Raw genomic sequence first — 50,100 nt, 5'->3', positions numbered from 1 at the left:
TTGTATGCTCCCAAGGCCTCAATTGCTTGCCGCCTACCTACAAACTGAATTATTTAGGGTATAGCGTAAATTGCCATACTTCAATTTGTAGGGGTGTTGGTTAAGTTTTTTGGTGGCATAGCTCAAAATTATTTCTATGTTGAATTATAACCTTTTTTATTGCTGCCTCAAAATGGCTTCTATGTGTATCGAAAAGCCAAAAATAATATCCCGAATCGCATAAGTGCTCATCGGGATATTTTTACGAGTGATGTACAGCTAAAATGCTAAATCGGGTTATTCATCACCATTAAGGCCTACACGGTTCAACAAGAACTGCGCTAGCATGGAAACAGGGCGGCCAGTGGCCCCTTTCGCTGCACCTGAACGCCAAGCAGTTCCTGCGATATCAAGGTGTGCCCAGTTATATTTCGTCGCAAAGCGAGACAAGAAACAACCTGCGGTGATAGCACCCGCTGGACGTCCACCGGTATTGGCTAAATCAGCAAAATTTGGTGTGATTTGGTCAAAATATTCATCTGCTAATGGTAAACGCCATGCACGGTCGCCTGCTTGCTCAGAAGCATTTAATAGCTCGTGAGCCAGTGGATTATGGTTTGACATCAACCCAGTGTAATGGCTACCTAATGCAATCACACAAGCCCCTGTTAAAGTGGCTATATCGATAACCAGCTCTGGCTCAAAACGCTCAACATAGGTGAGTGCATCACACAGAACTAAACGGCCTTCGGCATCGGTATTGAGGACTTCAACGGTTTGCCCAGACATGGTAGTAAGGATATCACCTGGGCGATAAGCACGGCCACCAGGCATGTTTTCACAGCCAGCAAGAACCCCAATCACATTAATTGGCAATTGCAATTCAGTGATAAAGCGCATGACGCCATATACACTTGCAGCACCGCACATATCGTATTTCATTTCATCCATGCCTTCGGATGGTTTAATTGAAATACCGCCGGAGTCAAAGGTTAGGCCTTTACCAAGTAAAACGATAGGTTTGCTTTCTGGGTCTGGACTGCCTTTATATTCCATGATGGACATTAGCGATTCATTTTGTGAACCTTGACCGACCGCTAGATAGGCATTCATTCCAAGTTCTTTCATTTGCTCCTCACCAATCACTCGAGTGGTGAGTTTACTGTCTGAAATATCAGCTAATTGACGAGCTTGAGATGCTAAATAACCTGCATTACAGATGTTTGGCGGCATATTGCTTAAATCTTTCGCCGCTTTAACACCTGAAGCAATCGCTAAGCCGTGGGAAATAGCACGTTCACCACTAGTTAATTCACGGCGAGTTGGCACGTTGAAAACCAGTTTGCGTAGCGGACGGCGATGCTCTGTCTTATTACTTTTCAGTTGATCAAATACATACAGCGACTCTTTGGCTGTTTCGACGGCTTGGCGCACTTTCCAGTAATTATTGCGACCTTTGACGTGTAATTCAGTTAAGAAACAGACGGCTTCCATTGAGCCAGTTTCATTCAGTGTGCTGATGGTTTTCTGAATAATTTGTTTAAATTGGCGCTCATCTAATTCGCGTTCTTTACCACAACCGATAAGCAGAATGCGTTCAGACAGAACGTTGGGTACATGATGGAGTAGCAGGGATTGCCCTACTTTACCCTCAAGTTCGCCGCGGCGCAGCAGGGCGCTGATATATCCGTCACTTATTTTGTCCAGCTGTTCAGCAATTGGGGACAGACGGCGTGGTTCAAAGACTCCGACAACAATGCATGCGCTGCGCTGTTTTTCCGGGCTACCACTTTTTACACTAAACTCCATGCGTTCTCCTGAATCTTAAAGACAAAGGCCGATGCTCCCGCTAAAATTAGCGTTTCGCATGATCTACCTCATAGAGAATGAACTCTTTATGTTAAACTAACCATCTATACGCGAAATAGCTCACATTGTATGCTGTTAATCGCGATACACCATGAAGTATGGCGGGTATATCTGGTTTCTCGAATATTAAGCATGTTCTGATATTTCAATCAGTATAGATAATGCTTTTATATCATTCTAGCCATACAATAAACTAGAGTATATGTTAGTAAATGGCAGACATCGAACGAACTTAGCCATTTTCTTCCCAAAAGACAAGTTTTCACAGGCGTAATAAGCGTGATCATTATTAGATATTTGGTACGGGAAACCCTGAAAAGTCAGTTAGCCATACTTTTTGTATTGATGCTAATCTTTTTTAGTCAGAAGTCGATAGATATTCTTGGCGCTGCGGTTCAGGGCAATATTCCTTCAAACTTAGTACTTCCTTTGCTGGGGTTAGGTGTGCCTGAAATGGCTCAGCTTATCTTACCTTTGAGCCTATTTCTTGGGCTTTTGATGACCTACAGTAAACTTTATACTGAAAGTGAAATCACGGTAATGCATGCCTGCGGTTTAGGTAAAAGTGTTTTAGTGAAAGCTGCGTTAGTCCTTGCAGTCATTACCGCTATGGTCGCGATTGCTAATATTACGTGGATGTTGCCGTGGTCATCTCAATATCAAGAGCAGGTATTGGCTGATGCGAAAGCCAATCCCGGGTTAGCTGCAATGGTCGAAGGGCAATTTAAAACCACTAAAGATGGCAACTATGTGCTGTACATTGGTGATGTAAAAGGTAACAACTTCAAGAATGTATTTCTTGCACAACTACGCGCCGCTAATGAACAACGGCCTTCTGTTGTGGTTGCTGATAGCGGCTATATGAAAGAAGATCCTGATGGTCGACAAGTCGTTGTTTTAAATGAGGGTACTCGTTATGAAGGAACCGCGTTACTGCGTGATTTTCGCATAACTGACTTTGTTAATTACCAAGCCATTGTTGATCACCAAACTGCAGAAACGCGTAGTGACCGAGTCGAGCAAAAAAATATGCTGCAACTGTGGTCTGAAAATACGCCTGAGGTGAACGCTGAGTTTCATTGGCGTTTAACCATTGTTTTCTCCGTTGTCGTCATGGCTTTGATGGTTGTGCCGTTAAGCGAGGTTAACCCACGTCAGGGGCGGGTACTCAGTATGCTTCCTGCAATGTTGCTGTACCTCATTTTCTTTTTATTACAAAGTACATTGCGTAACAGTGCTGATAAGGGCGACCTTGACCCAAGGTATACCATGTGGGCGGTGAATGTGGGGTATTTGGTATTAGCGATAGTCCTAAATGCGTGGAATACCGTCCCAATGCGCCGTATACGTCTTAAATTGAGTAAAGGGGTTGCCTGATGTTTGGTGTTTTAGATAGGTATATCGGTCGAACCATCTTAAATTCGATTTTAGTGACGTTATTTTTGCTCGTTTCCCTAGCTGGGATCATTAAATTTGTCGAGCAGCTTCGCAAAGTGGGCGATGGCGACTATACGGCATTGAGTGCAGGTGTATTCACCTTATTAACTGTTCCAAAAGATATTGATATTTTCTTTCCAATGGCGGCGTTGTTAGGTGCGCTCATGGGGTTAGGGGCACTGGCCTCACGTAGTGAGCTAGTCGTTATGCAAGCTTCTGGTTTTACTCGCTTGCAAATCGCATTATCGGTGATGAAAACGGCGGTTCCATTGGTCATTGTCGCCATGTTTATCGGTGAGTGGATCGCACCAGCGGGAGAGCAGTGGGCAAGAAATTATCGCGCAGAAAAAATCGTGGGTAATTCATTAGTTGTGACAGATGAAGGTATGTGGGCAAAAGATGCCAACGATTTTATCCATATTCAGCGGATTAATAATGCGACATCGATTCAAGATGTGTCGGTGTATCGTTTTGATGACCAACGTAAATTGAAGTCAGTGATGTTTGCTGCGAATGGCGAGTATGACTCGACAAATCAGCTTTGGGTATTATCTCAAGTGGACGAGTCAATTCTAAGTAGTGAGAAAAAAATTACAGGTTCACAGCGATTAACGGTTGATTGGAAAACCAATCTCACCCCAGAAAAACTAGGAATAGTTTCACTGAATGCTGACTCGCTTTCCATCCGTGGCCTATATCAATATGTCTCGTACTTAAAAGAAAGTGGCCAAGTTGCCGCGGTTTATGAGCTCAGTATGTGGAAAAAAATACTGGCGCCATTATCCGCAGCCGTCATGATGTTAATGGCAGTTTCATTTATTTTTGGGCCGCTGCGTACCGTTCCGATGGGTGTTCGTGTTATTTCAGGTATTGTGGGTGGGTTCTTGTTTTACGTACTCAACCAAGGGTTTGGTAACTGGAGCCTAGTTTATTCGGTACCACCCATTGTTGCGGCAATTTTGCCAAGTTTACTGTTTTTGATTGTTAGTATCGTATTATTAGTCAAACGAAAATAGTGATAGAGGAATGAGAGATAAAAAACGGTAGTATATTGAAAAAACTACCGTTTTTTATTATCCAAATAACGCATAACCTAATGCACTGATAAAGGCTACTATCCTTGTTTGCGGTTGAAATAACTTTTTTCTGGCACCTGGGATATTACTTTGGTCATCAATAGCTAAAATATTTTGGCGACTCCGGTTTGCTAATTGCTGAGCAAGTGAAAAAATTCCACCTTTCATACTATTTTGTCGTTTAAATTTAAAAGCCATCTGGCACTTTTCCCGATATATTCGTCTTTCTTCTTGTCGGCAAGCTTTGATAGCTTGTAATTCTGAGCCTTCGAAATACTTGTAGGGATATTGAATAGCAATAGACCTATTTTCTACATACTCTGGTTTTTTAGTACAATGGCCTTTAATACTATTTAAAACTTCTATCAATTCAAATTGGCTAATTTTGGGGTATTGTGTAGCCTGACAACTTGATGTTATCGCGTGGTTTTTTGTTCTCATTTTAGCTCCGCATGTGTTAATGGAAGACTAAAAGATTATCGGTAATCTGAATGAATTGATTTTAAAAATGGATAGTAAAATTATCAAAAACAGCCTGAATTTATCAGGCTGTTGTCGCAATTAATGAGATAACACGGGTAAATCCACGTTTTAGGGTCGGGGTGTAACTCGCCATTGTTTGTAACACTTCGGCGGTACTCCTTCAATGTTTCCCATACGCATGGTTAGTAGATAATGAGGCGACTAGTTCATTAACACCAATCGTTAATTTACTGAATTTACTGTTATCTTTGCGGGTCATTACCACAAATACCCCAATATTTTGCTGTGGGATCATCGCCATATAGGTGTTAAACCCGCCACCGCCACCTGTTTTTTGGTAAATACCAGGAATGCCATTTTTCGGTTTCATATACACCCACCCAAGGCCTAATCCATCAGCATGGCCTGCAACATCCATCCCTTTAATTTCTAAAAGTTTTTCACGGGGAAAATAGATGCCTTGTTCACGGGCTGCGGTGACTTTTCTTAGGTTACTGTCTGTCGATAAAAATTGCTGCATCCATTTTTGCATATCTGCAGGGGTGGAATACACACCACCACTTCCTGCTGCTGCAAGAGTGTTATGGCAAGGGCTGGGTTTCGTTCCTTCCATTAACCGCGCGCATTGTGCATTATTGGGGGTGTAAGTGGTATTCGTCATTTTGGCGGGAGAAGTAACATAGTGGTTAAATAGCTGAGGGTAAGAGACTCCTGAAGCTTTAACCATCGCATCTGCCAATAAGTCATACGCTAAGTTGGAATAAGAAGCTTCTGTTCCCGGTGTTGCATCTAACTTACCTGTTTTTAGCCAGGTCCAGCGGTTATCTTGAGTTGGCCAAATAAAAACAGGACGTCCCCATTTCCCACCGGGTTGTTCGCGAGGTAAGCCACTGGTATGGCTTGCTAAGTGATATAAGCGAATAGGTTGCCCGCTGGCATTATCAGGAACAGTAACGCCATGGTAAGCGTATTGTTGTAATGGGTCCGTAATTAGTAGTTTCTTATCTTGTTCAAGCTTAATTAATATTTCGCTTGTCATTAATTTTGTAATTGATGCAATGCGAATTAATGAGTTTGGACCAGGTTTTTTACCATTACCCGGTGCGGTTTCACCATAATAACGCGATAACGCCTGATTATTATCGATAACAATGATAGCCATGCCCCGTGCATTGCTTTCATTAAAAATGCGATTAGCGTATAAATCGACAATCTTAGCGACGCGCTCGTAAGTCCTTCTATCTCCCTCAAAAACTTGCCAGTCAGAGGATTCAATATCATTACTTTGCAAAAACTTTGGTGCTTTTTCTGTCTTACTTGAACATGCCATTAACACTAAGGATAATGCAGATACAGACAGAACTTTTAGAAATGATTTCTTCATGTTGGAAGCCAGCCGATATGATTGTTTGCAAATGGCCTTTCAGCCATATTATTTTTTCTTCGCGAAAATCTTCATTACCACACCAATTAAGATGCCAATAAAGATACCTGTTGCTATCCACCCAACAAAACCCATGATTAAACCTTAAATATTGACATTAGATTGCAGATAAACTAACAAAAATAATGACCTGCCGCCAGTCACAGAGCCTCGTGATAAGAAAAATAATTTGGGAGAAGTTAACATACTCATTAATAGATATATAAACAAAAGAAGCTTTCCTTGTGATTTTATAAGATCTAAGGAATATGCTTTTTTTTTAATCGAACAAACCGTATCTTCACGAATAAGTGTTGCCAGTAGGCACAAGGCAAGTATAATGGCAGCGTTTTCCAAGAAACACATCACTTCGTGCCGGAGTGGCGGAATTGGTAGACGCAGTTGATTCAAAATCAACCGCCTTCGGGTGTGCCGGTTCGAGTCCGGCCTTCGGCACCATAAGAACATCAAGAGACGTCAACAGACGTCTTTTTTTGTATCTAAAATCCAGTGTTTGCAAGGTTCCTCTCGCATTTTAACTCTACCAACGTATACTCAACTCAACCGATATCAAGTTAATGATGTGGGTACATTTGCGGGTATATGTCGATTCGATAAAGTTTTGTACCCGCAATTCGGCTGCGAGGATAGTTAAAATGGCACTTTCCGATACTAAGGTTCGTTCTGCAAAATCTGAAGATAAGGCGTATAAGCTGACAGATGGTAACGGACTATTTCTTCTGATTCACCCTAATGGCTCTAAATATTGGCGCTTCCGTTATCGCTTTGGCGGTAAAGAAAAGATGTTAGCATTTGGCGTGTATCCTGATGTTTCCCTAGCGAATGCCCGCGAAAAACGAGATGAAGCAAGAAAGCTTGTCGCCAGTGGGGTAGACCCTAGTGAGAAACGCAAAGAAGTTAAAGAAGAGCAACAAAAGGAATTCAATACCTTTGAGAAGGTTGCTCGTGATTGGCATGTAACCAATAAGAAGTGGTCTGAAGGTCATTGCCATCGAGTCCTCAAAAGCATTGAGGACAATATCTTTACGGCTATCGGTAAACGTAATATTGCTGAACTAAAAACTCGCGATCTACTCGAACCGATTAAAGCCGTAGAGATGTCTGGACGTCTTGAAGTGGCGGCACGTTTACAACAACGTGTAACAGCCATTATGCGTTACGCAGTACAAAGTGGTTTAATCGACTATAACCCCGCGCAAGATATGGCTGGCGCAGTTGCCACAGGTAAACGAGTTCATAGAGCCGCATTAGAGCTTAAACGCCTACCTGAGTTCTTACAACGCATCGATGATTATAAGGGAAGACCTTTAACTAAACTTGCAGTCAAACTTACCTTATTAGTCTTCATTCGTTCTAGTGAACTGCGTTTCGCCCGTTGGGATGAAATCGATTTTGAGAATGCCATGTGGACGATCCCTGCGGAACGCGAAGCGATAGAAGGGGTTAAGCACTCCCATCGCGGATCAAAAATGCGCACTACTCACTTAGTCCCTTTAAGCCGACAAGCCATTGAGATCTTAAAACAGATCTATCAATTCAGTGGTAACCACGAGCTGATCTTTATTGGTGATCATAACCCTAGAAAACCAATGAGTGAAAACACGGTAAACAATGCATTACGTGTGATGGGCTATGATACGAAGACAGAAGTGTGTGGACATGGTTTTAGAACGATGGCGTGTAGTTCGCTGATTGAGTCAGGGCTATGGTCGAAGGATGCAGTAGAAAGGCAGATGAGCCACCAAGAACGTAATTCAGTAAGAGCTGCTTATATTCATAAGGCTGAGCACATTGAGGAAAGGCGGCTGATGGTGCAGTGGTGGGCTGATTATCTGGATGCGAATAGGGAGAAAACGGTAAGTCCGTTTGATTTTGCTAAGTTGAGTTCGGGCTGATTAAAAGGGATACAGTAAGGCATGCCAGTGCATGCCTTACTTTTTGCTAATTGTGATATTTGTAGGCGCATAACTCAGCCTACAAATTTCTATAATTGCTCGAGTAATCGGTGAATGATAAGATATCTTTATCTTTGTTTTCTAACAGTTTGACTTAACTGCTTTGCTTCCTGTGATACTAAGCAGAACATGGAAGGCGCATGAATAAATCCAACTTCGATTTCCTGAAAGGCGTTAATGACTTCATTTACGCTATTGCCTGTGCAGCAGAAAATAACTACCCAGACGACCCTAACACCACACTTATAAAAATGCGCATGTTTGGCGAAGCTACAGCCAAACACCTGGGTATGTTATTGGATATACCTCCTTGCGATAACCAGCACGACCTGCTGCGCGAACTGGGTAAGATCCCCTTCGTTGATGACAGCATACTCTCGATTTTTCATAAGCTACGCCGCATCGGTAACCAAGCTGTTCATGAATATCATAATGATCTTGATGATGCGCAGATGTGCCTGCGGCTTGGTTTTCGTTTGAGTGTTTGGTACTACCGTCTGGTAACTAAAGATTATGACTTCGCGCTTCCAGTATTTGTTCTGCCTGAAAGGGGGGAGAGTCTCTATCATCAGGAAGTTTTGGTACTCAAGAAGCAACTGGAGCAACAGGCAAAAGAAAAGGTACAAAGCCAGGCCGAGATAAATGCTCAGCAGCAAAAAATGATTGCGCTGAATGGTTATATTGCCATTCTCGAAGGTAAACAGCATGAAACAGAAGAACAGTCCAAAGCGCGTATTTCTGCCCTGGAAGCACAGCTAGCGACAAAAAATGCAGAGCTGGCGAAGCAGACTGAGCAGGAACGGAAGGCTTATCATAAAGAGATAACCAACCAGGCAATAAAACGCACGCTAGATCTGAGTGAAGAGGAAAGTCGTTTCCTGATCGACGCTCAACTGCGTAAAGCTAAATGGCAAGCTGACAGTAAAACATTACGCTTTTCTAAAGGTGCTCGCCCTGAGCCTGGTGTAAATATGGCGATTGCTGAATGGCCAACCGGTAAAGATGAAAATGGTAATCCAGGCTTTGCAGATTATGTATTGTTTGTCGGACTCAAACCTGTTGCCGTCATTGAAGCCAAACGTAAAAACACCGATGTTTCTGGTAAACTTCCTGAATCATATCGCTATAGTAAATACTTTGATAATGCCTACCTGCGTGAAGTACTACTTGAGAACAATTCACTTGATGAGGTTCACGAAGCAGTTCCAGAGTATGAAGTTAGTTGGAAGGACAGCAGCGGTAGTCAGCGATTCAAAATACCCTTCTGCTATTCGACCAATGGGCGTGAATACCGAGCTGCAATGAAAACAAAAAGTGGTATTTGGTATCGTGATGTTCGTCATCAAGCCAATATGCCAAAAGCTCTACCAGAGTGGCATCAGCCGGAAGAACTTATGGCTATGTTGGGCTGCGACCCTCAGAAGCAAAATCAATGGTTTGCTGATAATCCAAGTATGAGTGAATTAGGGCTTCGCTACTATCAAGAAGATGCTGTTCGCGCGGTAGAGAACGCGATTGTTGCAGGGCAACAAGAAATTCTTCTGGCAATGGCAACTGGTACTGGGAAAACTCGTACTGCGATCGCACTAATGTTTCGCCTGATCCAGTCCCAGCGCTTTAAGCGAGTGTTGTTTCTTGTTGACCGCCGCTCACTTGGTGAACAGGCTCTGGGGGCATTTGAAGATACACGTATCAACGGAGACACTTTTAACAGTATTTTCGACATCAAAGGTCTGACGGATAAATTCCCTGAAGACAGCACTAAAATTCATGTTGCTACAGTCCAATCACTGGTTAAACGAACTCTACAGTCAGACGAACCGATGCCGGTGGGACGTTATGATTGCATCGTGGTGGACGAAGCGCATCGTGGTTACGTTCTTGATAAGGAACAAACTGAAGGTGAACTGCAGTTCCGCAGTCAGCTAGATTATGTATCGGCCTATCGTCGTATTCTCGACCATTTCGATGCAGTAAAAATTGCCCTTACCGCCACCCCAGCCATACATACAGTTGATATCTTCGGCGAACCGGTTTATCGCTATACCTACCGTACTGCTGTGATCGATGGTTATCTTATCGATCAGGACCCGCCGATTAAAATTACTACCCGTAATGCCCAAGATGGTGTGTATTTGGCGAAAGGTGAACAAGTGGAGCGCCTAGATCCGCAAGGTGAAGTGATTAACGACACACTAGCAGACGATCAGGATTTTGAAGTCGCAGATTTTAACCGGGGCCTGGTTATCCCTGCTTTTAACCGTGCGGTTTGCGGTGAGCTGACTAAATACCTGGACCCGACGGGTCAACAAAAAACATTGATCTTCTGTGTCACCAATAGCCATGCAGATATGGTAGTAGAAGAGCTACGTATAGCATTTAAAAAACAGTACCCGCAGTTGGAACATGATGCAATCATCAAGATCACCGGCGACGCCGACAAAGATGCGAAGAAAGTGCAAACGATGATCACACGCTTCAATAAAGAGCGTTTGCCAAATATTGTTGTCACGGTTGATTTGCTGAGCACTGGCGTAGATATTCCGTCGATCTGCAACATCGTGTTCCTGCGCAAGGTAAAAAGTCGCATCCTCTACGAGCAAATGAAAGGCCGTGCTACTCGTCTTTGCCCGGCGGTGGGTAAAACCAGCTTCAAAATTTTCGACTGTGTGGACATCTATAGCACGTTGGAAAGTGTAGACACGATGCGCCCGGTGGTGATACGCCCGAAGGTGGAGCTGAAAACACTGGTCAACGAAATTACCGACTCCGAAACGTACAAAATCACCGAAGCAGATGGTCGCAGCTATGCCGAGCACAGCCATGAACAGTTGATCGCCAAATTGCAGCGTATTATCAGTCTGGCAATGTATAACCGTGACCGAAGTGAGTCGGTGGATAAGCAGATTCGCCGACTGGATGAACTCTGTCAGGATGCCGCAGGAGCCGGTTTCGGTAGCCTGGCAATGCGCTTGCGTCAAAAGGGGCCGCAGTGGAGTGCAGAAGTATTTAACAAGCTACCGGGACTTATCGCCCTGTTGGAAAAATTGAAGGCAGGTATTAATGCCCTGCGGGATGCACCCATCTTCCTCGATATTGATGATGAAGTGATCAGCGTGAAATCCTTATATGGTGATTACGATACACCGAAGGACTTCCTGGAGGCGTTTGATGAACTGGTCAAACGAGCCCCGAATGCTCAGCCTGCGCTTCAGGCCGTCATCAATCACCCAAGGGATCTTACCCGCAAAGGGCTCGTTGAACTTCAGGAATGGTTTGACCGCCAGCACTTCGAAGAATCGTCACTACGTAGAGCTTGGAAAGAGACTCGTAATGAGGACATCGCCGCAAGGCTTATTGGCCACATACGTCGTGCTGCTGTCGGTGATGCGTTAAAGCCGTTTGATGAACGAGTCGATCATGCTTTGGAGCGGATTAAAAGTGAAAACGATTGGAACAGCGAGCAGAAGGCCTGGCTAGACCGTTTAGCTGCCGCATTGAAAGAGAAAATCGTGCTTGATGACGATGTGTTTAAAACCGGTAATTTCCACCGTCGTGGCGGTAAGGTGATGCTGCAACGCGCCTTTGATGATGACCTCGACAGTGTGCTGGACAAATTCAGTGATTATATTTGGGACCAGCTGGCCTGACGCGTTATCATCTACGGCAATTAAATCTTCTGCGGTCCTAAATGAGGGCCGCTGCTTTTTAGGGAATTAAATATGAATAATAACGATCTGGTCGCTAAGTTATGGAAACTTTGTGACAACTTGCGTGATGGCGGCGTTTCTTATCAAAACTATGTCAATGAGCTCGCCTCGCTGCTGTTTTTGAAAATGTGTAAAGAGACTGGTCAGGAAGACGATTATCTGCCGGAAGGCTATCGTTGGGACGACCTGAAATCCCGTATTGGTCAGGAGCAATTACAGTTCTACCGTAACCTGCTGGTCCACTTGGGTGCAGATGAACAGAAGCTCGTGCAAGCGGTATTCCAGAACGTTAATACCACGATCACCCAGCCTAAACAGTTGACCGAGCTGGTCAGCAATATGGATTCACTTGACTGGTATAACGGCAGTGATGGCAAATCTCGCGATGACTTCGGTGATATGTACGAAGGGCTGCTGCAGAAAAACGCCAACGAAACCAAGTCCGGTGCAGGTCAGTACTTTACTCCGCGTCCGTTGATTAAAACTATCATTCATCTGTTGAAGCCGCAGCCGCGTGAAATTGTCCAGGATCCGGCAGCGGGTACGGCAGGTTTTTTGATTGAAGCTGACCGCTACGTAAAATCACAAACCAACGATCTGGACAATCTTGATGGCGATACTCAGGATTTCCAAATTCATCGTGCCTTTATCGGCCTTGAACTGGTACCGGGTACTCGACGTTTGGCGCTGATGAACTGTCTGTTACACGATATTGAAGGCAATCTCGAACACGGAGGTGCTATTCGCTTGGGTAATACGCTGGGTAGTGACGGCGAAAATCTGCCAAAAGCGCACATTGTCGCCACCAACCCCCCGTTTGGTAGCGCGGCGGGCACCAATATTACCCGCACCTTTGTTCACCCAACCAGCAACAAACAGCTGTGCTTTATGCAGCACATTATTGAAACGTTGCATCCTGGCGGTCGTGCTGCAGTGGTGGTGCCGGATAACGTGTTGTTTGAAGGCGGTAAGGGTACCGATATCCGTCGTGACCTGATGGATAAATGCCATCTGCACACCATTTTGCGTCTACCGACCGGTATTTTTTATGCTCAGGGCGTGAAAACCAATGTGTTGTTCTTTACTAAAGGCGCGGTGGCAAATCCTAACCAGGATAAGAACTGTACTGACGATGTCTGGGTGTATGACCTGCGTACCAATATGCCAAGCTTTGGCAAGCGCACGCCATTTACCGAGCAGCATTTACAACCGTTTGAAACCGTCTACGGTGATGACCCGCACGGCTTAAGCCCGCGTACTGAGGGTGAATGGAGTTTTAATGCCGAAGAGAGTGATATTGCCGACAGCGAAGAGAACAAGAATACTGACCAGCGCCAAGCCACCAGCCGTTGGCGCAAGTTCAGCCGCGAATGGATCCGTAGCGCCAAGTCTGATTCGTTGGATATCTCCTGGTTGAAGGATAAGGACAGCATCGACGCTGACAACCTGCGGGAGCCGGATGTGTTAGCGGCAGAAGCGATGACCGAGCTAGTACAGGCGATGGGAGAGCTGGATGCGCTGATGCGTGAATTAGGCGCAGACGATGAAGCCGATGCTCAGCGCCAATTGCTGAAAGAAGCGTTTGGTGAGGTGAAGGTATGAAGCTTTTTTCCTCTCACTTCAGTTGGAGTAAATCTTCTCTAGAAGATATTGCGATTCATATCATCGGTGGTGACTGGGGGAAAGATCCAGAGTTCAGCGAAGAAGGATATGAATCTGTATCATGTATCCGTGGATCTGAATTTAAAAATTGGAAAAAAAATTTCGGCAATACCGCTGTAATACGAAAGGTAAAGGTTTCGAGTTTAACATCTAGGAAGTTGCTTAAAAACGATATATTAGTTGAAATCTCCGGAGGGGGACCAGACCAACCGGTAGGTAGAACTGTATTAATCGATGATAGAGTATTAAACAACCAAACATTACCTTTGGTGTGTACAAACTTTGTTCGTTTGGTTAGGTTAAGTTCAGAAGTAAGTGCATCTTTTATTAATCGCTACTTAGAGTTTTTCTACAGTTCTGGTGAGGTTACTAAATACCAAGGAGGAAGTAATAACCTAAGGAATCTTAAATTTAAGGATTACTCAAAGATCGAAATACCACTACCATCACTTGCCGAACAAAAAATCATTGCCGAAAAACTCGATACCCTGCTGGCGCAGGTAGACACCACCAAAGCACGTCTTGAGCAAATCCCACAAATCCTGAAATGTTTTCGTCAGGCGGTGCTAACTATGGCTGTGAGGGGGGATTTAACGAAAAACTGGCGGGATAAGAATAATATTCTTGTTGACTCGTGGGCAAACCAAAAAGCAAGCGATATTTGTACTAAAGTACAAAGTGGCTCAACTCCAACAGATAACCCATTTGAACAAGATGGAAAAATTCCTTTTTTGAAAGTATATAATATTGTTAATCAAAAAATAGATTTTGATTATAAACCTCAATTTATAACTGGCGAAGTCCATCGTTCAAAATCTAAGCGTTCCATTGCATTCCCCGATGATGTCCTAATGAACATTGTTGGACCTCCTCTAGGGAAAGTAGCCATACTGACAGATCAGTACCCTGAGTGGAATTTGAATCAAGCGATAACTCTATTCAGAGTTGAAAAAGAAAAGATTTTATCTAAATTTCTTTACTATGTATTATGTGAAGGCAAGTTAGTCAGAGATGTCATGCACGATACAAAAGGGATAGTTGGTCAAATAAACATCTCTTTGACTCAATGCAGAGAAGCTGTAATACCTCGCCCATCACTCTCAGAACAATACGAAATCGTCCGCCGCGTTGAGCAACTCTTTGCCTACGCTGACACCATTGAAAAGCAGGTCAATAATGCACTGGTTCGCGTCAACAACCTCACCCAGTCTATTCTAGCGAAGGCATTTCGTGGTGAACTAACCGCCCAATGGCGCGCAGAAAATCCAGACCTGATTAGCGGTGAAAATAGCGCAGCTGCTCTACTTGAGAAAATTAAGGCCGAACGAGCCGCCAGCGGTAGTAAAAAAGTCTCGCGTAAAAAGAAATAATAGACAAACGCTCCCGACAGCGCATCGGGAGCGATAATCCCTTAAGGTTCTATCACTTCAACTACCACATCCGTTGACCAGTTTTCCTCTCCGTTAACCACCTTTCCTTCCATACAAGCTTTCGCCATTTTATGGAGCTGAGAAGCAACATCATCATTGAAATCAAATCTGTGCCAGGCATATGGGAAGTCGATACGCCAGTAGCCCATTCCCTGATCAAAGCGGATTTTTAGAACCTGGCCATTGTCAAAATTCACCACCAATTTACGATGATGTGGAATATCTCGCGAGTAGTTGAACACCGTTATATCGGTCGCCTTACCCATTGATGCAGCAAACCACTGATCAGCAAAATTCTGAAAATCAGCTTCACTCATCCAGTCGTGGAACGGTCGATTTCCTGTGCGATCTTTGTTTTTGAATAAGGTATCAATCGCTACTTTTGCATCTTTGGTCATTAATGTTTTCAACGGCTTAAGTAATGAGCTCAGCAGCGCCAGCGCAACCGGGTTTTGCAGATAGCGATCGGTATAATGAATATGTGTAATTTGATTTGTCTTCATCAGGTTTTGTGCTTTTTCATGGCTGTTAGAAAGCACATCCCAGAAACGTTGGCCAAACTGTGAAAACGGGCTATTCAGCTCTTTATGAATTTGAAGGTCTTTTACTAAGTCGCTGAAGTTTGCTGTAAGTTCTGGCAGTATAAACTCACGCAGTTCGGCAGGTTTATAGTATTGGCTGCGAACCACCAGTTCACCATTTTGATGCCAGTGTGGACCTGGTACCGTTGCTTGCTGACTGCGTGATGCCAGTGTTATGACTCGATCGGTGAAAGCGATCTGCGCCACAATGGGGAATGACTCTTCCTGTTCGGCATGGCACAACCTCACCCCAATAGCTGCAAACTGCGCCAGTTCGTGCAACACTTCCGGATCATCAACGTCATCGGGAAGGACAATCTCAACCGCGACATTGTCTTTTAGCCGGTAGTTCAGAATTGCCGAGCGGAACTGGCGAGCATATAAATCCCACTCGTTGAGTGGCCCGTTCATCCACAGCGTAAGTTTATCGGCACCTTCGTTAATTGCACGGCGTACTGCATCTTCGATGGTACCAGGGCAATACTGCGCATCGGGTAGTGAGAACTTCTCCTCGTCTGGCAAACCAATATAGTGGCCGAAGTCATTTCCCAGCCAAGCCAGTGCGGCTTTGCGATCTAAAAGGTCATGATCGTGACGCGTTTGCGAATCGAGTAAACAATCGCTACAGGCGGTATCGCAGTGGGTGCACCTTAGCTGCTTTACCATTCCCTGCAGTATCGCTTCGATATGTAATGGTGCACTGGAAGCGAATCCAGCACCGCCGCTAATGACATCGTAAAGCTGAACGGCCAGTACTGATTCCTCGTTCTCTAACCTGACAGGACGCACCGCATAGCCTAACTCCGAAGCAGAAATACCCAATACACCTGCGAGTGCTCGACGTAATGCAACAGCCAGTGTCATAGCAACAATACGTCCTTCCTCTGATCCATCTGGGATATACTCACCTTCCTGTGGGCGACGTAAAATCAGTTCAAATACATCAGTACGAGCTAATGCCCCTAACGTGACTTTTGTATTTAATGCGGTAGAACCAGGGCAAATAACTCTCTGATTCTGGCTGTCGCGATCGGCTTTTCCTGGGCGCGGCGGGTAATGGGCTTCCATTGATTTTGGTATGTCTTTTTCGCTTATCATCGATTCAGCACGACCGCAGCTTAGGCACAGTGCATAACCATGTCCACCTTCGCCCATACTCTGCTGGAATACATGCCCGTTAGCGCCTGAAGCCATAAAACCCATCTCTGGGTTTGGTAGCGGCAAACGCTCTGCCTTAACAAATACCCAGGCCGGAACTACAGGGATATACTTCATCGTTTCAATGTTGTTCGTTACTGAATCATAAGCATCTGTGACAAACCCGGCGGGTTGCAGCACTTGACGTGTGTTGTCACGAGTAATTCGCTCACCACAGTCGCCATTGGTACAAAATAATTCTACAGAGCTACCAATACCTTCTTCATAGCCTAACGTACCGCATTTGTGGCACCGCCAGGCGCGGTCCAACCGTTGGGCTTCGTTAGTATCTGCATTGATATTGTGCCAGTGTAGTGATACACCAGCAGAACGGAATACTCTTCCATCTAGAATGATTTCCGCTCCTGGCGCATATTCACGAATGGCAACAGACAAGTTGCGTGAAGGTAGTCCTTTATAACGTGAAACGTTATCTTCACGGTCACTCTTGTTACGGATTTTATGCGTTTTCTCGCGGATATAGTCTTCCATAGTGAAGTTATCAAAGTTCACGACATCCGTCGGGAAACCATAGCCTGGTAGGAAGGTTCGTGCTGCCAGGTCGCGCAACAGGTATTCATCACAATGTCGTTTTTTCTCCAGCTCTAAGCGCTTACGATATGGAGTATTTGGCTGAGAGTCCTTTTTCTGTTTTTCTAGATCGTGGTAAATTTCTAGCCAACGCTTTTGTAATACTGTAATTGCATGGAAAGTTTTTTCTCGCAATAATTCAGCTCGAGCACCATGTAGCGCGGTGCCGTTTACTAGACGCTCAAGCGCATCATCAATTTTAAGGGTAGGGCGTTCAAGCCAAATCTTAAAGCTGTTACATACAGACTGCCCAAACTCTTCACCAAAGAACCACTCGCTATTTAGATTGGTTTTTTCTTTCTCAGTTTCTCCCACTACATGGCATAAATATTCTGATAGTAGTAGTGAATTAACATGGCGTTGTACCAAACGTTCTGAGTTCATTGCCACCATCGGTGCAGGGATCACTGTTTCAAACGGCCAAAGTGGATTGGCGAAAACCTGTTGGTCGTGTGGGTTCCCTTTACACAGGGTGTAGGAGATTGCACGGGATTCTTTACTACGTCCGGCTCGTCCCGCACGCTGTAAATAGTTTGCCGGATGAGGGGGGACGTTATTCATCACTACTGCGGAAATACCGCCAATATCTACACCCATTTCCATGGTAGTGGAACAGTTAAGGACGTTAAGCTGACCGTTTTTAAACATCTTTTCGTAACTTTGTAGGCGATCTGCTGATTGCTGTGCTGAATGCTCAGCAGTACGGTAGTAAAAGCCACCCTCTACCACACGGTCGTTAATATCCGTCCAGAGGTTTTGCGAACGTAAATGATCCACAAGTGGATCTTGCGCTACCCATTCCCGGACTTGTGCTAACCCTTCGGCATAATCCAACTGTGAATAGTCGTGTTTCCAGACTTCAGGCAGTGTCACTTCCTGTGCCATATAGGCACTATATTGTGTATTATTTAGGTGTTCAAATTGGATATGTCTAGGTAGGTAAGGAGTTAGTCCTTTGAAAGTAGTATCCAACAATTTATTGGTAACAGGGCAAATACTCGCCTTTTGAATCAAGGAGAATGTCAGATGTTCTTTCGGCAAGTAAAAACGGTTACCATCAGGTTTTAACACAGCCAAAGGGCCGGTTAATTGGAGCCAAGCTTCTTTCAACCATGCGTTAACTATATCGATAGTAATCGTATTTACAGTGCTGAATTTTGCTCCAAGTATTAGCAACTTAACTAAACGATGGGTGGTATTGCCGTGACGGATTTGAGGCCAACGCTTGACTTGGTTATCGTCAGGATCTTTTGATTCAGGGTTGCGTACAAATTTTGCAGAGAAACGGCTGCCAATCCAGTTCTTCAGTTCTAAATCCAGTTGGATGAAGTTGTTTTCTCTGACATAAAAATCCAGTGCGACTTTCAGAAAATCACGCCAATCATCCAGAGTTAGCCCCTGTTCATGCCAGTGAATAGGGGGGGTATGTAGCTTTTCCAACCCTTGATAACTAATCTGCACCAGCCCTTGTGTTTCAAGGCTGTTGGTTCGTTTTGGACGGCGCATAAACTCACGAAATAGAAGCATTTCTGAAAGCTTCAGCGGTCCACTGTTCTCAGTGAAAATCTCAGGTTTAAGATAGTGGTTGTATTGCAGAATCGAGCCTTTGATGTCTGCCTTATCTTTAAGCTCATTAATCATCTCCTGCCAAGTCAGTGAAGCTAAAATGGTATTAACTATTTCGCCTGTTGCTTTTTTTATAGCCTGTTCCATGCGTTCCGCTCTTTCTTCAGAACGAATTGCTTCTTCCGGCATACCCCAGTCACGAAATTCTTTTGCTGCATCTCTGGCTTGTGTCGCCATTTCTTCCAATTTTGTTACATCAACCTGATCGTTAGGAGTATTTACAGCCTGTTTTCTCTGATGCCAGGAAAGTATCTCCACTACACTACCGCGCAAACGACTACGTTCAGCTTCTTGCTGCATTCTTACTGCCATTCTTGCCGTTCCTTGGCGGCTATCGGTAAAGGTAATCAGCCGTCGCCCTCGTCCGGGTAATGATAGTGGACCAACCCCCTCTTTACCTTCATCGTTGGCAAAATCCTGGCAGTATTCCAACACGGTTGGCACAATATTCGTGACATAAAACGGCCCCCCCAGCAAAGCGCGTCTAAAGGGGGACTGACCTTTTCCTCCTTTATGGCCACAATTGCTAGCGCTACAAATTTGTTCATTTTCGTTCATTGCCAAAGGAAGACTGTCTTTATGAACAACGCCAATGCTCCGGGTATTACGATCGAGTCGCTGAATTATATATCCGGCTTCAGTATTACATTCCGGCGCAATAATTTGCGGAGCCTGAAATGTATGTTCTTTTTGAACTTTCTCTCCCGATGTTTCAAAATCATCAGGGATATCATCATGAAGTGAGAATTCATCCCCACCCTTATTATCCCACTGTACGAGTTTACCTTTTTTATCCTTCGCTAACAGATGTGGTTCGTTACACTCATTACAGAACGCAAGCTCAAAAACAGGGCTACCACACTGGCAGCTTTGTCGTTGATTCACATACACGTAGCCAAATGGCCAGTTTTCTTCCAGTGTGGTGTTATGTTTTGCTGAACAATGTTTATCTGCACAGGACCATATACCTTGGGTATTACGTTGAAAAATATGTGCTCTTACTTTGAGAAAAGCAGGATCTTGTTTATTGGGGCTTGTGCCCGTACAGAGATCGATCCAGCGTAAAATTTCTTGTTGTGTGTAATGATTCTTTGTCAGTTCGTTTAAGCGTTTCGTTATTACATCCAGTTTCACTGGGTGAGGTTGGCTAACTAGCATCTCGCGTATATAGCGGGCTTCTGGGGAATGTGTTAATGCACTATAACGCTCAAGGCTAATTCCTTCGCTATCGGAGTCTGGTATTTGCTCAAGCTCATCCAGTGTGACTGGATAATTTTTGCATGCATCAAGTTCAGGAATAACGCGATTACCTCCCAAAACATCTATACGTTCTTGTGGTATTCCTGACAGTTCTGATAAGAATTTTTTTAACTGCTTTTCTGAATCGCTTCCTGCAATAGTGGCTGACGTTGCAACAAAACGAACATCATCAGGCGTAACACCGAACGCAGTCATTACACGACGAAGTTGTAGGGCAAGCTCGGCGGCTTGAGACCCTACATAAGTATGCGCTTCATCCAAAACTATCCAGCGTAGTGATTTTTCTGCTTTCGATTGCTGAATTATTGGAGCATCAACCTGACGAACCATCATGTATTCCAGCATGGTACCATTTGTCACTAGTATTGGTGCTGGCTCTTCACGCATTTTCTCACGTGATAAAACTTCATTAGGCTTGTTTGCCTGTTCGCTGTTTGTTAAGGCATGCAATTCTTTTGTGTTGCCGTTATATAGGCAGTATCGAATCCCTGAACCAAATCCACTAGTCCATGCATCCAGGCGTTCACGCTGCGAATTAATCAGAGCATTCAGTGGATAGAGGAATAGTGCTCTTACTCCTACTAGCGGTTGATTGCCGCTATCGCGTAACTCACGATAAAGATCCTCTAGAACTGGCACCATAAAGCATTCTGTTTTACCGGAGCCTGTCCCGCTGGTAACAACAACCGAATGCTTTTTCTCAAGTAACGCTTCCCAGCTAGCTAACTGATGAGTAAAAGGTTTCCAATTAGCGCCAAAACGATAACGCCCATTTTTTTCACTATCCAGAGAGTCAACTACCTCTTTGCTCAGCAATAATTTCTCTGTAGCTAGCATTCTCATTGTGTAGTTTGATTCTTCCCAGCCAAATGTTTGCTCAAATACTGGGGATGCAAGGAAAGAACCAGCTGTGCCACAATCAGCCCCCATCTGCTGGGCTAGATGCGCCCGGAGTTGAGGATTTGTAACTCCCATGATGCTAAGTGTTGCTTCTGTTGAGCGAGAGAGTGATTGTTCAATGAGTGAAGAAAAATAGCGTGTAGTCATTCTTGTCCCTTTTTATTTTTCGGCAATATTACGCAATAAGCTGTATTGAAAAATGGCGTTAAACCAACGCGAATCAAAATCTCTGACTTGTCTTAAGAAAAAAACGGTACTTGGTTCATTGCCAAAAACACTTTCAAATGTTGTTTTGCCACTAGCGACAGCTGCAGAAAATACGGGTAACCAGGCAACGGAATAGCGGTATTTTGTATCGGGAGAGACATCAATTGCAGAGTCTGTTTGCGACAGGATCCAGTTGTAAAGACGAGAACCACCATATTCAGGCCAACGTGATTCACTATGCTCACGCAGAAGATCCTGATACCAGCCATGAACAATTTCTCTCATCATCTCATGAGGTATTGAATGTGGTTGTTTACCTAAACTTAACCACTCCTGCACTTCATTGGCATAGGTAGGAAAAATAGTCCCTAGCTGTTGATACATTTTATTCAGCAATTTTTTCTGCATTTCTTCCGGTGCCCCTTTATGGGCTAGGAAGGCCTGAAATCTTTCTGCTGCGCCTTTAATCTCAAGAATGGGTAAAAATTCCCAGAAAATAGGAAATTCATTTTCAATGCGGTTGAGATATTCAATAGACATTTCAAATTTAAACAATGACATTGCTAACGCTTGCGGATGTTGAACAAGTGCTCTCCATATTTCGAAGGTAGCAAGAGGTAAATATCCGTACTGTTCATATAAACTTCGTAGGAACTGCCAGCCTGAATGCGCCGGACTATTAGCCATTTGGTCGAGAACCAAGGCGATTGTATTCACGTCTGAACGAGGGTCAAAAAGTTGTGTCGCTTTTTGCATAGATTGGATGGTGTTAACTTCAGTTTGTAAGGGGGGTTCGCCGCGAATAAAACATGGTCGAAATGCGGTTTCTTCACCTTTTACTGGAACTGCCAACCAAGGCCCATTCCTCTGTATTACCGAACTGAGCTCAAATTCACCAACAGGTACACCTTCGCTCATTAGTGAAGTGAGAAAAATGGGTTTTCTTTCAGGCTCACTTAGCAGCATGATGGCTGGTGATGGAATCTGTCCTGAACGAGTAGTCATTGAGTTGCTAGAAAGAATCTGTCTTTCATAATCGTAGTTAAGGCTGTATTTATATCGGCGAATTTGCCAGGTATGTATACTTCCAGAGCCATCTATACGCATTTCCACAACTTGGTCAATACCAGTTTCCAGAGATAGTAAGTTCTCAATATGTTCTCTTAGACTATACAAATTGAGTTCAACTGGACGTTCGCCTGCGGTATAACGCCACTCATGCAACGCTTGCTGTTTCGCTCTGGACATTAAGCGTAGCTCAAGGCGGAATCTTGCTGGTTCGCCATTTCGTCCAAAGAGGAATGCTCTGGTTCCCAACAGGTCATTAATAGTTATATTTTTAGGTAGGAGTTGGCCATTAACATCTAGAACTAGGCAGCCCTTAGTAGGGAAAGGTAGAATAATTTCAATGGGATTACCAGCAAGATTAGGCGTCACCTGTAATATTAAAGAGGTTGGAGGAACCCCCTCTGCTTTAATCATTATTTCCGTTTTATTTACTGATTTTTTGCGTCCAACTTCGAGCTCTTTATCTTTTAATCTATACCAACAAGAGTGTTGGGTAGAAATAATTATTACACCCTCGTTTGGCTGTTCTCTGCTTTTAATTTCTAGTTGAAAATCTGAAGGTAAAATCCCTATCTTTCGGCGTAATAGCGTTTCATTATTTTCATTTCGAATTGAAATATAATGCGCCCCCATCGTCTCATGTAAATCACATATGTCAGTATTTTTGCCACTTAGGAAACGTTCATAACGAATACTCTGTGCTACGGCAAATTTATGAATGACTTTGGGGATACCAACAAATGTTTCATAGGGGCTACATGGCCAGGCGAATTGATTACCCTGTAAAGCTAAATAGGTATGTTTAGCCTGTTCCCGACCGGTTTGAATTCGATACGTTTCATTACCTTCGAAAATGACGTCCTGACGTCCTTTTATAGACAAAGCAGGGTATCCCAGCGCTTGAGTATTAGAAGAGCAATCATCATGATTCGAAACTAGATGACCTTCTGCAGGAAAAATGATGAGCACGTCACTGTTACGTACGCTACAGGATGCCTGACCTTGTAATAACCAGCCACTTTCGTCACGTACAAATGTTAAAGGAATATCTCCAACTGCAATTTCTCCTCCATCCAACTTGATCTTGCCGACAATGATGCCTCCAGCTCGAGCCACTAATGATAAGCTGGCAATTGGTTGCTGTCTGACAAAACGAATCTCGCTCTTGCGAAGCCTCACAGTTGCCTGCATTTTCTCTAGGCTTGCATATGCAGGCCCCAGACTGGTTACTTCTTCATCACCTTCATAAACAGCGAGTTCAAAACGAGTCGTTGATGGCTCACTTGAAATAGCAAACATTAATTCATTAGGAAGGAAAATATGTGCATGAATCTCATCAGGATGTTGTTCTGACCAAAAGAAATTACAGATAGTTGTTTTATTTTTTTGTAATCGAGGTTTAGTTTCAACAGTGGCGGTGCACAAAAGGCCATTAAGGAAACTGGTGCCAGTTTCATCATCAAGAGGCATTGGGAAACTATCCCGCCATTTAGGATGAACACGGTCAAGTTCTTTGACGGGCTCTGAGTGATTACTGAGTTCGTAAGTTTGAACAAGAGAGATAAGCTGCTCAGCCATACAACTAATAAGTTCAACTGAGGTGTCTTCTTTGAAAGCAGCTGGAAGCTGTGATTTATCGACAACTACTTGCACTAAAGATAAAGCTGAATATCCTGATGAATGAGATTGGTCGTAATGATTAAGAATTTGAGAAAAAACAGAGTGGAAACGGCTACCGGATTCGTTCAAGAGCTTGAAGGGTAGGCCCCCTTCACTAAATAGAGATCCTAAAAAGTTACGCCGTTCTGAATCATAGAAACGAACAGGGCGTCCCCAGTAGTCTTCAAGGCCTTTTGGTACAATATGACTCAGTTCCGAAGGGGATAGAGATAAACCAAGAGCTTTATAGATAGGCTCCCAACTCCAGCCATGAATTCGTTCGTATTCCCTTCGATACCATTCTGCGCAAAATAATGTAAAGCATGCTGCATAACTTTTATCGTTTTTAAATCCTTCAGGCAGCCCAACACCGCAGAGTAACCGCTTTAATTCTTCATACTCCTCACTGGTTGCATGGTATTCAAATAACGGTCGGCTATCTGTTATTTTCAATCCTCGGTGGGTCAGAAATTTAGTTAGCCAAGAAGTACACTTAATTAGATAAATGTATTCTGATTTACTCACAACAAACCTCTCGTTAATTAGAATTTAGTATAAGGTTTAAATATAATACTTAATAAATATTAAACATTATTAGATTAACATAACAAACAACTGATGCGATGGAGTAAATCACATTTTGTGGATTATCAAGGATAGAACACTATTTTCGTGGTTATTCATTACAACATATTTGTGTTCTCTGGAGAGGAACGAAAATTAATATCAGCTCATGTTGAAAAAATAGGGCAAGGAGGAACCGATTTGTTTATTGGTGAATTAGAGTCTTCAGTAATTTATTGCCATTATTGCGAGCCTATAGAAATCATGAAATCTTATGTTTGTTAAAAGATTTGCTATTAATTTGGGAAAATTTTTTTGAATTTTGACCATACATTAATTCAGAATTTATTCCTTATGGAAGATTAATCTGTTACTTTGGGTTTATGTTCATCTGTAACATTCCTCGTAGGAATACACTAAATCCCCTCATAACATTTTGGGCAACATTTTTGATTGCTTGTAAATTAGTCACGACACTGCATGAAAAACCAATCCATAACCTTTAAAATTGGTGAAACTGACTGAACGTGTGTATTCAGCCGTTCCTTGCCTCGTAAGCTCTTGAGCTTGCTGATGAGCAGTAGACAGGGTTCTGCTGTTTGAGGCTCTGAATGGGTAAATCATGAATCCGTCGGTGTCTTATGCAGTGTGGCAGGATCACCGCAGTGAGAACAGTTATAATTTCCTCGTGAATAACTCGGTTCTTGGGTAGTACCGGCGAAGAGATTATTTTGTGTCAGGATAACCCGTATTTTGACTTTATGTAATTTAAGAATGTATTTAACCCTTCAGCAAAATTCAAATGGATGTCCTGAGTAGTGAACGCTCAGGTCAATCTGGCAACCCACCTTAAAATTAGAATGCCCTCGGGTAGTACAGACTGTACGTTTAGTGCATACGGCACCTAAAACGCACTCAATCACGTTAGGTATGGTTTAGGGAGCTGTGAATGAGTCATGGATGGGACATCGAGTGGTGGATATGGAAATTGAGCTGTCAGTAATGCTAGTGTCTTAAGATATAAGAGAAGGGGAGGGGCCTCTAGATTCAGCAATACGAGTTTGTAACCATTGTTCAACTTCACTCCGTAACCAACGTGAACTACGCCCTAGTTTGATAGGCTTAGGAAACTCACCATCTTGGATCAACTTATAAAACCACTTATCCGTTAACCCCGTTAATTTAGTGATAAATTTCATATCAATGAATTGGTCGCTCAGTAGTGGGGTGCCAGTTGTTTGAATAGTCATTGTTTGTTTCTCCGATAATTGAAAAGGAGAAGGATTCGAAAAGGGATAATGGGAGTTGCGGGAATCCTTCAAACAATAACTGACTGGCGTTATTTTTGACTCAGCATGAAATATTAGGTCGAGCTTAATGACTGTTACCCATGTATAAAGAATTCCCCCCTGAGTTAGGGGGGATTAAATTATGATGTCAGTTTTCACTCACCTACTTTTTATTTCGTTTTCTTCCAATTTGTTTTGCAGTCGGAATATCGCTGAGCTGATAAATACGGCGTTCTGTACGCTGGCTGTCTTTGCCCAAATAACTTAATATATATTTCATATCACTACGACCATCCTCATCGAAATATTCAATAACACGCTCACCAGGAACTGGATAATATGGTTTAGGTTCACAATGGTGTGCATAGCCTTCACCTTCAGTAACTTCGTCCCATATATCGCGAATATCTTCCCAGAAACTCCATACCTTCTGATGACGCTGGCCATTAATGTAAAATGCTGCGTGAATATGATAGCGATGTTGTTCTCCGTATTCTAATGCCCAGGCAAAACCCACAATGCCAGAAATACCGTTTACCTGTTCAATCAGCCATGTCATATCAGCTGTAATTTGATAAGTATCGGCATATTTAAATGATTTACTGTCTTTACGATAAGCAAAATCGATACGCAACATGAGGAGTTTTGAATAATGCTCAAATAGTTCATCTTGATGATTAAATAAATCATGTTGTAATAAATAGTCCGGTTTGTGATTAAAATTAATTGTGCTTTTCATAATAGTTATCCTCAGTGATTAATGTTTCTCATGGGATAACGGAATTATTTAAATTTTGAATGAAATAGGTCATGATAGTTCTATGAGGGAACTTATCATCAATCATGAGAACACTAAGGAATTTTATTCAATCAGTGAAAATTAAAAAATCAGTAGGTAATGATTCAAATATTTCTTCGAGTTTAGTTTAATAGCATTGAGATAAGAGCGTGGATGCTGCACTCATCTTTTATTAATCTGATAATTATTATTCATAGTAATGGTAGTGAATAAGCAACTAGATTGAATTCACCATTATTTGGGGTAGATAGATTAGTCAATTACCTTCTTTATTAAATAATACTAATTAACCTTAATGAAATATTTTAACTAAAAAATGGATAGGAAAAGCATTGATTGACTTACCTAGGATTTGAGTGCTTTGAATGTTCAGACTTTGACTAAGCGCTCCTTGATGACAAGTAGGTACTACATTAGAATTGTTTTCTCCCATAAAAAGCATTTTTTGTGATGGAATACCTGGGCTTTAGCTTGTTTTCATTAAAATTAGTCATGAATAAATCATGGAAATTTGATGTGAAAAATAAGTATAAATCATGAAATTTTAATGGTAATATCTTGTCATTATCACGGCGTGATTTGGTGGGTGTAATGAATTCAAATGAAAGTAGTAAACAATTGAAATACGATTGCAATAGACTATTGCAAGGAAGCGAAAGAGAGTTAATTTATTATCTTAATTATTTGCAGGAAGATATAAAAAGTTGTAAGTATATATCAGGTGTTAACTATAAGAATTTAAAAGATATAAAGATTAAGATTCAGAATGCATTAGATAAGCTTTTTATACATAAAATAAATGTGGAAAATTTAATGAATGACATGCAGGATGATTTTCTGAATTTAGCATTTGAAGAACAGTATTTTTCGTGGATAAAGAACAGTGATCGTGCCTGTTATTGGTTGTTGCTTAATATTTTAATAATTTACTCAAAAGAAAATGAAAGAGAAATAAATAAACTAAAAAATGAAGATTATATAAATCTAAATTCTGGTTCGATGTATTATTCAATAATTTCATGGTTTGATAAAATGGTAAGTTCTTATGATGATTATGATGATAGTAAAAATAACATCAAATTACTAATGGATGATTGGTATCATATCACGGATCATTCGGCCTTTATATGGGTTTCTAAAATTAACAGCCCAGTTGAAATAGACTATTGTTTTAATTACATACAAGAATTAGGTATAAATACGATTGATGTTTTTATATTGCCTGAGCATATTGATGCTTTTATTCTTTTAGGTAAGAAAGAGCTCATTGGAAAAAAAGATATTATAATCGCTTTTTTTGACTATTTATTTTTATCATCAAGAAACGGTATTCTTGCGGCTGAAAATTTAAAAATGAAAATGGCTAATGCGCTTTCCTCTTGGAAAAATAGAAGGAATAAAGAAGGTTATGTTGATGTGCATTTTGATATTAAAAAGGAAAATATTCCAAAGTTAGAAGCACTTAAAAAACGCTTTAATTTGATGTCAAAAAAGGAAGTCGTCAATGCCTTGATAGAGCGTGAGTATGATAAAAAAGGGTAGTCTTTCTATTTATATTCAATGGCTAATTTAAAATTTTTTCAGATATATATCATTTTAGTGATATCTCATCCTTGATATCTCAATAACCACCAGCCATTCATTGTGATGGCTGATTTATTTTGAGGTTAATATGAAAAAATTATCGGGCTATGCCCTTATTCGCCGACATCTGCGACGCTACCCTCGTTCACTGCGCCAAACCTTATTAAAAGAGCTCAATCAGCTTGTTACCTATCAGCCTGTGATTGGTATCATGGGCAAGACAGGTGTCGGGAAATCCAGTCTGTGTAATGCCTTATTTCGCAGTCAAGTTTGTGCTGTCAATGCTGTTGAAGCTTGTACTCGGCAGCCCCAACAGATCAAATTACGCTTTGGACGGCATACATTAACGTTAGTTGATTTGCCTGGAGTGGGGGAAAGCCAAGCGCGTGACGAGGAATATCGTGAACTCTATCGTGAGTGGATACCTAAACTCGATATGGTGCTTTGGGTTCTGAAAGCTGATGATCGCGCATTTTCTATTGAAGAACAGTTTTATCAAACAGTATTCACGGAGTATAACGGAGAGCTACCGGCTATTACTTGGATTTTGAATCAAGTTGATAAGATAGAGCCTGTAGAGCAGTGGCACTGGGCATCCGCACAACCTTCAAAACAGCAGCAAGCTCATATCACATTGAAACGACATGCTATCGCCAAACAAATGCATATCTCTGCAGATTCCATCATTCCGATATCTGTTAAAGGCCGATATCATCTCCCCCAATTGGTGGAGGCGATTATTACTCGTCTCCCAAAGCAGGCACGTAGTCCCTTAATCCCACATCTACAAAATGCCTATCAGACCACAACGGTTATCAATCATGCACGTAGCTCTTTCGGTGATACGGTCGTAGATATCATTGAGCGCGTGATTGATTTCGCTCCACTTCCCCAAGTCGCTCGACATGCTCTCAAATCAACAACTCATCATATCGCTCAAGCAGCGCGCTCTGTTTGGTCATTTTTCTTCAATTAATTCAATTGCATCCCTGAAATACTAACCTATATATAAATGATTTTACGTTGTCATGATCGAATTTGTCGATCGAACCGATCGGTTTTTTTCATTATCCATACGGAAATGATGGCTATACAATCTCTCAGAGGTATCAATGAATTAAATTTACTTATAAAAATCAATGCGATAAGTCGCAGGCTTTGTCACGTTATTAAGAATGGAAAACCATCAGTCTCTTATTTAGAGCTCACTCTTTGTTCGCATTAATGAGTTCTTACGGTCCTATATCTGAATAGGAAAAATAGCTAATTGGAAAATATCATGAAAACAAAACTCATTATTTCTGCATTTTTTATTTCGGCTTTAACACCGACATTTACTCACGCTTTTGGTAACCAACACACTTGGATGAGTAACAAAACACAAGGCGTGACCGAGTTTGTCATTCTGGGGCAGGGCCAGTCTCAGCTTTATCTGTCTTGTGAAGACAAAGGGGATAAACCCATTCAAATTATGTTTACGGATAGCAATGGTCATCAAACCCGTATGGATACGGGGCAATATTTGGAAATGAAATTTGACGGGGAGGAGACGGCTCAAATCAGTGAAAGCGCAAGCCGAGCGGGCTCAAGTCATCTAGCCTCAGCTTGGTATAATTTACGTACAGCTAAACAAGTTACAGTGTCCAGTGATGAAGGTGAGCCCGTGACTTTTACGCTTAATGGCGCTGCATCAGTTCTTCCTGAATTTGGTGATGATGGTTGTCTCGCTGAATTTTTCCTTTAGTCATACCTCATGATGGCAAATGAGCCATATTGCATCATTTGCCAGATACGGCTATGGCCTTCTTTTCTATTACTCTTCTATTTACGACTAGGACAATAATTATGAAAAAACAACTTTGTGCGCTCTTATTAGGGCTCAGTGCTTTTTCCGTCTATGCTGAACAAGCACCGATTCAACTCAAATCAGGCCCCAGTAATGCAGGGCGTACATACAGTAAAGTGTATATTACTTCGAATGTCGATAGTGTGATTATCAAGAAAATCATCGTTAATCGAGGCAATTGTAAAGATGCAGAGTATCTCCCTTGGAAGCCCATTAGGCTGAATTTTGGCAGCACCTATGAACGTATTTTCACAGGAAAACGAGCGGGAACACCCTGTAATGTGCTCGAAGTGGCTGTTGATACTAACCAAGGTACATGGACATTTAATTTCAAATAATCATTCTTATTTTACCTTAATCTTTTATGGCCTGCTCAACATAGCAGGCTACCTTATTTTGTTTATCAATGACTCCCTTCTCTGGCATCTAATGTAAAACGCACTGCTTCACGTTATTTACCAAACGCATTTTTATTCTTATTTATACCCCTCAGCCTATTTATTATTCAATTATTACATGGAGATATCACATGTCATCCCCTTATTCAGCCTCAAAACCCGACACACTTATGCAAGCTACTGTTGTTCCACTTTCTGCCCGTTCAAATTTCTGGCAAAGTCACTTCGGCACAGTAAAGGGTTTCGCCACGTTTGAAGTGGTGATTTTCACTATCATGGGGCAGTTTTGTGATGAGTACACTGGCGGCTATTGAGAATACTGCACATTACCCAACGGCGGTGCATTTATTTATCCTGATTTGGACCATGAAAAACTCACGCTATTCAATATGCATAATGGCAACGAAGCGAGTCTCAGCCCTGAAGCGGCAGGTGTGGCTGTTTGTTTGATGCTGTATAGCCAGTGGTCATTTAGAACGGAAAGTGAGCTACTCGTCGAGCGTTTCTACCAGCTTCGTGATTACGCTATTCAACACCCTGAAAGTTCAACCATTTTCCATCTTATCGATTAACTCTCTCTTAATTCATTCTTTCAGTTTTACCTATCTTATTTATATTCAAGGAAATTCATTATGACTCGTTTAGCTTCTCGCTTTGGTGCGGCGAATAGCATTCGTCGCGACCGCCCGTTAACTACAGAAGAATTATTTCGTACTGTACCGAGTGTTTTCTCAGAAGAAAAACACGAATCCAGAAGTGACCGATATACTTACATCCCAACCATTACCTTACTCGATAGCCTTCAAAAAGAAGGTTTTTATCCGTTCTTTGCTTGTCAGACGCGGGTACGTGATACCAGTCGTCGAGAGCATACTAAGCACATGCTACGACTCAGGCGACATGATCAAATCACAGGAATCCAAGTGCCTGAAATTATCTTACTTAACAGCCATGATGGCTCAAGCAGTTATCAAATGTTGCCGGGATTATTTAGAGCGGTGTGTCAAAATGGTTTAGTTTGCGGTGATACCTTTGGTGAAGTGCGAGTGCCCCATAAAGGTGATGTGGTAGGCAAGGTGATTGAAGGAGCATATGAGGTACTTGAAACGTTTGATACGGTGGCCGAAAAACGTGAAAAAATGCAATCTCTCATGTTACCTCCACCAGCACAGCAAGCCTTAGCGCATGCGGCTTTGACTTATCGCTTTGGTGAGCAACATCAACCGATTACCGAAGAACAAGTGTTACAGCCTCGCCGTTGGGAAGATAAGAAAGATGATCTTTGGACGGTATATCAACGGTTACAGGAGAATTTAATTAAGGGTGGATTATCGGGTAGGAATGCGAAAGGCAAGCGTGCTCGTACTCGTTCAGTGAATGGTATTGATGGTGATATTAAATTGAATAAGGCGCTGTGGGTGATGACTGAAAAGATGCACGAGCATTTTTCTTGCAGAGAAAGAATATAGATAATAGTAGCACATTGTTTTTGCATAAAATGATGTGCTTACTACCTATTTACTGGTGGCCTTATTTTTTTGATAAATATGCTATATTGTTGTTCATAGTTTATCCATAACGTATAGAAAGCGGAGGCAATTTGGTGAATGATAATCTTCTTGATGCACCACCGGGTGAATTTGTTTTGTTCCGCAATGAAGATGGTCAAACTCACGTCGAATGCCTCTTTGAGTCGTATACGCTGTGGTTATCTCAATCATCAATTGCTGAGCTGTATGGAAAAGATGTTCGTACAATTAATGAGTATCTTGTTAATATTTTCTCTGAAATTAATTTGCTAAAAAACTCACTGAATACAGGCAATGGAATAAGTAATATGTTTACAGGGTTTGTTCTTAAAATATAAGTGAAACTACTGTATAGAGATAATGTTCACAGATAAAGTTCTCTGAACTACATTATCGAATATATTTGTGGATAATCAGGTTAACTATGAACATATTCTCTTGGTCTATCTATTTGGTTTCATTGTCTGAAGATAATCTATCAAAGGGTATTTGTTTATTGAAAATAATGTACAGGGTTTATTAGGAAAGTTAAAAAAGTATGCGTGCATATTAAAAAATTAATAGGAAGACTCGTCCAAAGCGCTAAATGGGATCATGACGGGAGCTGATATATTTGCAGGAAAAAACTCAATATTTTAGTTATTAAATTGAAATTATTGCTATTTTTATTTCTGACAATCTATGATTAAGAGATTATAAATATGTATTTGAGAAAGCTGGCAGTCCGTAATTTCAGAAGGCTACACGATGTTGTAATCGATCTTGCTTCAGACATTTCAATTTTTGTAGGGGCGAATAACAGTGGTAAGACTTCTGTCGGTCATGCACTTCAACTATTCACCGGTAAAAGCCGATTCAATATTCATGACTTCAATGCTGAATGTTGGACTGACATTGTCACATTTGGAGAAGGGGCGGATGCTGCGTCGCTACCTTCACTGGAACTTGATATTTGGTTTGAAGTAACACCGAACGATGTTCATCGTGTAGTCGATCTTCTACCCAGCCTATCGTGGTCAGGTTCTCTAGTTGGAATGCGCATTGCTTTTTCCCCCATCAATCCTGAAGAAATCCGTTCGCGCTTCCTCGCAGTACGTCAGCTTGCTATCGATGCCACACCCAAAGATGAAAATGGAACTCCCAAATACGATCCTTCACCTCGTAATCTGTGGGAATATCTTCGCGATAGACTCAATGATGAATATGAACTCCGCTATTTTGTTCTTGATCCCGCACGTTTCAATGCGGAAATGATATCCGAGGAAGGCTATGAGCCTACTCCGCTCACAGGGCGTGATCGAAGTGGCCGCGAAATACTGAACAGCCTTATCCAAATCAACTTTTTGAATGCTCAGCGTCATCTTTCAGATGGTTCCGGAGGTTCTCGTTCGGAGGATCTTTCTCGTGTTCTCAGCCGTTTTTACGGACGAAATCTTGAACAAAAAGGTGAAGATTACGAAGCATTAATTGCTTTAGCGGCATCTGAATCAGCTTTCAATCAGCATCTTGAACGTGTTTTTGCACCTACGCTGAAAAGTCTGGCGAAACTCGGATACCCTGGACTTTCAAATCCACGCATGATGATTCGTTCAGCCTTAGACCCAGCGCAGATCATGAACAACCAAAATGGGGCCGTAATACATTATGCGCTGGGGGAGGATGACGGTAATCCTACCCCACCAACACTACCCGATAGTTATAACGGGCTTGGTTTTAAGAATCTGATCTTTATGGTTGTTGAATTACTCGACATCCACAATCAATGGTTAGCAATAGAAGAGAATCGACCACCAGTTCACCTGATTTTTATTGAAGAACCAGAAGCTCATCTCCATGCACAGTTACAGCAGGCTTTTATACGCAAGATAATGGACCTTCTTGCCATGGGGAGTAAGGAGCTTATTCACTATACCACTCAAGTGGTGGTTACTTCTCATTCAACTCATATTCTTTACGAACGTGGTTTTCGGCCGATCCGTTACTTTCGGCGGAAGCGTTCATCAAATATGTCCGCAACAGATGTGCTCAATCTCTCTGTTTTTTATGATAATACTGATCCTGAAATTCGAGACTTTCTTGAGCGTTACTTGAAGCTGACCCATTGTGATTTGTTTTTTGCCGACGGGGCTGTGCTTGTAGAAGGTAATGTTGAGCGGTTACTGCTCCCGCAAATGATTGCTACCGCCGCACCTAGATTAAAATCCTCTTACCTTACAGTCCTCGAGATTGGCGGTGCTTTTGGTTACCGCTTCCAAAAACTAATTGAATATCTTGGGATTACTACACTCATTATTACTGATCTGGATAGTGTGTACTGTACCCCTCCAGTACAAGATGCAACAGAAGCTCGAACAGATGAGTTAGATGGCCTTGCAGAAAATTCGGCTGCGAATGATGATGGCGAGGAGCTTGACGATGATGAGGAAGAACAGGCCAACACAGAAACACCAGGAAAGTCTTGTATCGCCAGTCACCCTGGAGCTATGACCTCTAATCAAACACTTCGGCAATGGTTGCCGAAATGTGACTCTGTTGCCGCTTTATGGGAAGCAACGGAGGAAATGAAAATACAAAGCCGCACAACTGAGTGTGACGCTTTGGTTCGTGTTGCTTACCAGTGCCAGACAAATGTTACATGGAAAGAGGAAACACAGGCACTTGCTGGTCGTACTTTAGAGGAAGCTTTTGCACTTGAAAATCTGTCCTGGTGTCAAGATGTGAGCTGTAAGCCACTCAAGCTACGCATTGCCAGAGCTGTAAGTATGGATCTACTGCAACTGGCCCAGCGCATTCACAAGCGCGTGCAATCAAAAAGCTTCAGTAAAACTGATTTTGCTCTGAATTTACTTCTTAAAAAACCGGATGAATGGTCTGTCCCAACATACATTGCTGAAGGATTAAAATGGCTTGAAGCTGAAATAGCCCCACCGGAATTAGAAACTGTAGAAGATCAGGAAGAGGATGTTGAAGATATGTCCGTCGTTCTGGCTGAAACAGATGGTGGGAGGGGTGCATGACCAGTCGCATTGGTAGCCCTGATACACAGGCAGATATTGATGTTCGTGTTTGTCTGGATAGCTCGCCACCACGTTCATTTGTCATGGTGGCTGGTGCTGGTTCAGGTAAAACAACATCTCTCATTAAAGCCCTGGCACATTTGGCTGATACCCGTGGTTCTGCTTTACGTCGTGCCGGGCAAAAAATATCCTGTATAACGTATACTGAAGTAGCTGTTGGTGAGATTGCCGCTGACGTTGGTAACTCACAGTTATTTCATATTTCAACTATTCATAGCTTTCTTTGGTCGGTCATCCGACCTTTTCATTTAGATATCGCAAAGTGGGTTGTAACGAGAATCCATGAAAAAATAGCTGAAAAGCAAGCCCATTATGATAGACCCAGAACACAAGCTAAAACAAAATCCCGCCTTGAAGATGAAATTGCCTATCTCTCTGCTCAACTTGAGTGCATTGATGATGTTGATAAATTTATTTACGGAACAGGAAGTAACTATACAAAGGGTATTTTAGGGCACGATGATATTCTTAAACTCGTACCTGCTTGTATTGAGGCTCATCCACTTTTGAGAAGGATTGTAGCCAAGCGCTTTCCATTTGTTTTTGTCGATGAAAGTCAGGATACCGATCCTGATGTGATCTCTGCGCTTCGAACTATTTCTAATGACAATCCTGACATGTGCATAGGATTTTTTGGTGATCCGATGCAGAAAATCTATATGAGCGGAGCTGGTGCCATTACATTAAGTGATGGATGGTCTGAAATTACAAAACCAGAAAATTTCAGATGTCCGACGTCTATACTTGGTGTTATCAATTCGATTCGTGCTTCAGGGGATGGCCTCCAACAAATTCGTGGCCGAACAACTATCGTAGATGGTGTTGAACAGACTGTATCAGGCACAGTGAATCTTTTCATCTTGCCTTCAAATGTTGAACGAGGTGCTTATCTCACATCTGTCAGACGTTACCTTGCAAATGAAACAAACGATGAACAATGGTTAAGTGATACGCGCGAAGATGATGTTCGTCTTCTGGTTTTGGTACATCGTATGGCAGCTAATCGACTGGGATTCCCTAATTTATTTGCTGCTCTCACTGATAAAGCCCCGATGAGCTTGAGTGAAGGGGTGAACGATGGGTCTGCTTGGCCGCTTCGCCCATTTGTCCAGCATATCCTTCCAATTTTTGCTGCGGCTCAGGCAAACGATCAATTTCAGATTATGTCGATTATGCGTAACGAGAGCCCAAAGCTGGAGCCATCACGACTGCATGGTCAAGCTATGGTGGCAGTTTTAAATGAACTACAACAAGGCATCAATGACCTGCTTGCACTGTTGGAAGAAGGATCGCAAGCAACAGTTCGGGATATATTGCTACACATTAGAGGCTGTGAACTGCTACGTCTTGATGAGCGTTTTGATAATCATTTACGTGATGAACCTGTGAATGATGGTAATGATGACTTCGAAAATGTTCAAAACTATCTAAAATGTAATGCACGTGAACTTTGGGCATACAGGCGCTACCTTTCAGAGGAATCACCTTTTGCTACTCATCATGGTGTAAAAGGTGCACAGTTTGAGCGTGTATTGGTTGTTATTGATGATGAAGAGGCTCGCTTCAGCCAATATTCGTATGGAAAATATTTTGAATACATTCCCCTTTCCAAGAATGATATCGCCAATATTGAAGAAGGCAAAGAGTCAGTACTCGACCGTACTCGTCGTCTTTTTTATGTTTGTTGTTCGCGAGCTTTGAAAGATTTAGCTGTTGTCATTTTTGTTCCTGATGAAATTACTGCTAGAGAAGCAATTATTGATCAAAAATTATTTCCTGAATCTGTAATTTTAGGGAAGAAGGACCTAATTTCGTTTGAATAATATAAGCCAATAATTAGTTAAAAACTATGTATACACTTGTTTTAATTTCAAATATTTAATTGAAAATAGGTGCTTCTGAAGCACTTCGGGTGTAGATAGTATTCTTGAATGAAACATTATTACGACGAGTCTCTGTGTATTCGTCGTTTTAGTTTATTTATCTGAAAAATCAGCGGGGCTATAAAATGCTTGTATAAGTACCATGGAAAATTGAAGTGGCTTTTTTTGAAAATTATTTATAATTAATAAAGTTATCTTCGCTCATGTTAAACATCCACTACTTCAGATTTGACCAAAAGGTTAGTTTTACCATTAGGACATTATCAGGTTAGAACTAATACAGCTTATTACTCTTTTTATACTTTCATGTCTCAAAAAACTGCAAGTGATTAAGTAGCTTTAGAATTCAATAGCTGATTATAGCCAATCTCCATTCTTTCTATGAAACTATTTTTAACTGTTGGAAACCCGGTAGTAAACGTAACTTTCTCTTTAATTTTAAATAGGTTATATAGATAGCTTTGAGTAATGTGTTCAACATGAACTGAAGGAAAAGGTCTATTTTTAATGATCTTTTTGTTTAGCTCACAATCATCAATCATATTGTATTGATCGCCAGTTATATCGATTACAATATCGTCGATCTCTAGCCAATAATGGCTTATTTCTTCCTCTTTGCCTGTTGCTGCGGAGACACCTTTTAGTTCTAGGTTTGGCCATTTTTTTAGAAAATGGTATGCTAAAAGCATCGAGGAAAGCTTACAGCTCATAATCGGAAAGCAATCTATTACAAGTTTCGTATTTGATTTATCACAGTTATTAAGTAGTTCTCGAAATTTTAATGCTTCTTTTTTGAGCTCGTTTATCGTTTTCATGGTTTTGACTTATTAGCATGTTTAGGCTGAAAAGTATAAACCAAGTGTTGCCCTAATTTTTATATCTATCAGTGTAATGTTTTCAATATGGGTATATTTAAGGGTATAAAAATAATAAATAAAAATATATTATTTAAAATTCATGTTGTTAGTATTTATTTGCGAGTCCGGCCTTCGCACCATAAGAACATCAAGAGACGTCAACCGACGTCTTTTTTTGTATCTGAAATCCAGTGCTTGCAAGGCTTTCCCCCGCATTTTCAGTCAATGCATGTCAACTTAACTCAACCCACATTAACCTCCGAGTGAGTATATACGTCGCTTCGATAATGAATGTATATTCGTCATACTTCGAATTACATGGTTGTTGGCTTCGTTCAGCTATCCGAGTCACATAGTTATCTATGCTCCTCGGCTATCTTCACTAGCTGCCTACACGTAATCCGAATTATTTATAGTATATGCCTGCTCAGAGGTGAGAGGATAAAGAATATTGCACAATCCACCCGCAGCAGCGGATTGATTATTTAGCTCAGCGACTACAGCGCATAACGCAGCATATGCCATGGCATTCGCGGCTTTATTATCTTCATCTACTTGCTGTTTTATCAATGTCGCTTAGTACGGCGGCGAGGCATTTGCCAATGCACCTGCTAAATTATCAACTGCCAGGCCTTGTAGCTGCCTCGACGCTGACCTCTTGTTGTTTGGCATCATAGCCCGGGTCGATTTGGACGCTATCGCCCGTGAGGTTCAAGTCTTTTTGAGCAATCAGCTCCGCCCACATGCAGTTTGTTGCCAGCGGTTAAGCTGACATCGTTTTCTGCGACCACCGAGGAGCCTTTAACGTTCAGGTCGTTCCCTGCGGTAATGGTGACTTTTTTGCCACTGAGCAAGCAGCCTTTTTCACGAGTGGTCTCATCGTGTTGGATAGTGTGCTCACTGCTGGCGCTTAAAAAGCCTTTACTGCTACGCTGTTCTTCGACGGTTTTTTGTTTTCTTAATTCTGCAAGATTAACGTGTTATGGCGGATATTCAAGTGGCCAAATTTATTATTAAGTAGCTACAATTTAGAGCCAAACAATTGAGCTCTAACATAGATTCTTTAAGGCTTTTTTCTTAGTATGTAAATTAAACACTCTTGTTTAATGATATCTTATACCTTAAGAAAAGAGATAACTAAAATGCCAGCTGCTAAACGCCCTATTTTTAATTTGGAGCTTGATTTACTTCGTACTTTTATTGCGGTTGTTGATGGTGCAACTTTTGCCGCCGCTGCAGAATCTGTTTGCCGAACGCAATCAGCGGTGAGTCAACAAATGCAAAGGTTGGAGTCACTCATTGGCAAGGAGTTATTTGTGCGGCAAGGCAGAAACAAAGCATTGACAGATTCTGGTACACAGCTATTGAGCTATGCCCGTCGTATTCTGCGGCTTAATGATGAGGCATGTTTATCGCTAGTTTATGAAGAAATTGACGGGGTATTAAAAATTGGTTCGCCAGATGACACAGCGAATACCATATTACCTGATTTACTAGCCAGATTTTCAGGGGCTTATCCAAATTTGATCATGGATATTATTGTCAAACGTAGCCCATTTCTTATGTCAATGTTAGAGGATAATGAACTCGATTTGGCCATTTCAACCGAGGAACATGTTGGTTACCCTAAAATTGTCTTACGTGTTTCCCCTTCGCTATGGTATTGCGGGAAGCATTTTACCTTTAATTTAGAGCAGCCACTGCCATTAGTTGTGCTAGATGAACCGAGCACTTACCGTGAGATGATGATCAATCACCTCGATCAACAGCAAATACCTTGGCGAATTGCGTACATGGCAACAACATTATCTGGTGCACGTGCTGCGGTTAGGGCGGGATTGGGCATTATGGCGCGTTCAATTGAGCTTTCAGGGGAGGATTTACGCATACTCGGTGAAGATGAAGGGCTACCAGCACTTCCGGCAATTCGATATAACTTGTACCTCAACTCAAAAAGTCCAACTAAAGCCGCCCAAATTCTTTTTAACTCATTAAAAAATGAACAAACAGACGTTATCTCCCATAACAACTAAAATTAGGAGTGATTATGACCCATTTTCACGGTATTTTTCCTTATCTTGTTTCACCAGTTGACCAAGCTAAAGGGGTTATTCTTGAATCATCCCTTCGTCATCTAATTGAACATCTTATTTCGAGCGGAGTTCACGGGTTGAGTCCGTTAGGGAGTACAGGTGAATACGCATATTTGTCACAAGAATTGCGAAATGAAGTCGTTCGCATTACGGTTGATCAAGCCGCGGGGCGGGTACCCGTATTAGCGGGGGTCGCCGGTTTCTCAACATCAGATGCGTGTTCACAAGCAGAGCAATATGCCAAGTTAGGTGTGGATGGTATGGTACTGATATCCCAAAAAATGTACCCTCTGAGTGACAAAGCTCAATTGAGTTATTTCCAGACAATAGCAGAGTCTTTTCCTGAAAAATCGATGACGGTCTATACCAATCCTGGTTTATTAGGGGATGTGCTGTCAATTTCTCTTTTGAATGAATTAAGTTATATCCCTAATATCGAATATGTTAAAGATGCATCGAGTAATACTGGAAGGTTATTAACAATGCTCAACACCTTCGGTGAGCGAGTTAAAATTTTTAGTGCTTCAGCTCATATTCCTTTATTAGTCATTAAATTAGGTGGCGTGGGCTGGATGGCGGGTCCTGCCTGTGTATTGCCAAAACAATGTGTTGAACTATATGAGTTGGCCACTAGAGGGGATTGGGATACAGCGTTAGCAAAACAGAAAGAAATGTGGCAAATCAACGAAGCTTTTACGCAATATGCATTAGCATCATGTATTAAAGCATCTTTAAACATTCAAGGATTTAATGTTGGTGACCCGATCCTTCCACAAGAACCTCTCAATGATGTTGCTATTGCTCATTTACAGCAAATTATTGCTCAGTTAAATGAATAATAATAAGGGGAAAGAAAAATAGAAGCCCATTTAGTGTGGGCTTCTATTCGTTAGTCGGTATTATTAAATACCGACACGCAATAACTGTGTGATAGCCTGTATAGTTTTCGTTTCGAAGGACAATACACTTTTAGCAAGCTGCGCAGCTTGTTCATTTTTCATTACCAACTCTGCATTGTCATAAAATTTGCTCACAATATCCTCCAACGACATTGGATTTTGTGGGTTACCGTATTGGATATCTAGTCGTTCCGTTATTGTCTCACCATTAGTTAATGTGACAAAAATTAAGCCGGGAAAATAGGTTGGAAAAGGAATTTCATTTTCAGTGGGATAACGATAACTGACTTTTTTCGCGAGGTTTTGGATATCTGTTCGCTGTAAATTTTGGGCTGAGAGCAAACTTAATGTTAATTTGTCTTCGATAAAGCCTGCGGCAAACAACCACGGGAGGCTAAATTTCGCTGCATAGGCACTCTGAGGAGCCCATTTTTGTTCTGGTGGCTCACAAATTAAGGCAGCTGCAACGGGATCGACAACGCATTCTACTTTAGCAATTTGCTCGAGGGTTATTCCTTGTTGTAATAATCGTCTCCCACAATCGACAGTGGCATGAGCAAAATGGCAAGCAGGGTAGGGTTTAATGGAAACATTCATGAACTGCCAAATATTACCTAAGTCTTGGGTGACTTGCTCGGGATGCGCATTTTCACGAAGACCATGTGTTTGGTACAGGCTATAGCGCCCTTCAAAAATAGTTTCTGGCCCTGTCATTCCGCCTTTAGCTAAACAAGCTGCAATAATGCCTGATTGCGCAGCCCAGCCCGCATGAAAACATTTTGCAGACGAGCTATTGGTTAGGTATTCAGCAACACCACTGGCTTGGCTTCCTGTTAGTCCAAGAGCATGAACCGTTTGTTCCCGAGTTAATTTAAGTAATGAAGATGCACAAGCTGTCGAGCCAAAAATACCAGCTATGGCTGTAGAATGGAAGCCGCGTTGATGGAACCCGCTGTGGCTTGCTAATCCCACTCTGGCAGCAACTTCCCAGCCAATAATCCATGCAGTAATGAGCTCTTGCGTTGTTGCTTGTAAATGTTCGCCGAGTGCAAAGGCGATAGGGGTAAGTACGGCACTACCGTGAGTGATTGAGTCGGTGTGTGTATCATCAAAATCTAATGCATGTGCAGAAATACCATTTACTAAAGCGGCGGTGGTAGTTGAAACGGTTTGGTTACTTCCCCAAATTGGGATTTTTCCTTGATGATCAGGTAAATAAGCGACTCCCTTACGGCATTGTGTTGCACTTTGTTGGAGACTTCCGGCAAGTGCAACGCCTAATGTATCGAGTAAATGATACTTGGCGCGTTCAACAACCTGCGGTGGAATATCAGAAAATGATAGGGATGTGATAAATTGGCTTAGCTGTTGGCTTAATGTCATAGATACCTCCGGTGAATGAAAAAGCCAGCACTTGACTGGCTTTAAGAAAGTAAAGATTTAAACTTTGCTAAAATGAATTAGTCATTAAGCCAACCGGATGCTTTGGTTTGTTCTATTACTCGAGTGACTTGTTCAGGAGCATTTCCCACATAGGTCGTTGGATCTAATAGGGCATCAAGTTCTTCTTGCGTTATATGGTCACGAATGCGCGTGTCACGGTTAATGGCCTCAATAAAAGTGATGCCTTCTTCTTGGCCAGACATAGAAGCTTCATAAACAATTTCATGGGCAGTTTGTTTACCCGCTTTGTCTGATAAAGCAAACATGACGCGCTCAGCGAGCATAAATCCACCTAAAATATCTAAATTTTGGCGCATCTTATCGACATGCACGTTTAATCCCCCTAATACCGTTTTCATGTTATCGAAGATCACCGAAAGCATCAGGCACATTTCTGGCATCACTTTCCATTCCATCTTCCAAATCGCACCATCTCTTTCGTGTTGGTGTTTCATCATGTCGGTAAGCACTGAAAGATTAGCTTTCAATGTATTACTGACACATGCCGCATTTTCGACAATGGCAGGATTACGCTTGTGTGGCATCGTTGAGGAGCCAACTTGACCTTTACTAAAAGGCTCTGAAAGTTCATCAATTTCATTGTGAGCTAATAATAAAATTTCATTGGCAATTTTTCCTAACGTGCCGCTAATTAAACCAATCAGCATGCCATATTCACTAAATCGGTCGCGAGCGGGTTGCCAAGAGATTTCAGGGGTGCCTAAACCGAGCCGATTTAATACACGAACTTCAAGCTCATCTGCTTTGTCGCTCAATGAGGCCTTAGTTCCAACAGCGCCAACAACGCTACCAACGAATAAGCGAGGTTCGATTTCTTTTAATCGTTGATAATGGCGTGCTAATTCCGTTAACCAAATTGCAGTTTTGTGTCCAAAGGTAATCGGTAAGGCTTGTAAGGCTAAGGTTCGTCCTGCCATTGGTGTATTGCGATGCTTTTCGCTTAACGATAATAAAGAACGCCCTAATATTTTGATATCACGTAAAAAAACGTTATGAGCCTCTTTAAGTTGAAGCACTAAGCCTGTGTCCATAACATCTTGTGTCGTGGGGCCAAAGTGGACGTATTCACCAAAATGTTCAGGACAAGCATGTTCTAAACCACGGATGGTTGGAACAAGTGGGTGACGAGTTAAACGCACTTGCTCTAAGATGAAATCCATATCTAATTTTTCCAGTTTTGCTGTATCAGCAATGATCTTCGCAGCTTGCTTTGGAATCAAGCCTAATTCAGCTTGTTCAATTGCTAATGCTGCTTCGTAATCAAGCCAATTTTGCATTCTGACTTTATCAGAAAAAATAGCTCGCATTTCTTCTGTAGACCATAAGTTCTTTAATAATACCGAATCAAAAACACTAGTACCCATAATATTCCCCTGTGTAAGAATAATATTGAAAATTAAAAAGCAATTATTTGTTAGAGAGTTTCTTTATTTATGCAACAAATAATAAAAATAAACACCTTAATAAGATTAATGTTAATTAAAGGCTTTCTTATGTGTTTATAATTTCATTAAAATCAATGTGTTGTATTTTTATTTATTGTTTATTATCTATCGATTTTAATTCTTAATTTTCTCTTAAGTTTTCATTAATTTAATTAATGCTCATTTGTATGATGAAGATCATCTTTTTAAATAAGACATGTTTTAAAAGAAAAGTAATTTGATATACATAATATGAATTAAAAATTATTAAAAATAAATAATCTTCCTTTTAATTATCAGGGGATCTATTCCTATATTTGGAGAAATAAATAATGACATTAAATAAATATACAAAATTGATACATAGTGGACGACAAACTATTACAACATCAGGACCAATCAATCCACCAGTAATGCGAGCGAGCACTATTGTTTTTGATTCAATTAAAAGCTGGCGTGATGTTCGCGATCGCCGCGCAACGGAACGTGTTTTAAGTTACGGTGCGCGAGGTACAGAAACAGCATTTGCACTTGAAAGCTTGGTGACTGAATTAGAAGGAGGTTATAGAGCACAGTTATTTCCTACAGGTCTAGCCGCGATTGCCGTCACTATTATGGGCTATGTACATAGTGGTGGGCATGTATTGTTTGTGGATTCGGTTTATGAGCCTGTGCGCAAAATTGCCGATGCTTTTTTAAAACCAAACAATATTGCCTATAGCTTCTTTAAAACAGATGGCTCAGATTTTGAACAAAAAATTCAGAGTAATACACAGCTTATTTTTGTTGAGTCCCCAGGTTCATTACTTTATGAAATGTTGGATTTACCCGAAATATGCCGCATCGCACATGAACGAGATATCCCTGTCGGCGTTGATAATACTTGGAGCTCAGCATGGCTTTATAACCCACTAGAATTAGGCGCGGATGTTTCTGTAATTGCAGCAACAAAATACCTCTGCGGGCATTCTGATGTGATGATGGGAATTATGGTCGCGACAGAAAAAGCTTGGAAACAAATTGGTGCCTTGCCAGAAGCTTTAGGTCAAGCCAGTAGCCCCGATGATGCAGCTTTAGTTTTACGAGGAATGCGGACTTTAGGGCAGCGATTAGCTGCGCATGGCAAAGCCGCGTTAGCGATTTCACAATGGCTGGAAACGCGTCCTGAAGTGGAAAAAGTCTGGTTCCCTGAATTACCATCTCATCCGCGACATGATCTATGGAAGCGTGACTGCAAAGGTAGTAACGGTTTATTAACCATTGAATTCAAAAAACAATATACCGCGAAGCAAACAGAAAACTTTATTGATGCTTTAGCCCTGTTTGGTATCGGTGCATCGTGGGGTGGGTTCGAAAGCCTCGCACTACCCGCTAACGTAGTCGGTGCAAGAACAGCATCAGATTGGCGTGAAGGCCACGGGCCTTTTGTTCGTTTACATATTGGCTTGGAGTCTGTGGATGATTTGATATCCGATATTACACAAGCATTTTCAACATTAAACCAATAACAATAAAGCTGCACCAATACTGGGGAATTCTTCTATGACAGGTTTAATCATTGCCGCGCTAGTTACAGCGCTGGTTGTTTACCTGCTGGCTCGAGGTTATAAGCCTCAGCCAGTCTTGTTGCTAGGGGGCTTGCTTTTGCTGCTCCTAACCGCATCTTTAGATCTTAATTCATTGTTACCAGAAAACAAAACTACGCATTTTAAGTACTTTGATATCTTCCAAATTTTTACTGATATCATGAGTTCTAGATTAGCAGGTCTAGGGTTAACATTAATGGCGATTGCTGGATTCTCCCGTTATATGGAGCATGTGGGGGCAAGTCGCGCATTATTTGCCATTTTTGAAAAGCCACTAAAGACTATTAAATCACCTTATTTGTTATTAGTGATTTCATTTTTAGTAACGCAAATTCTCGTTATTTTCATTCCAAGCCATGCCGGGTTGGGGATGCTACTAATGGTGACTATGTACCCAATATTAATTCGTTCAGGTATCAGCCCGCTTTCTGCTTTAGCAGTTATCGGTTGTTGCCAATTTATTGACCATGGACCCGGTTCCGGTAATGTCATTATGGCAGCGAAAACAGCAGATATTGAACCCGCCGTTTACTTTGTTCAGTATCAATTACCCGTAACTATCCCTATTATTATCGCAGTGGCAATCACCCATTTCTTTATCCAGCGTTGGTGGGATAAGCGTGAGGGGTTTGTTTTTGACTTGAGCAAAATTGATTCTATTAAAGAAGATAGCGGTAATAAAGTTCCATTGTCTTATGCGTTGTTACCAGTTATTCCATTGATCTTAATTATCGGATTTAGCCCATTATTACATCCATACATTAAGTTGGAAGTCACCACTGCGATGATCATCAGCACTGTCATTGCACTGATTTTTGAATACGTCCGTTTACGTGATGCGAAAGCCGTCATGGACAGCTTTATGTTGTTCTTTGAAGGCATGGGGAAACAGTTTGTTTTAGTGGTTTCTTTGATTGTTTCAGGGGAGTTTTTCGCAAATGGATTACTCAAAAGTGGAGCGGTGGATACGTTAATTAGTGCTGCTCAAGATGCTGGCTTTGGTATCGGGGCGATGATTATTGTTATGAGCGCCATCCTTGCACTTGCGGCGTTCCTAATGGGCTCAGGGAATGCAGCATTCTTCTCTTTTGCTGCATTGACACCGAAAATTGCTGCTTTTCTCAAAGTGGATGTGGTGACGCTCATTTTACCAATGCAGATCATGACAAGCTTTGGACGTACAGTTTCACCTATCACTGCAGCAATTGTTGCAATTGCAGGGATTGCAGGGGTTTCACCGTTTCAAATAGTAAAACGGACGGCAATCCCAATGGCAGTTGCCGCAATAGTTAACCTTGTTGTAACTTTCTACTTCTTATACTTCTAATTAGACTCGCGCATTTATCCCTTAAACTTTTCGTTACTCTTCGGTTTAAGGGATTTTTTTATTGATTGGAGGGCTATTATTCATCCTTTTATCAAAAACTATCATCAATGATAGTATGGGTATGTGAATATTTTTGTCGCAGTAACCGTTGATTGGATTATTAGTAATAAGGTTGATAAATCAGGCACTGAAAGAAATATCAGTGCCTAGATATGAAAAGCAAAACTAATTAATATTCATAAAAGTAGCGTATTTTATTAAAAAATACGCTACTCAACTATCAAGTCAGTGAATTGGGTTAGAAGGTTTTGATTAACTAATTAAATGCAATAATGACGACTGCATTTCCAGTGTAATACCCAGGTGTTACCGTTCCTGATGCATGTAATTCAGAAGTGAATGTAAATGAATTCGCCGCATTATTCCCAGAAATGTTCATGTTCGCGCCATTCCAGCCATTTTGATTATTAATTAATGGATTTGAATAAAAGTTAGAAGTCGAATTTAAATATACATAACGCTCACCCGTGGTTGAACGAGCAAATAAATTGATATTTGTCGCCTGTGTACAAGTGATATTGCCAGAAACTGAGTTTGTTTTACCATTTAAACTCGTGTTACTGAGCGCCCCGTGATTAACAAAAGCAGGCAAAGAAATACTACATGTTTGATTTGTAGGTGGAATTTTACCACAGACGCTACCTGGCCACTGGATTGCATTCCTAACTCCCGGGGTTGGTTTATGGTTAACATAGAATAATCCAATACAAGTCGCATTTGGGCTATCAATGACAAACGATGCACGATAAGGAATTCCTTTTGCACTACGAAAAGCCGCTGCGACTTCTTCCGCTGTTCGATACTGGTTAATTCGAATGCAGTTACCATAATCTAAGCAAGATCCACTCAACGATGGCGCACCAGATGCATACAGAACATCAGGGCCTACCCAGCACTCGGTTGATCCATAACAAGGGTTAGTAACACCACTTGCTTCACTCCAAGAAAGAATGTCCATCTCAACACGAGGCCAAGCTCCAGAGGTCATACTCACAGGCATTACATACGCAATCGCATTGGCAGGGCGAGAAGGAAATAGAGACGCTAATGCGATGATTAATAATAAAATACTCAAACGGCTTGTATTTAACATTCCGTATATTTTTGCTTTTTTCGCATACATAATGATTTACTCATAATCTAATTTGAACGTGGCACTCGCAGCCCATGAACCGAGCACAATTGATTTATTTTGTAATGCAACTGGCTCAGCTCTCACATACGCTTGAAATCGTAGGTCATTATTATTTCCGGTATACAACCCTTGGGTATAACTGCCACTATTAATTTTGATTGCTGTACCGGAAATACTTTCAATACCAACCGCCACACCTGTTGCTTGGCTTCCAGCATCTAACGCTAATAAACCAGGTAAAGCCAAACTTTCTGCGCCCATAAATGTGACTTTCACTTCATGGCCTAACGCTAAATCGCAATTGATTAAGCGAATGGTAAAAGGTTGGCTATTTGTTTGAGTATTCAGATACAGGTATTTATCCACGATCGTTCCGAAATCTAATTCAATCGATTCGTCGCCAGGATAAACGTCACAAGCATCTTCAATTAGCGTGCCATCAAATTCCACATTTGCAGAAAAAGCGGCAGTGGCACCCAAAAACCATAAGCCAAAGGCAAAGCTCATATTACGTTTAATATTCATAGTTATGACTGCCGCCTCCTATTCAAAAATAATGGTTAACGTGCCTGATGCAGTAAAATTATCCCCTACGAGTTCGCTTCCTGAGCGCATGACAGGAACCGCTGAAAGGGATGGTAGTGAAGCCGCATTAATCAAAAAGGGTTCATTCAATGGTTGAGGTTGGCCATTTTTCTGAATTTGAATGCCTAATTTGCCATTATTCAACGGTGTCACCGTTCTTAATGTCGCATTATCAAATCCACTTCCCGCAGGTGTTCCTCCGAATATCAAGCTGATATCCCACGGTTGTGTCATATCGCCAACACAATCTAATTGAAAAGGAATAGATTGCTTGAAGGCGGTACCATTGATTTTTCGTACACCGACTTTACCGAATGAAACCTTTATCGGGTCGTCATGGCTTAATTGGCAAACAGGAGGAATAATTAACGTACCATCAAATGCCCAATTTGCTTGCGCTGAAGATATGGACATCACCATTATAAATCCTGCCATCCAATGCTTAATTTGATTGTTATTCCACATAATCATTCTCACTGATACTCAATTTTCAGTGTTGCCAGCGCTGTAAAAAATCCGCCATCGGTATTGGTAAAATTGGCATTACTGTTTTTTACTGGAGCAACCTCCAAGGTTGGCAGCGCTGTATATAACACATTGAAAGGCTGGTTAATAACTTGCTTAGCATTGTTCACATAAAAGGAAAGCCCGAGTTTTGGGTTACTCGTTTTTAATGCGCCATTGCTATTAAATGATGTTCCATCGCCGACAAGCGTGAGCTTTATAGCGTTTTTCGCTAGATTTGTGCAGCTGAGTCTCATCGGTACAGTACGCTTGTATTGAACTCCATCAATACGCGGAAGCAATATATCGCCAAAATGTATAGTTTCTTGTTGGTTGTTATTCAAAATGCACTCGGGCGGTGTTACCAATAATCGACCTTTTAGCTGGATACCAAGTGTTGCTGCTTGGCTTTGGCTAAACAGGCTAAGCATCATGCAGACCGAGAGAAGATAACGGAATAATTTCATTGATATCATCCTATTGGTAATCCAATACCATCGTAAGATTGCCCGTAAAATCCCCACCTGATGTTAAGTTTACTCCTGTAGGCTTAACGGGGACGGCATACAAAGCAGGCGAACTTCCATAATTAAAATTGAATGTCGCACCATTACTAAGGCGGGTTCCATCACGGTAAATGGCAATACCTAAATTCGGGAGATTGGTTGTCACGGATGACTCACCATTAATTTGCCTATCAGTCCATTTCAGCGTCATCTTTAATGTATTCTTATATAAGCCATTACATATCAAGTTGTAATTAATAGGTGAGCGCCCATAAGCACCATCAATCTTTGCCTGATGTATATCGCCAAAATCTACCGAAGTCGTTGTTGCACCGCCAAGGGTACATTCCGGCTCACCATATACCGTCACGCGGATTTGGATATTAGTGCTTAGGTTTGCAGCGATAGCATTGTAAGAAAAACTGAGTGAAATCAGAGCACCAAAGAGAATTACCCCAGCGAGGACAAGCGCTTTAAAGCATATCGTAAGAAAATAAGTTCCTCTCATCTCCATGCTCCTATTCATAACTTACCTGAAATCTAATTAACGCCTGATA

General features: G+C 41.7%; 33 protein-coding genes, 1 tRNA gene and 3 pseudogenes (1 of these 37 cut by a window edge). 20 read left to right on the top strand and 17 right to left on the bottom strand.

What is annotated here, in order from left to right; genetic code table 11:
• Positions 1–276: 276 nt before the first annotated feature.
• Positions 277–1,788: a leucyl aminopeptidase gene (gene pepA, locus ACU696_RS20875; protein WP_196719600.1), complete on the bottom strand. Its 1,512-nt coding sequence runs from the start codon at positions 1,786–1,788 to the stop codon at positions 277–279.
• Between the two features lie 339 nt (positions 1,789–2,127).
• Here pepA and lptF point away from each other — a divergent pair, with 339 nt between their 5' ends.
• Positions 2,128–3,225: an LPS export ABC transporter permease LptF gene (gene lptF / locus ACU696_RS20870; RefSeq protein ID WP_110731596.1), complete on the top strand. Its 1,098-nt coding sequence runs from the start codon at positions 2,128–2,130 to the stop codon at positions 3,223–3,225.
• Positions 3,225–4,301 (top strand): LPS export ABC transporter permease LptG, encoded by a 1,077-nt coding sequence (lptG, locus tag ACU696_RS20865; protein ID WP_004907535.1) that lies wholly within the window; start codon positions 3,225–3,227, stop codon positions 4,299–4,301. Before lptF ends, lptG begins: the two co-directional genes overlap by 1 nt.
• 57 nt (positions 4,302–4,358) lie before the next feature.
• Here lptG and ACU696_RS20860 read toward each other — a convergent pair whose 3' ends face one another.
• Positions 4,359–4,802 (bottom strand): hypothetical protein, encoded by a 444-nt coding sequence (locus ACU696_RS20860; protein ID WP_164529233.1) that lies wholly within the window; start codon positions 4,800–4,802, stop codon positions 4,359–4,361.
• A gap of 202 nt (positions 4,803–5,004) precedes the next feature.
• Complete coding sequence (gene ampH / locus ACU696_RS20855; protein WP_004907539.1) at positions 5,005–6,228, bottom strand: D-alanyl-D-alanine-carboxypeptidase/endopeptidase AmpH; 1,224 nt, start codon at positions 6,226–6,228, stop codon at positions 5,005–5,007.
• A 413-nt stretch (positions 6,229–6,641) separates the two neighbouring features.
• Between ampH and ACU696_RS20850 the strand changes: the two genes are divergently transcribed.
• From ACU696_RS20850 to ACU696_RS20830, 5 genes are all read left to right on the top strand, one after another.
• A tRNA-Leu gene (locus ACU696_RS20850) sits at positions 6,642–6,726 on the top strand.
• A 197-nt stretch (positions 6,727–6,923) separates the two neighbouring features.
• On the top strand, positions 6,924–8,183 hold the full coding sequence (locus ACU696_RS20845) for a tyrosine-type recombinase/integrase (RefSeq protein ID WP_213913344.1): 1,260 nt from the start codon (positions 6,924–6,926) through the stop codon (positions 8,181–8,183).
• A gap of 200 nt (positions 8,184–8,383) precedes the next feature.
• Entirely contained in the window at positions 8,384–11,893 is a 3,510-nt protein-coding gene (hsdR, locus tag ACU696_RS20840; RefSeq protein ID WP_447343219.1) for a type I restriction-modification system endonuclease, read from the top strand.
• 72 nt (positions 11,894–11,965) lie between these two features.
• The gene (locus ACU696_RS20835; protein WP_196713694.1) at positions 11,966–13,555 is read left to right on the top strand and encodes an N-6 DNA methylase; all 1,590 of its coding nucleotides are present in this window, start codon (positions 11,966–11,968) and stop codon (positions 13,553–13,555) included.
• The gene (locus ACU696_RS20830; protein ID WP_213913342.1) at positions 13,552–14,985 is read left to right on the top strand and encodes a restriction endonuclease subunit S; all 1,434 of its coding nucleotides are present in this window, start codon (positions 13,552–13,554) and stop codon (positions 14,983–14,985) included. The genes ACU696_RS20835 and ACU696_RS20830 overlap by 4 nt, the downstream gene beginning before the upstream one ends.
• A 41-nt stretch (positions 14,986–15,026) precedes the next feature.
• On the opposite strand, the gene ACU696_RS20825 is transcribed toward ACU696_RS20830, so the two are convergent.
• The 4 genes from ACU696_RS20825 to ACU696_RS20810 all read right to left on the bottom strand — a co-directional run bounded on the left by ACU696_RS20825 (position 15,027) and on the right by ACU696_RS20810 (position 26,726).
• Positions 15,027–21,347 carry a DEAD/DEAH box helicase gene (locus ACU696_RS20825; RefSeq protein ID WP_213913341.1) on the bottom strand — a complete coding sequence of 2,107 codons (6,321 nt, stop codon included), beginning with the start codon at positions 21,345–21,347 and terminating at the stop codon, positions 15,027–15,029.
• Positions 21,348–21,359: 12 nt separating this feature from the next.
• Positions 21,360–24,659 carry an STY4851/ECs_5259 family protein gene (locus tag ACU696_RS20820; protein ID WP_369110569.1) on the bottom strand — a complete coding sequence of 1,100 codons (3,300 nt, stop codon included), beginning with the start codon at positions 24,657–24,659 and terminating at the stop codon, positions 21,360–21,362.
• A gap of 1,052 nt (positions 24,660–25,711) precedes the next feature.
• Positions 25,712–25,948 (bottom strand): helix-turn-helix transcriptional regulator, encoded by a 237-nt coding sequence (locus ACU696_RS20815; RefSeq protein ID WP_213913721.1) that lies wholly within the window; start codon positions 25,946–25,948, stop codon positions 25,712–25,714.
• Between the two features lie 202 nt (positions 25,949–26,150).
• On the bottom strand, positions 26,151–26,726 hold the full coding sequence (locus ACU696_RS20810) for an inovirus-type Gp2 protein (RefSeq protein WP_213913719.1): 576 nt from the start codon (positions 26,724–26,726) through the stop codon (positions 26,151–26,153).
• A 651-nt stretch (positions 26,727–27,377) separates the two neighbouring features.
• Between ACU696_RS20810 and ACU696_RS20805 the strand changes: the two genes are divergently transcribed.
• The 9 genes and pseudogenes from ACU696_RS20805 to ACU696_RS20765 all read left to right on the top strand — a co-directional run bounded on the left by ACU696_RS20805 (position 27,378) and on the right by ACU696_RS20765 (position 37,043).
• Positions 27,378–28,328, top strand: a complete 951-nt coding sequence (locus ACU696_RS20805) for a hypothetical protein (RefSeq protein ID WP_213913717.1) — start codon at positions 27,378–27,380, stop codon at positions 28,326–28,328.
• Positions 28,329–28,458: 130 nt separating this feature from the next.
• A complete protein-coding gene (locus ACU696_RS20800) occupies positions 28,459–29,346 on the top strand; it encodes a GTPase family protein (RefSeq protein WP_213913715.1) in 888 nt (295 codons plus the stop codon).
• Positions 29,347–29,649: 303 nt separating this feature from the next.
• Positions 29,650–30,114, top strand: coding sequence for a hypothetical protein (locus ACU696_RS20795; protein ID WP_129466565.1), 465 nt, complete (start codon positions 29,650–29,652; stop codon positions 30,112–30,114).
• Between the two features lie 101 nt (positions 30,115–30,215).
• On the top strand, positions 30,216–30,554 hold the full coding sequence (locus ACU696_RS20790) for a hypothetical protein (protein ID WP_129466563.1): 339 nt from the start codon (positions 30,216–30,218) through the stop codon (positions 30,552–30,554).
• A gap of 230 nt (positions 30,555–30,784) precedes the next feature.
• Positions 30,785–31,186, top strand: a pseudogene (locus ACU696_RS20785) (antirestriction protein).
• 60 nt (positions 31,187–31,246) lie between these two features.
• Positions 31,247–32,083, top strand: coding sequence for a DUF932 domain-containing protein (locus tag ACU696_RS20780; protein WP_213913713.1), 837 nt, complete (start codon positions 31,247–31,249; stop codon positions 32,081–32,083).
• Positions 32,084–32,217: 134 nt separating this feature from the next.
• A pseudogene (locus ACU696_RS20775) lies at positions 32,218–32,424 on the top strand (hydroxyacid dehydrogenase); the annotation flags it as partial.
• Positions 32,425–32,844: 420 nt separating this feature from the next.
• Positions 32,845–35,160: an ATP-dependent nuclease gene (locus ACU696_RS20770; RefSeq protein ID WP_213913711.1), complete on the top strand. Its 2,316-nt coding sequence runs from the start codon at positions 32,845–32,847 to the stop codon at positions 35,158–35,160.
• Positions 35,157–37,043, top strand: coding sequence for a UvrD-helicase domain-containing protein (locus ACU696_RS20765; protein ID WP_213913710.1), 1,887 nt, complete (start codon positions 35,157–35,159; stop codon positions 37,041–37,043). Before ACU696_RS20770 ends, ACU696_RS20765 begins: the two co-directional genes overlap by 4 nt.
• Positions 37,044–37,432: 389 nt before the next feature.
• Here ACU696_RS20765 and ACU696_RS20760 read toward each other — a convergent pair whose 3' ends face one another.
• Together ACU696_RS20760 and ACU696_RS20755 are read right to left on the bottom strand one after the other, a co-directional pair.
• Positions 37,433–37,918 carry a hypothetical protein gene (locus tag ACU696_RS20760; RefSeq protein ID WP_213913708.1) on the bottom strand — a complete coding sequence of 162 codons (486 nt, stop codon included), beginning with the start codon at positions 37,916–37,918 and terminating at the stop codon, positions 37,433–37,435.
• 737 nt (positions 37,919–38,655) lie between these two features.
• Positions 38,656–38,868: pseudogene (locus ACU696_RS20755) on the bottom strand (hemagglutinin repeat-containing protein); the annotation flags it as partial.
• Positions 38,869–39,102: 234 nt separating this feature from the next.
• On the opposite strand from ACU696_RS20755, the gene ACU696_RS20750 reads away from it, so the two are divergent.
• Together ACU696_RS20750 and ACU696_RS20745 are read left to right on the top strand one after the other, a co-directional pair.
• Positions 39,103–39,993, top strand: coding sequence for a LysR family transcriptional regulator (locus ACU696_RS20750; protein WP_004907568.1), 891 nt, complete (start codon positions 39,103–39,105; stop codon positions 39,991–39,993).
• A gap of 14 nt (positions 39,994–40,007) precedes the next feature.
• Positions 40,008–40,892, top strand: coding sequence for a dihydrodipicolinate synthase family protein (locus ACU696_RS20745; RefSeq protein ID WP_117162619.1), 885 nt, complete (start codon positions 40,008–40,010; stop codon positions 40,890–40,892).
• 63 nt (positions 40,893–40,955) lie between these two features.
• Here ACU696_RS20745 and ACU696_RS20740 read toward each other — a convergent pair whose 3' ends face one another.
• Positions 40,956–42,335, bottom strand: a complete 1,380-nt coding sequence (locus tag ACU696_RS20740) for an MmgE/PrpD family protein (protein ID WP_004907570.1) — start codon at positions 42,333–42,335, stop codon at positions 40,956–40,958.
• A 77-nt stretch (positions 42,336–42,412) separates the two neighbouring features.
• Entirely contained in the window at positions 42,413–43,780 is a 1,368-nt protein-coding gene (gene purB, locus ACU696_RS20735) for an adenylosuccinate lyase (RefSeq protein ID WP_109912793.1), read from the bottom strand.
• A gap of 392 nt (positions 43,781–44,172) precedes the next feature.
• On the opposite strand from purB, the gene metC reads away from it, so the two are divergent.
• Positions 44,173–45,348: a cystathionine beta-lyase gene (gene metC / locus ACU696_RS20730; RefSeq protein ID WP_447343218.1), complete on the top strand. Its 1,176-nt coding sequence runs from the start codon at positions 44,173–44,175 to the stop codon at positions 45,346–45,348.
• Positions 45,349–45,382: 34 nt separating this feature from the next.
• The gene (gene dcuC, locus ACU696_RS20725; protein ID WP_004907576.1) at positions 45,383–46,753 is read left to right on the top strand and encodes a C4-dicarboxylate transporter DcuC; all 1,371 of its coding nucleotides are present in this window, start codon (positions 45,383–45,385) and stop codon (positions 46,751–46,753) included.
• Positions 46,754–47,069: 316 nt separating this feature from the next.
• On the opposite strand, the gene ACU696_RS20720 is transcribed toward dcuC, so the two are convergent.
• The 6 genes in view from ACU696_RS20720 to ACU696_RS20695 are tightly spaced (at most 18 nt apart) and all read right to left on the bottom strand, a layout consistent with a single transcriptional unit that may run on beyond the window.
• The gene (locus tag ACU696_RS20720; RefSeq protein WP_004907580.1) at positions 47,070–47,936 is read right to left on the bottom strand and encodes an MrpH family fimbial adhesin; all 867 of its coding nucleotides are present in this window, start codon (positions 47,934–47,936) and stop codon (positions 47,070–47,072) included.
• 6 nt (positions 47,937–47,942) lie between these two features.
• The gene (locus ACU696_RS20715; protein WP_004907582.1) at positions 47,943–48,473 is read right to left on the bottom strand and encodes a fimbrial protein; all 531 of its coding nucleotides are present in this window, start codon (positions 48,471–48,473) and stop codon (positions 47,943–47,945) included.
• 18 nt (positions 48,474–48,491) lie between these two features.
• Positions 48,492–49,004, bottom strand: coding sequence for a fimbrial protein (locus ACU696_RS20710; protein WP_042851490.1), 513 nt, complete (start codon positions 49,002–49,004; stop codon positions 48,492–48,494).
• Between the two features lie 2 nt (positions 49,005–49,006).
• Positions 49,007–49,504 (bottom strand): fimbrial protein, encoded by a 498-nt coding sequence (locus tag ACU696_RS20705; RefSeq protein ID WP_004907589.1) that lies wholly within the window; start codon positions 49,502–49,504, stop codon positions 49,007–49,009.
• Between the two features lie 10 nt (positions 49,505–49,514).
• Positions 49,515–50,051, bottom strand: a complete 537-nt coding sequence (locus ACU696_RS20700) for a fimbrial protein (RefSeq protein WP_226538001.1) — start codon at positions 50,049–50,051, stop codon at positions 49,515–49,517.
• A gap of 10 nt (positions 50,052–50,061) precedes the next feature.
• Positions 50,062–50,100, bottom strand: the final stretch of a protein-coding gene (locus ACU696_RS20695; RefSeq protein ID WP_109912791.1) for a fimbrial protein. It continues 570 nt past the right edge of the window; 39 of the gene's 609 nt are visible here — the last part of the coding sequence; its start codon lies off the right edge, out of view; the stop codon is at positions 50,062–50,064.

The organism is Providencia sp. PROV_01 (genome assembly GCF_053098325.1).
This window is presented reverse-complemented; position numbering and strand designations above follow the sequence as displayed.

Coding starts and splice junctions, on each gene's coding strand:
- ACU696_RS20715 (WP_004907582.1), bottom strand. CDS start 48,473: ATGAATATTAAACGTAATATGAGCTTTGCCTTTGGCTTATGGTTTTTG.
- ACU696_RS20710 (WP_042851490.1), bottom strand. CDS start 49,004: ATGATTATGTGGAATAACAATCAAATTAAGCATTGGATGGCAGGATTT.
- ampH (WP_004907539.1), bottom strand. CDS start 6,228: ATGAAGAAATCATTTCTAAAAGTTCTGTCTGTATCTGCATTATCCTTA.
- metC (WP_447343218.1), top strand. CDS start 44,173: ATGACATTAAATAAATATACAAAATTGATACATAGTGGACGACAAACT.
- dcuC (WP_004907576.1), top strand. CDS start 45,383: ATGACAGGTTTAATCATTGCCGCGCTAGTTACAGCGCTGGTTGTTTAC.
- ACU696_RS20740 (WP_004907570.1), bottom strand. CDS start 42,335: ATGACATTAAGCCAACAGCTAAGCCAATTTATCACATCCCTATCATTT.
- ACU696_RS20780 (WP_213913713.1), top strand. CDS start 31,247: ATGACTCGTTTAGCTTCTCGCTTTGGTGCGGCGAATAGCATTCGTCGC.
- ACU696_RS20845 (WP_213913344.1), top strand. CDS start 6,924: ATGGCACTTTCCGATACTAAGGTTCGTTCTGCAAAATCTGAAGATAAG.
- ACU696_RS20805 (WP_213913717.1), top strand. CDS start 27,378: ATGAATTCAAATGAAAGTAGTAAACAATTGAAATACGATTGCAATAGA.
- ACU696_RS20745 (WP_117162619.1), top strand. CDS start 40,008: ATGACCCATTTTCACGGTATTTTTCCTTATCTTGTTTCACCAGTTGAC.
- ACU696_RS20705 (WP_004907589.1), bottom strand. CDS start 49,504: ATGAAATTATTCCGTTATCTTCTCTCGGTCTGCATGATGCTTAGCCTG.
- ACU696_RS20790 (WP_129466563.1), top strand. CDS start 30,216: ATGAAAAAACAACTTTGTGCGCTCTTATTAGGGCTCAGTGCTTTTTCC.
- purB (WP_109912793.1), bottom strand. CDS start 43,780: ATGGGTACTAGTGTTTTTGATTCGGTATTATTAAAGAACTTATGGTCT.
- ACU696_RS20815 (WP_213913721.1), bottom strand. CDS start 25,948: ATGACTATTCAAACAACTGGCACCCCACTACTGAGCGACCAATTCATT.
- ACU696_RS20765 (WP_213913710.1), top strand. CDS start 35,157: ATGACCAGTCGCATTGGTAGCCCTGATACACAGGCAGATATTGATGTT.
- ACU696_RS20770 (WP_213913711.1), top strand. CDS start 32,845: ATGTATTTGAGAAAGCTGGCAGTCCGTAATTTCAGAAGGCTACACGAT.
- ACU696_RS20720 (WP_004907580.1), bottom strand. CDS start 47,936: ATGTATGCGAAAAAAGCAAAAATATACGGAATGTTAAATACAAGCCGT.
- ACU696_RS20750 (WP_004907568.1), top strand. CDS start 39,103: ATGCCAGCTGCTAAACGCCCTATTTTTAATTTGGAGCTTGATTTACTT.
- ACU696_RS20830 (WP_213913342.1), top strand. CDS start 13,552: ATGAAGCTTTTTTCCTCTCACTTCAGTTGGAGTAAATCTTCTCTAGAA.
- ACU696_RS20760 (WP_213913708.1), bottom strand. CDS start 37,918: ATGAAAACGATAAACGAGCTCAAAAAAGAAGCATTAAAATTTCGAGAA.
- ACU696_RS20825 (WP_213913341.1), bottom strand. CDS start 21,347: ATGACTACACGCTATTTTTCTTCACTCATTGAACAATCACTCTCTCGC.
- ACU696_RS20795 (WP_129466565.1), top strand. CDS start 29,650: ATGAAAACAAAACTCATTATTTCTGCATTTTTTATTTCGGCTTTAACA.
- ACU696_RS20860 (WP_164529233.1), bottom strand. CDS start 4,802: ATGAGAACAAAAAACCACGCGATAACATCAAGTTGTCAGGCTACACAA.
- ACU696_RS20810 (WP_213913719.1), bottom strand. CDS start 26,726: ATGAAAAGCACAATTAATTTTAATCACAAACCGGACTATTTATTACAA.
- pepA (WP_196719600.1), bottom strand. CDS start 1,788: ATGGAGTTTAGTGTAAAAAGTGGTAGCCCGGAAAAACAGCGCAGCGCA.
- ACU696_RS20800 (WP_213913715.1), top strand. CDS start 28,459: ATGAAAAAATTATCGGGCTATGCCCTTATTCGCCGACATCTGCGACGC.
- hsdR (WP_447343219.1), top strand. CDS start 8,384: ATGAATAAATCCAACTTCGATTTCCTGAAAGGCGTTAATGACTTCATT.
- ACU696_RS20835 (WP_196713694.1), top strand. CDS start 11,966: ATGAATAATAACGATCTGGTCGCTAAGTTATGGAAACTTTGTGACAAC.
- ACU696_RS20700 (WP_226538001.1), bottom strand. CDS start 50,051: ATGAGAGGAACTTATTTTCTTACGATATGCTTTAAAGCGCTTGTCCTC.
- lptG (WP_004907535.1), top strand. CDS start 3,225: ATGTTTGGTGTTTTAGATAGGTATATCGGTCGAACCATCTTAAATTCG.